Annotated in this window: 38 protein-coding genes and 4 pseudogenes (1 of these 42 running past the window's edge); 19 read left to right on the forward strand and 23 right to left on the reverse strand. The window is 59.5% G+C overall.

Translation table 11 applies throughout. The features are described from left to right. The 3 genes from ACQZ5G_RS24570 to ACQZ5G_RS24580 all read right to left on the reverse strand — a co-directional run. Positions 1-519, reverse strand: the 5' portion of a protein-coding gene (locus ACQZ5G_RS24570; RefSeq protein WP_448739244.1) for a WD40 repeat domain-containing protein. It extends 474 nt beyond the left edge of the window; only the first 519 of its 993 coding nucleotides appear in the window; the start codon lies at positions 517-519; the stop codon falls past the left edge of the window. A 483-nt stretch (positions 520-1002) separates the two neighbouring features. Next, positions 1003-2133, reverse strand: coding sequence for a CobW family GTP-binding protein (locus ACQZ5G_RS24575; protein ID WP_035226105.1), 1131 nt, complete (start codon positions 2131-2133; stop codon positions 1003-1005). A 113-nt stretch (positions 2134-2246) separates the two neighbouring features. After that, positions 2247-3047 carry a creatininase family protein gene (locus tag ACQZ5G_RS24580; protein WP_448739243.1) on the reverse strand — a complete coding sequence of 267 codons (801 nt, stop codon included), beginning with the start codon at positions 3045-3047 and terminating at the stop codon, positions 2247-2249. A 79-nt stretch (positions 3048-3126) separates the two neighbouring features. Between ACQZ5G_RS24580 and ACQZ5G_RS24585 the strand changes: the two genes are divergently transcribed. Then, the gene (locus ACQZ5G_RS24585; protein WP_004433459.1) at positions 3127-3636 is read left to right on the forward strand and encodes a MarR family winged helix-turn-helix transcriptional regulator; all 510 of its coding nucleotides are present in this window, start codon (positions 3127-3129) and stop codon (positions 3634-3636) included. A 134-nt stretch (positions 3637-3770) separates the two neighbouring features. Next, positions 3771-4793 carry a LacI family DNA-binding transcriptional regulator gene (locus ACQZ5G_RS24590; RefSeq protein WP_004433466.1) on the forward strand — a complete coding sequence of 341 codons (1023 nt, stop codon included), beginning with the start codon at positions 3771-3773 and terminating at the stop codon, positions 4791-4793. A gap of 172 nt (positions 4794-4965) precedes the next feature. Here the strand turns inward: ACQZ5G_RS24590 and ACQZ5G_RS24595 are convergent, their stop codons facing one another. The 6 genes from ACQZ5G_RS24595 to ACQZ5G_RS24620 are packed head-to-tail and all read right to left on the reverse strand — an operon-like array spanning position 4966 to position 13106. Beyond that, entirely contained in the window at positions 4966-6015 is a 1050-nt protein-coding gene (locus tag ACQZ5G_RS24595; RefSeq protein ID WP_004433469.1) for a carbohydrate ABC transporter permease, read from the reverse strand. Positions 6016-6017: 2 nt separating this feature from the next. Then, a complete protein-coding gene (locus ACQZ5G_RS24600) occupies positions 6018-7013 on the reverse strand; it encodes a carbohydrate ABC transporter permease (RefSeq protein ID WP_034498130.1) in 996 nt (331 codons plus the stop codon). Position 7014: 1 nt separating this feature from the next. Beyond that, positions 7015-8118, reverse strand: a complete 1104-nt coding sequence (locus tag ACQZ5G_RS24605) for an ABC transporter ATP-binding protein (protein WP_004433477.1) — start codon at positions 8116-8118, stop codon at positions 7015-7017. After that, entirely contained in the window at positions 8118-9470 is a 1353-nt protein-coding gene (gene pglB, locus ACQZ5G_RS24610) for a polygalacturonase PglB (protein WP_035239484.1), read from the reverse strand. Before pglB ends, ACQZ5G_RS24605 begins: the two co-directional genes overlap by 1 nt. A 5-nt stretch (positions 9471-9475) precedes the next feature. Next, entirely contained in the window at positions 9476-10570 is a 1095-nt protein-coding gene (gene bglB / locus ACQZ5G_RS24615; protein ID WP_004433483.1) for a beta-galactosidase BglB, read from the reverse strand. A gap of 13 nt (positions 10571-10583) precedes the next feature. Continuing rightward, entirely contained in the window at positions 10584-13106 is a 2523-nt protein-coding gene (locus ACQZ5G_RS24620) for a hypothetical protein (protein ID WP_448739242.1), read from the reverse strand. A gap of 194 nt (positions 13107-13300) precedes the next feature. Here ACQZ5G_RS24620 and ACQZ5G_RS24625 point away from each other — a divergent pair, with 194 nt between their 5' ends. Both ACQZ5G_RS24625 and ACQZ5G_RS24630 read left to right on the forward strand, forming a co-directional pair. Continuing rightward, positions 13301-14581, forward strand: coding sequence for an ABC transporter substrate-binding protein (locus ACQZ5G_RS24625; RefSeq protein WP_448739241.1), 1281 nt, complete (start codon positions 13301-13303; stop codon positions 14579-14581). Positions 14582-14834: 253 nt separating this feature from the next. Continuing rightward, positions 14835-16817 (forward strand): phosphatase PAP2 family protein, encoded by a 1983-nt coding sequence (locus tag ACQZ5G_RS24630; RefSeq protein ID WP_448739240.1) that lies wholly within the window; start codon positions 14835-14837, stop codon positions 16815-16817. 56 nt (positions 16818-16873) lie between these two features. Here ACQZ5G_RS24630 and ACQZ5G_RS24635 read toward each other — a convergent pair whose 3' ends face one another. The 5 genes from ACQZ5G_RS24635 to ACQZ5G_RS24655 all read right to left on the reverse strand — a co-directional run bounded on the left by ACQZ5G_RS24635 (position 16874) and on the right by ACQZ5G_RS24655 (position 23542). Next, complete coding sequence (locus ACQZ5G_RS24635; protein ID WP_448739239.1) at positions 16874-18097, reverse strand: MFS transporter; 1224 nt, start codon at positions 18095-18097, stop codon at positions 16874-16876. Further along, the gene (locus ACQZ5G_RS24640) at positions 18097-20526 is read right to left on the reverse strand and encodes a TonB-dependent siderophore receptor (protein WP_448739238.1); all 2430 of its coding nucleotides are present in this window, start codon (positions 20524-20526) and stop codon (positions 18097-18099) included. The genes ACQZ5G_RS24635 and ACQZ5G_RS24640 overlap by 1 nt, the downstream gene beginning before the upstream one ends. Positions 20527-20635: 109 nt before the next feature. Beyond that, a complete protein-coding gene (locus ACQZ5G_RS24645) occupies positions 20636-21604 on the reverse strand; it encodes a FecR family protein (RefSeq protein ID WP_448739237.1) in 969 nt (322 codons plus the stop codon). An 84-nt stretch (positions 21605-21688) separates the two neighbouring features. Beyond that, positions 21689-22195, reverse strand: coding sequence for a sigma-70 family RNA polymerase sigma factor (locus ACQZ5G_RS24650; RefSeq protein ID WP_020808834.1), 507 nt, complete (start codon positions 22193-22195; stop codon positions 21689-21691). Positions 22196-22393: 198 nt separating this feature from the next. Beyond that, positions 22394-23542: an ROK family protein gene (locus ACQZ5G_RS24655; protein WP_448739273.1), complete on the reverse strand. Its 1149-nt coding sequence runs from the start codon at positions 23540-23542 to the stop codon at positions 22394-22396. A 212-nt stretch (positions 23543-23754) separates the two neighbouring features. Here ACQZ5G_RS24655 and ACQZ5G_RS24660 point away from each other — a divergent pair, with 212 nt between their 5' ends. Continuing rightward, positions 23755-24651 carry a glycerophosphodiester phosphodiesterase family protein gene (locus tag ACQZ5G_RS24660; RefSeq protein WP_448739236.1) on the forward strand — a complete coding sequence of 299 codons (897 nt, stop codon included), beginning with the start codon at positions 23755-23757 and terminating at the stop codon, positions 24649-24651. A gap of 141 nt (positions 24652-24792) precedes the next feature. Here ACQZ5G_RS24660 and ACQZ5G_RS24665 read toward each other — a convergent pair whose 3' ends face one another. Continuing rightward, positions 24793-25542 (reverse strand): SDR family oxidoreductase, encoded by a 750-nt coding sequence (locus ACQZ5G_RS24665; RefSeq protein ID WP_448739235.1) that lies wholly within the window; start codon positions 25540-25542, stop codon positions 24793-24795. Between the two features lie 95 nt (positions 25543-25637). Here ACQZ5G_RS24665 and ACQZ5G_RS24670 point away from each other — a divergent pair, with 95 nt between their 5' ends. Further along, complete coding sequence (locus ACQZ5G_RS24670; protein ID WP_448739234.1) at positions 25638-26546, forward strand: AraC family transcriptional regulator; 909 nt, start codon at positions 25638-25640, stop codon at positions 26544-26546. A 60-nt stretch (positions 26547-26606) separates the two neighbouring features. Here the strand turns inward: ACQZ5G_RS24670 and ACQZ5G_RS24675 are convergent, their stop codons facing one another. The 3 genes from ACQZ5G_RS24675 to ACQZ5G_RS24685 all read right to left on the reverse strand — a co-directional run bounded on the left by ACQZ5G_RS24675 (position 26607) and on the right by ACQZ5G_RS24685 (position 28227). Next, complete coding sequence (locus ACQZ5G_RS24675) at positions 26607-27176, reverse strand: flavin reductase family protein (RefSeq protein WP_448739233.1); 570 nt, start codon at positions 27174-27176, stop codon at positions 26607-26609. 11 nt (positions 27177-27187) lie between these two features. Beyond that, positions 27188-27523 carry a ferredoxin FdxA gene (gene fdxA / locus ACQZ5G_RS24680; protein WP_142781403.1) on the reverse strand — a complete coding sequence of 112 codons (336 nt, stop codon included), beginning with the start codon at positions 27521-27523 and terminating at the stop codon, positions 27188-27190. A gap of 104 nt (positions 27524-27627) precedes the next feature. Continuing rightward, entirely contained in the window at positions 27628-28227 is a 600-nt protein-coding gene (locus ACQZ5G_RS24685; protein ID WP_065655312.1) for a superoxide dismutase, read from the reverse strand. A gap of 264 nt (positions 28228-28491) precedes the next feature. Between ACQZ5G_RS24685 and ACQZ5G_RS24690 the strand changes: the two are divergent. The 9 genes and pseudogenes from ACQZ5G_RS24690 to ACQZ5G_RS24730 form a co-directional block, all read left to right on the forward strand. Then, positions 28492-28835: pseudogene (locus ACQZ5G_RS24690) on the forward strand (VOC family protein). A gap of 490 nt (positions 28836-29325) precedes the next feature. Then, positions 29326-31245, forward strand: a complete 1920-nt coding sequence (locus ACQZ5G_RS24695) for a ShlB/FhaC/HecB family hemolysin secretion/activation protein (RefSeq protein WP_448739232.1) — start codon at positions 29326-29328, stop codon at positions 31243-31245. Positions 31246-31263: 18 nt separating this feature from the next. After that, positions 31264-31716, forward strand: coding sequence for a hypothetical protein (locus tag ACQZ5G_RS24700; RefSeq protein WP_448739231.1), 453 nt, complete (start codon positions 31264-31266; stop codon positions 31714-31716). Between the two features lie 36 nt (positions 31717-31752). Next, the gene (locus ACQZ5G_RS24705; protein ID WP_448739230.1) at positions 31753-39096 is read left to right on the forward strand and encodes a hemagglutinin repeat-containing protein; all 7344 of its coding nucleotides are present in this window, start codon (positions 31753-31755) and stop codon (positions 39094-39096) included. Beyond that, positions 39093-39431 carry a hypothetical protein gene (locus ACQZ5G_RS24710; RefSeq protein WP_448739229.1) on the forward strand — a complete coding sequence of 113 codons (339 nt, stop codon included), beginning with the start codon at positions 39093-39095 and terminating at the stop codon, positions 39429-39431. The genes ACQZ5G_RS24705 and ACQZ5G_RS24710 overlap by 4 nt, the downstream gene beginning before the upstream one ends. 248 nt (positions 39432-39679) lie before the next feature. Beyond that, positions 39680-40033: a hypothetical protein gene (locus ACQZ5G_RS24715; protein ID WP_448739228.1), complete on the forward strand. Its 354-nt coding sequence runs from the start codon at positions 39680-39682 to the stop codon at positions 40031-40033. Between the two features lie 126 nt (positions 40034-40159). Then, positions 40160-40294 (forward strand): HNH/ENDO VII family nuclease, encoded by a 135-nt coding sequence (locus ACQZ5G_RS24720; protein ID WP_448739227.1) that lies wholly within the window; start codon positions 40160-40162, stop codon positions 40292-40294. 3 nt (positions 40295-40297) lie between these two features. Beyond that, a complete protein-coding gene (locus tag ACQZ5G_RS24725; protein WP_448739226.1) occupies positions 40298-40729 on the forward strand; it encodes an SMI1/KNR4 family protein in 432 nt (143 codons plus the stop codon). 247 nt (positions 40730-40976) lie between these two features. Further along, positions 40977-41183, forward strand: a pseudogene (locus ACQZ5G_RS24730) (Imm8 family immunity protein); the annotation flags it as partial. Between the two features lie 45 nt (positions 41184-41228). On the opposite strand, the pseudogene traA reads toward ACQZ5G_RS24730, so the two are convergent. Continuing rightward, a pseudogene (gene traA / locus ACQZ5G_RS24735) lies at positions 41229-44371 on the reverse strand (Ti-type conjugative transfer relaxase TraA); the annotation flags it as partial. Between traA and ACQZ5G_RS24740 the strand changes: the two are divergent. Together ACQZ5G_RS24740 and ACQZ5G_RS24745 are read left to right on the forward strand one after the other, a co-directional pair. After that, positions 44372-44521, forward strand: a pseudogene (locus ACQZ5G_RS24740) (type IV secretory system conjugative DNA transfer family protein); the annotation flags it as partial. Positions 44522-44935: 414 nt separating this feature from the next. Next, positions 44936-45886 carry a bile acid:sodium symporter family protein gene (locus ACQZ5G_RS24745; RefSeq protein ID WP_448739225.1) on the forward strand — a complete coding sequence of 317 codons (951 nt, stop codon included), beginning with the start codon at positions 44936-44938 and terminating at the stop codon, positions 45884-45886. Between the two features lie 49 nt (positions 45887-45935). On the opposite strand, the gene ACQZ5G_RS24750 is transcribed toward ACQZ5G_RS24745, so the two are convergent. After that, positions 45936-46991: an aldo/keto reductase gene (locus tag ACQZ5G_RS24750; protein ID WP_448739224.1), complete on the reverse strand. Its 1056-nt coding sequence runs from the start codon at positions 46989-46991 to the stop codon at positions 45936-45938. Positions 46992-47175: 184 nt separating this feature from the next. Between ACQZ5G_RS24750 and ACQZ5G_RS24755 the strand changes: the two genes are divergently transcribed. Next, positions 47176-48081, forward strand: coding sequence for a LysR family transcriptional regulator (locus tag ACQZ5G_RS24755; protein ID WP_448739223.1), 906 nt, complete (start codon positions 47176-47178; stop codon positions 48079-48081). A 79-nt stretch (positions 48082-48160) separates the two neighbouring features. Here ACQZ5G_RS24755 and ACQZ5G_RS24760 read toward each other — a convergent pair whose 3' ends face one another. Beyond that, a complete protein-coding gene (locus tag ACQZ5G_RS24760) occupies positions 48161-48946 on the reverse strand; it encodes a 2-keto-4-pentenoate hydratase (protein WP_448739222.1) in 786 nt (261 codons plus the stop codon). Between the two features lie 258 nt (positions 48947-49204). On the opposite strand from ACQZ5G_RS24760, the gene ACQZ5G_RS24765 reads away from it, so the two are divergent. Further along, positions 49205-50389: an AGE family epimerase/isomerase gene (locus ACQZ5G_RS24765; RefSeq protein ID WP_448739221.1), complete on the forward strand. Its 1185-nt coding sequence runs from the start codon at positions 49205-49207 to the stop codon at positions 50387-50389. Positions 50390-50547: 158 nt separating this feature from the next. Here the strand turns inward: ACQZ5G_RS24765 and ACQZ5G_RS24770 are convergent, their stop codons facing one another. Both ACQZ5G_RS24770 and ACQZ5G_RS24775 read right to left on the reverse strand, forming a co-directional pair. Next, positions 50548-52311: an ABC transporter ATP-binding protein gene (locus ACQZ5G_RS24770; RefSeq protein ID WP_448739220.1), complete on the reverse strand. Its 1764-nt coding sequence runs from the start codon at positions 52309-52311 to the stop codon at positions 50548-50550. A 269-nt stretch (positions 52312-52580) separates the two neighbouring features. Further along, a partial coding sequence (locus tag ACQZ5G_RS24775) for a hypothetical protein (protein WP_448739272.1) occupies positions 52581-52686 on the reverse strand: 106 nt, incomplete at its 5' end.

Genomic DNA, 52686 nt, shown 5'->3' on the forward strand with positions numbered 1-52686 from the left:
GGGCGAGAAGGTGACGCCGGTATGGGCACCCTTCCATTCAAGATCGACGGGATCGCCGGCGGTCGCCACCCAGTGCAATGTCACACCGTTATAACGGGCAACGGCAATGCGCAGGCCCTTGGGCGCGAAGGCGATGGCCTCCACCGTGCGCTCTTCCTTGAATTCCTTGACCGTGCCGTCCGACAGCCGGACGAAGCTGGATTTGCCGACGCCATAAGCGACAGCCTTCTGCGGCCCGCCGGCAACGACGCCCACCCATTTGCGCGGCACATTGGCGATTTCGCCGATGCTGCCGTCATGGCCGATGCGCAGCACACGTCCGTCTTCACCGCCTGACAGCAGCGTGGCGCTGTAGGGATCGCGCACGCAGGTCAAAAGCCCGTCATGCGCCTCAGTCACCTTCTCGCCGCCATCCAGCCGGTGAATGGTGCCGGCGGCGGTGGCAAACAGGGGAATGTCGCCGAGAAAATGGGTCGAGACCACGTGGCCTTCGATATCAAGCGGGGCAACAGTCGGCATGGGGCATCGGTCTTTCGTATCTGTGTCGGATGGGGCGACGATGTCGACCCCGGCGGCAGGCATGGTTCTAAAGCATTTCCGGCAAAAGCGGAACCGCTTTTACGTTCGGACGATTCGTGAAATCAAGTAGATAGAGCGATTTGTGGTAGAGGAACCACCCTACACGGCAGTTGGAAATCATTGACACTCCGGCGCTCCGGGCTCACCCCCCTCTGTCCTGCCGGACATCTCCCCCTCAAGGGGGGAGATCGTTCCGTGGCGAGGTTTCGAACCTCTCGACGGTCGAGAATGAAGCAGCGAGAAAGCCTCTTGCCGATCTCCCCCCTTGAGGGGGAGATGTCCGGCAGGACAGAGGGGGGTGAGCCCGGAGCGCCGGAGTGTCAATGATTTTAACTGCCGTGTACGGTGTAGAAGAACGCGCGTCGGGCAGATGACGGACGCAGCCGCACCCCGGTCTGGCACCGGGGTGACGGGGCCAAACGATCAGGCCGTCGCGAGGCAGGCGTTGAAGCTCTTTTCCAGCTTTTCGCGGTCCAGTTCGCGGCCGATGAAGACGAGGCGGCTTTCGCGTTTTTCGTCTTCCTTCCACGGGCGCTGGTGATCGCCCTCGATGATCATGTGCACGCCCTGCACCACGTAACGTTCCGCATCGCCCTTGAAGGCGATGATGCCCTTGAGGCGCAGGATGTTCGGGCCGTCGGTCTGGGTGACCTTCTGGATCCACGGGAAGAACCGCTCGGGGTTCATTTCGCCGCCACGCAGCGAGACCGACTGCACCGTCACGTCATGGATCGGCGAAACCGCGCCATGGTGGTGATGATCGTGGCCATGGTCGTGCCCATGGTCATGATCGTGATGATGATGCCCGTGATCGTGGTCATGGTCGTGATGATGGTGGTCATGATCGTGGTGGTGATGGTCGCAATCGGGGCCGCAGACGTGGTCGTCATGGCCGTGCTCGAGGAAATGCGGATCGTTTTCCAGCGCGCGCTCCAGATTGAAGGCGCCCTGATCGAGAACCCGGGCGAGATCGACGCCGGAACGGGTGGTCTTGTAGATGCGCGCGGACGGGTTGATGGCGCGCACGATATCCTCGATGCGGGCGACTTCCTCCGGCGAAACGAGATCGGTCTTGTTGACGACGACGACATCGGCAAAGGCGATCTGGTCTTCGGCCTCGCGGCTGTCCTTCAGGCGCAGCGGCAGGTGCTTGGCGTCAACGAGGGCAACGACGGCGTCAAGCTCGGTCTTGGCGCGCACGTCGTCATCCATGAAGAAGGTCTGGGCGACGGGAACGGGATCGGCGAGGCCCGTCGTCTCGACGATGATACCGTCGAAGCGGCCGGGGCGGCGCATCAGGCCTTCCACGACGCGGATGAGGTCACCACGCACCGTGCAGCACACGCAGCCATTGTTCATTTCGTAGATTTCCTCGTCGGATTCGACGATCAGATCGTTGTCGATGCCGATCTCGCCGAATTCATTGACGATGACAGCGTATTTCTTGCCGTGGTTCTCGGAGAGAATGCGGTTGAGAAGCGTCGTCTTGCCGGCGCCGAGATATCCCGTCAGGACGGTGACTGGAATGGGCTTGGCTATAGCTGTTTCGGTCATGGAAAACCCCGCGTGGAGAGAGGCCGTCAGGCCTCAGGAAGATGTGTCGTCGTCCATATAGGCGCGACGTCTTGGCAGTTCAAAGAGATTTTGGCCGAATTCGGCCATGTCACTCAAATTTTGTTATGAAATAACGTTATGTCAAAAGCGTGGATATCTTCAAGCAGTTCGACAAGGCCTTTTACGGCGTGGGAAATCAGCCTTTCGCCCTTTTCCGCGGTGGCGGCGGCGGCGTTTCCGGCAACGCCATCGGGGTTCAGATCGCTCATCAGCCAGCCGAAGGCATGCGGACCATAGGCGCGCAGGTGTTTGAAGCGGCTGGCGAAATCGCTCTGGCGGGAGGGAAAGTTCGCGGCCTTCTGCATCGCCACCCGCTCGGGGTGAAGCGCCAGCATGACCGATGTTTCGATATCGCCGCCATGAATATCGACCGCCTTGTCCTCCGGCTTCACGATATCGGCCGGTACGCCGAAACGGGTCCAGCTTGTGGCGACCGCCAGCATGCCGAAACGGGCGCGGGCCTCGGTGGCAACAATGGTCATCAGCGGTGAGTTGCCGCCATGGGCGTTCAGCATCACGAATTTGCGCACGCCCTTTTTATATTCCGCCTCGGCGATGCCGAGCCAGCGCTCGATGGCCTCATCGTAACGCAGGGTTTTCGTGCCCGGCACATTCATGTGTTCGATGGAATAGCCGACCGGTTCCGCCGGCAGGAAGGAGACGGGCAGGTGGGCGGGCAGGGCGGCGGCGAGACGGGCGGCGATGCCTTCGGCAATCAGCGTATCGGTCTCGAAGGGCAGGTGCGGCCCATGCTGTTCATGCGCGCCGAGCGGCAGCACGGAAATTGCAGCTGTTGCGCGAAGATGCGGGTCTGTTACGTTTTCGTCGTGATAATGCGTGTATGAGTTTGGCATCTGGCAGTCCGCGCGTGCATTCGGTAAGGATTTCCAGCAACATATATCGGTTCCGCCACAGGGTAAAAGGCACTCGCATATGAGCAAGGATAAAACTGGGCATAAGGACAAGGGCGCCAAGAAGGAAAAGAGTGGCAAGAAAATAAAGGACGCCAAAAAACGGGATGAGAATTTCAACCCCGAGGAACTGGCGCAATCCATCACCCAGGCGGCCCGCTCCATGCGCACGGCGCTCAGCCACAGCCTTGCCGAAAGCGGGCTTTATGCGGGCCAGGACGGCGTTATTCTGGCGCTGGCGCAGGAAGGCAGCCTGACGCCGGGGCAGATCGCCCAGAAACTCGGCGTCAAGGCGCCGACCATGACGCGCACCATCGGCCGCATGGAAGCGCAGGGTTTCGTGGAACGCAGCGGCGACGACGAGGATGGCCGCGTGACGCTGGTGAAGCTGACGGAAGCGGGTTTGAAAAGCGTCGAACACATCAATGTTTCCATCGCCAATTGCGGCGCAAGAGCCGTCGAGGGGCTTTCTGCCAAGGATGTGCGCAACATCGTTAAACTCTTGAAGGCGATAGACGCCAATCTTCAATAATTTTTGCTGAAATTTTTAAAAGAACCATCTGTTTTGTGGGTATTCCTTAAACGGGTTGCGGATTTTGTTTAAATTGTTTAATTGCAATTTAAACGGAGCCATCCGTCATTGACACGCGTTTGGGGAGGAATGCCGTGGCCCAAAAGGTCAAACTGTCCACGATTGCCGAAAGCCTCGGTCTTTCGACCGCCACCATTTCCCTTGCATTGCGCGACAGCCCGCTGGTCGCTTCCGATACGCGGGACAAGATCAAGGAACAGGCGCGGGCGCTGGGTTATATCTATAACCGCCGGGCGGCCAGCCTGCGCACCTCGCGTTCCGGCATCGTCGGCGTGGTGTTCCACGATGTGATGAACCCGTTCTATGGCGAAATTCTCAAAGCCATCGAAAGCGAGCTGGATCGCAGCCGCCAGACCTTCATTCTTTCCAACCATTACGATTCGGTGGAAAAGCAGCGCACCTTCATCGAAACGCTGCTGCAGCTCGGTTCCGACGGCATCATCATGTCGCCCGCCATAGGCACGCCGATCGAGGATATGACGCTGGCCGAGGAAAACGGAATGCCCGCCATTCTGGTGGCCCGTTCCATGGACGGCGTCGATATGCCGACCTATCGCGGCGACGACAGCTATGGCATTTCGCTTGCCACCAACCACCTGATCAGCCTCGGCCACCGCACCATCGCCATGGTTGGCGGCACCGACCAGACATCGACCGGCCGTGACCGTTACCAGGGTTACGTCAATGCGCTGCGCAAGGCCGGCATCGAGGTCGATCCGAACCTGCGCATTCCCGGCCCGCGCTCCAAGCAGGGCGGTTTCGAGGCTGCCGTGCATTTCCTCTCCCTGCCGCAGAAGCCGACGGCGGCCGTCTGCTGGAACGATCTCGTCGCCATCGGTCTCATGAACGGCATTTCCCGTGCCGGTCTGGTGCCGGGCGTCGATATTTCCGTCACCGGCTACGACGATCTTGAAGAGGCGGCGATTGCCACACCGGCGCTGACCACCGTTTCCAACGGTCAGGCCGAGGTGGGGCGCTTGGCGGCCCGCGCGCTGCTGGACCGGCTGGCGGGCAGCCACGAGCCTGACGGCATTCACCTCATCAAGCCGGAAATGCGTATCCGGCAATCGACCGGGCCCGTGCGGCCGCGGGTGTGAGGCTTCAGACGATGGGAAACGGTGCGCGTTCTGTGCATTGCACCTTTCCGTCATCCCGGCCGATGCTACAAGTAAACCACAAGGCGTCCACACAAGGCCGGGATGACGGGTGGAGGGGCTGCAACATTCCAATCGTGACGGCCTGCTGTCTCACCGCAGCGCTCTACTCCCCTTATTTCATCCCCGTGCCAGCAATGCCTGTCGTGATGTAACGCTGCAGGAACAGGAACACGACAGTGACAGGCGCCAGGCTGAGGAAGGTCATGGCGAGGATATAGTGCCATTGCACCGAGAACTCGCCCTGGAAGGCGTTTAGCCCCACCTGCAGCGTGAAGTTTTCGCGGCTGCTGAGAACGATCAGCGGCCAGAGGAAGTCGTTCCAGCGCCAGAGCACCGAGAAGATGGCGAGAACCGCGAGCGCCGGCGCCGTCAGCGGCAGGATGATGCGCCAGAAGATACGGAATTCGCTTGCCGCATCGACGCGGGCCGCCTCGATCAGCTCGTCCGGGATGGTCAGCATATATTGCCGCAGCAGGAACACACCGGTCGGCGTCGCGACCGTGGGGATGATGACGCCCCAGAGATTGTCGACGAGGCCGACGCCGACGATGACCAGATAGGCGGGCACCATGACGACGGTGAGCGGGATCATCAGGGTGGAGATGATCAGAACGAAGATCGCCTTCTCGCCGCGGAAGCGGTATTTGGAGAGGGCAAAGGCGGCCATGGCATTGACGATCAGCGTCAGGACGGTTGCGACGAAGGTGACGAAGACCGAGTTCTTGAGGAAGGTCAGAAAGCTGAAGCGGGTCAGTGGATCTGTGAAATTCTCCGTCGCGATAGTCAGTTTCTGGACGGGCGTTATTTCCCGCGTATCGACGCTGACCGGCGGGCCGGGATTGGCGGGATCGACCATCTGGGCTTTCAGGCCGATGCGGCGGACCATGGCCATTTCCCGCTCCATGCCGTCGATGGGGGCTTTCCATAGGCTGAGCGGTTTGTCGTAACCCTGCACTTCCACCTGCACGGCGGCGCGCGGCAGAAGGCTCGGCGGAAACCGGGTGATCTCGGCTTCCGGCTTCAGCGATGACATGGCGGCCCAGACGACCGGGATGAGGACGGCGAGCGTGCCGCCGATGAGCCAGACCCATGACAGGATATCGGTGAGGCCGATCCGGCCGGGGCGGCGGGTGCGCGTGAGGAAGGAGACGGCGTTGGACATGGTCAGGACTCCATCTTTTTGCCGAGGCGCAGTTGCACGAGCGTCAGCGCGAGAAGCACAAGGCCCATCAGAACCGATGCGGCGGACGCAAGGCCGAACAGCCTGAGATCGCTGCCGAAGGCCATCTGGTAGATATATTGCACGACGAATGTATTGGCCGTGCCCGGCCCGCCACCATTGGTCAGAACCCATGCCTCGTCAAAGATTTGTACCGAGCGGATCATCAGGAGTATGAGCACGACGAGCAGGTTGGGCCCGAGCAGCGGCAGGGTGATGCGCAGCAGGGTGCGCCGGGGCGAGGCGGCGTCGATGGCGGCGGCTTCATAGAGGTCCTTGGGGATGGCCTGAAGGCCGGCGAGCAGGATCAGCGTATAAAAGCCCATGTGGAACCAGACCGAGACCACGACGACGAAGAAACGCGACCAGCCGACATCCAGCAGGAAGATTTCCGGCGGCACGCCGAGCATCTGGAAAAAGGCGTTCAGCAGGCCATTGCGGTCGAGGAACCATTTCCAGATGAGGCCGATGACGACGGGCGACAGCAGGACCGGATAAAAGAACATGGCGCGGAAGAAACCGCGCGCGGCAATCGCCCGGTTGAGGATGAGGGCGGTGATGAGCGCGACAAGCAGCGTGGCGATGACGTTGAAGCCCACGAACCACAGCGTGTTCCAGATCGCCGTCCAGAACAGCGATTCCCGGCAGCTTCCGGGGTCCATGTAGCTCTGGCAATCCAGCAGCTTGCCGAAGTTTTCCAGCCCGACGAAGGGACGGTCGGTGATGAGAAGTTCGGTGCCGCCGGTGAAGGCGTAACCGACGGCAATGGCAATCGGCAGGAAGGTGAAGATGCCGAAGAGAACGAGGTTCGGCATCAGGAAGATATAGGGCATGCGCCTTTTGCCGATCAGCCGCTCGATGAAGTTGAGCGGCACTTCGGCAATTGCCATCACGGCATCGAGCGCACGGTCGGACAGTCTCGCAAGCGTCGGATTGGCCATGCTAACCCCTCCCTTCGCTGTTCAGGCGCGGCAACGCCAGTTCGGTGGCGGGATCGAAGACATGCACCTTTTCCCGCGCCGGCATGATCTTCAGCACCGAGCCGGAAGCGGGGGCGAAATGGCCCGCCTGATGCACGATGATCTGTTCTTTCTCGCCCTGGAGATTGCCGTAGAGATAGGTCTCGGTGCCGAGGCTTTCGTGATACTGCACCTCGAAGGGCAGGCCGGCATCCGCGATGGTGAAATGCGAGGGGCGGATGCCCGCGAGAACCGCCTGTCCGGGGCTGACGGTTGCCGGATCCACGAGGCAGGGCAGGGACACGCCGTAGCCGGCGTCGATGGCGATGCCGCCGTCGCTGCCCTTGGTGATGGTGCCCTTGAGCATGTTCATGCGCGGCGAACCGAGGAAGCCGGCGACGAAGAGATTGCGCGGATTGTCGAAAAGCTCGAGCGGGCTGCCCACCTGCTCGATGCGCCCGGCGCGCAGCACCACGATCTTGTCGGCCATGGTCATGGCTTCCACCTGATCGTGGGTGACATAGATCATCGTCGTCTTGATATCGCGATGCAGGCGGGTGATTTCGGCGCGCGTCTGCACGCGCAGCGCCGCATCGAGGTTGGAAAGCGGCTCGTCGAACAGGAAGATATCCGGTTCGCGCACGATGGCGCGACCGATGGCGACACGCTGGCGCTGGCCGCCGGAAAGCTGTTTCGGCTTGCGGTCGAGATAGGGCTCGATGGCGAGCATCCGCGCCGCCTCGTTGATGCGGCTTTCGATTTCCGCCCGCTTGAAACGCAGGTTTTCCAGGCCGAAGGCAAGGTTTTTGCGCACGCTCATATGCGGATAAAGCGCATAGGACTGGAAGACCATGGCGATCTTGCGCTCGGCGGGCGACAGAGCGCCGACATCGCGCTCGCCGATGGCGATGGTGCCGGAGGTGACGTCCTCGAGACCGGCGATGATGCGCAGCAGCGTCGATTTTCCGCAGCCCGAAGGGCCGACGAAGACGACGAATTCGCCGTTCTCGATCTGAAGATCGATATCATGCAGCACATGAACGGCGCCGAACGCCTTGTTGAGGTTTTCGAGTTTCAGACTTCCCATCACCTGCTCCCTTCGGGCAAGTTCGTCGTCGCGACGATCTCTTGGCTGTTCCAGCCCTCGGGCAAGGGCGTCGTTCTTTTGATGGCGACATCGCGGGCCGCAAATCCTTCCACGCCGGCAAGATAGACCGCCGGCATTCCGCCGGGATAATCCTCCATTCCGACGATCCTGCCCTCAGCATCCTGCGTCCAGGCATTGGCGCGGCCGGCGGCATGGGGGCTTGGCGCAATATCCGCGTTTGTGGGGCGCAGATCGTATTGCAGGCCGGTTCCGAGCTTGCCGGGCTGCTGCGACAGCGTGATGCGCTCCAGCCGTACATTGTGAATGCCGGCCTTCGATGTGGCGACGAGATTGATCGCCCCTTCCATGGAGCCGCTCAAGTCTTCCACGACCAGATTGTCGACGCTGCCGGCCTGACGCTCCGGGCGGCGGTCGACGACGGTGACGGTGACCGCTTCGCCCGAACCCCAGAAGCCGCCCGGCGTTTCGTGGCATTCGGTCTCGATCCTTGAAAAGCGGATGTTGCGCATCGCGCCGCCATCGCGGGAAAACAGGCCGACGCCGCGATTGGACTCGACGATTTTACAATCCTCGAACGCGACATCGGTGAAATCGCCGAAGGATTCCGTGCCGAGCTTCAGCGCGCAGCTCATGCTGGAAACGGTGCAGCGGCGAACGGTGATATCGGCGCAGGCTCCAACGGCCTTGCCATCCGGCCCGGCGCTGGTCTTCAGGCAGATGCCGTCATCGGCGGTCGAGATGAAGCAATCCTCGATCAGGGCGCGCCGGCAGGCATCGAGCACAATGCCATCGGTATTCGGCAGGCGGCGGTCGTTTTCGATGCGCAGATTGCGGAAATGAAGGTCTTCGCAATCGACCATATGCAGCGTCCACATCGGCGAGCCACTGACGGAGAGGTTTTCAAGGCGCACGTTGCGGCAGCTTTCCAGCACCATCACGCGTGGGCGTTTTTTCGCCGGGACATAGGTGCCCATGGTCTTGTCGTCGCCGACGATGAAGTTTTCACCGCCGGCCTCGATACGGCCGGGGCCGGTGACGGCGATGTCATGCGCGCCGTTGGCGATGATCATGCCGCGATCGGAGTCTTCGGCAATCACCGAAACCCGGGTGAGGGCATAGGCGTCGTAATCGGAAACGGGGGCAAGCACCGCATCTTCGGCAAGATGCAGTTCCACGCCGCTTTTGAGATGGAGACCGGCGCTGACATGACGCCCGGCTGAGAGAGACACGCGCCCGCCGCCTGCGGCTGACGCGGTGTCGATAGCCTGCTGGATGGCCGCCGTGGCATCAAGGCCACCCGCCGCGACTGTGATGTCCTGACTGATGTTCATGATGCTCACGATGCCTTTGGCCTTTTCAGAAAAACGTCGATCAGGAGCAGCATCGTCAGCGCCTGCCCGTAGGGCGTGGGCAGATTGGGAATGCGGCGGTAGAAGTCGAGATCGTGGCCCATCGGCGTGCCGTCGGAAACGCCGTGGACGACGCCTTCATCGTCGATATTGCCAAGCACGGCCTTCAGCGCACGTTCCGCATGCGGGCGATTTTCCTCGCCGAGAATGCCGGCTTCGATGCCGCGCAGGATGCCATAGGCAATGCCGGCCGTCGCCGATGTTTCCACCGGCGAGGTCGGGTCATCGAGCAGCGTGTGGAACATGCCGTCCTCGCGCTGATATTGGCGCAGCGACCGCACCTGGCTTGCCAGCACATTGGCGAGGAAACGCCTGTCTTTTTCGCCAAGCGTCGGCACCAGTTCGAAGAGTTCGGGAATGGCGACGGTGATCCAGGAATTGCCGCGTGCCCAGAAGGCGTCAGCGAAATTATGGCGTCCGTTGAAGGTCCAGCCGTGATACCAGAGCCCGGTGACGGGGTCCGACAGATAACGCGTATGGATCATGAACTGGTAGACCGCCTCGTCGATCCAGTCCTGACGTTTGCAGACGACGCCGGCGCGGGCGAGGAACAGACATGCCATGAACAGCGTGTCGTCCCAGAGTTCGCCCTCATTCAGCCGCTCCTTGACGACATGCTGGAAGCCACCATCTTCGGTTTTCGGCAATTGATGCACCAGCCAGTCGGCCCAGTCTTCCACCAGCGCCCGGAAATCCGGCCGGTCGACATGTTCGGTGAGGATGACAAGCGGCAGCATCGGGGCGGAACTGTTGATCTGGCGCGGCGGCAGGCCACGTTCGATCTGCCAGCCATACCATGTCACGAGGTCGTCAAGCGCCTTCCGGTCGTTGGCGGCGAGCGCCCGGCGCAGGAAGCCGTAAAGGCCCACACCCACTTCCCAGTCCCATTCATCGAACTGGATCTTGCCATCGGAACTGCCGCTGACCAGACCTTCCTGAATGCCCTTGAGGCGGCTGAAGGCGGCGGCGACATTGTCGATCGTCGTCCTGAGAGTGTCTTTTTCCATGCTTGGCTGGTTCATCTGTCAATTCCGCTTAGGAGTAGAATGGTTGCGCCGCGCCGCCCGATGTGGGGTCGGCACTGTCGAAGGTGATTTCCGGCTGGGGCTGGTCGTGGTCGAAGGCCATGGCCTGCCCGCCAATGGTGAATGCGCCATCCCAGGTCAGGACAAGCTCAGCTCCGCCCGGCGGCGTGACCGAGAGCAGGCGGCTTTCGGCATCGAAGGTGATCTGCGTGGCGAGGATTTTTTCCCGAAAACGGGCAAACTCCGCGACATCCCCGCAGCCGATGATGCCGACCCAGCCGGCGCGGCGGCCGGGTGATCTGATCTCGCGGTTGGCGGTAGCGCCTGTGGTGATGGGCTGAAGCCCATTCGTTGCATAAAGCGCGGCAAAGCCGTGGCCCGAACGGGTGATGAGCCAGTTGCCCTCCACCAGCACCTCGTCCAGCCCGTTGCGGCCGAGATAGGCATGGGTCCAGTCATTGCGGTGATCGTGCGTATCGAAGATCAGCATCGCCAGATCGCGATGTTGCGCCACGCGCGGCAGGATGCCGCTTCCCGCCCAATAGGAGGGGCGCTGGGTGCCCCACGGATCGTCTTCGCCCGGATGGTTGACCCAGAGCCGCGCCATCGGGTGGCCGGCAAGTTTGATGTCCATGACGTGCTGCTGATGGCCCTTGCGGCCGGTCTTGTGATCGACAACGGTGGAAAGCTGGGCGGCCTCGTTCTTGAAGAGCACGAGCTTGCCGGGCTCCAGACCCTGCGCATACCGCGCCTCGACCATACGGCCGCCTGTTAGCTGTGAAAGGGCGGCGAGATGCGCCGGCGGCAGGTAATCGCCGCAGCAGAACATCGGCAGCGAGGCAACCCCATTGTTTAGCCAACCCTGACCGAAAGCGACCTTTGCGAAGGGCGCCAGTTCCGTCAGCGGCCCGGCGCGCAGCTCCTTGTCATAGGCTCTGCCCTGGGAGCCGGAGGGAACGCCGCCGAGCGTGTGCAACGCGATCATTTCGAAGATGAGATCGATCTGATAGCGCGCGCGTGCTGCAAGCTCCGGTCCCGCCCAATGTTCGATGGCGAGAAGGCCGATGAAATCCACCGGATAATAGGCAGCGGAGTTCCACTCGGCGAGGCCATGCGCCTCGACGCTGTCGAACCATCGCTCGAGCCGGTCGGCGGCCAGCGCCGCCTGTTCTCTGCCGATGCGGCCGGAGGCGGTGAAGAGGGCATCCGGCAGATACTCGCCAGCCAGCAACTGGCTGGTGTGGAAGCAGAGAACATGGTTCTCGCTCCAGAACCACATGACGTCATTGCCCGGTTCGTCCACCCAGTAACGATAGCCGAGGATCGAAGTATCGATCCGCGCCCGCATCTCGGCCGGCAGGCGGTCACCATAGGCGCGCACCAGCCACAGAAGCGGGATCATGACGAAATCGGAGCAGTCTTCCCGCCGATCGATGGAATGCAGCGTCGCATCGACGATGCCGCCGATCGTCTCGACGTCATCGCTGCCGGTGGCGACCATCGCCAGCGCGCGGCCGATGCGCCAGGCGCCGAAGCGGGCGCTGAAGGACAGGGCGGCCTTTTTTCGCTCGTTGATATCGCCGCTGGATGCTTCCGGCGCGATGTCATGCATGAAAGCGGCGTCGATGACGCGGGTTACCGTTCCGGCTCCCGAACCCATGGTGATTTTGACGCCGTGATATCCGTCCGAAATGCCTGTCGTTTCTGGGATCGTCAGCGTGGATTGCCCGGCCTTCAGCACGGTGTACACTTCCGCAAGCGAAGCGCGCTCATGCCCATGGCTTTTGACGGCAATGTGCACGGGCAGGTCGCTCGCAGGCGCCGCCCCGAAGACCAGTTCGAGGGCTGTGCCGGAAAACACGTCCCGCGCCGGGCGAACATCGCGCACCAGCGCGGCGAGACGCTTCGTCTCCTCCCGGTCGAGCGGCACGGGCAGCACGACGGTCAGCGGCACGGCGTCGACGACCTCAAGTTCGAAGAACCAGATGATGTCGCGTTCCGCCAGATCCTCGCAGAGCAGCAGCACCTCGTTGTCGCCGGCTGCGAGATCGAGCGTGATGTCACGGCTGCTTTCGACATTGCGGATGAAAGGTTCGAAACGGACCTGTTCGACGCCGCCCACCCAGATGCGGACGCCGCCGCAGGTGCGCAGCCGAAAATGCGCCTGTCTTGCCGCATCGCTGCGGAAGGTGCCCTTCAGCCATCGCTGCACATGGGTGGGAACGTGCCAGAAACCGGTGAATTCGACGCGGCGATTGGAGCCCGGCAGGTTGAGGTGCGATACCGGCCAGCTGGTATCGGGTGCGATATCGCGGCCGATCATGGTCTGCTGGAAGGCCTTGCGGCAGGGCAGGTCGCCCACATCCACAAAACCGTTGATGAAGCGATAGTTCACGCGGTCTTCGGCGGGGGCTGCGGTGCCGGGAAACGACGTCTCCATCAGATCGGAGACGATCCAGGCGGTCACCGTTTCGCCGTTTGCGACGGTATATGTCGGCTGCGACGCGTTCGCCGCAAATGGTCCATCCGTCATAATGGATCGCCTCCCGTCGATCTTTATGAAATTATTTTCACAATCCGATTTTCGCTTTTCTGCGTCGATTTGTGCGATTTATGTAAAACAAACAGCTTGACGTTTATTCTGTCAAGCCGCAAAACATTATAAATCGAATTAAGCAGAGGAGCTTCTGTTCGATTTATGAAAATGTTTTCATTGGGAGGATGAGCATGATGAAATTGTTTTCGGGCGTCAGCGCCCTCGTAGTGGCCTCTGTCGCCGGTCTTGCGACGGCCCAGGCCGAGACCCGCACGATTACTTTCCTTTTTACGGATGACGACCAGGGTTATGTGCAACGCATGTCGGAACTCAGCAAGGAGTTCGAGACGGCCAATCCGGGTGTGAAGATCAATTTCGTGTCTTCGGGTTATGACGCGGTTTCCAAGCAGCTGCCGGTGCAGCTTGCGGTGGGCGAAGGTCCTGATATCGCCAAGATCACCGACTGGCAGCTTGCGCCCTATTATCTCGACATGCGCCCCTATATGAAGGATGCGGAAGCCTTCGCGAAGCTGCACGGTTCCAGCCTCAACCAGCTTCGCCTGCCGAATGTCAACGATCCGCAGTCGATCAATGGTTACATGGCGTCGCAGACGCTGAACCTGCCCTTCGTCAACAAGACGCTGTTCGAGCAGGCGGGGGAACCCTTGCCCGGCCCGACCGCGAAATTCAGCGAGATCGTCGAGGCTTCCGCCCGTGTCGCCAAGGCGACCGGCGTGCAGATTCCCTTCACCATGGACCGTTCCGGCCACCGCTTCTCCGGCGGCGCCTTTGCTTATGGCGCGACCTATGTGAAGGACGGCAAGTTCAGCTTCCCGGACGATGCGGCGAAAAAATACATCGCCGATATCTATTCATGGACGCAGAATGGCAGCTTCCCCAAGGAAATGTGGGGTGCGGCCGGCGGTTCGCAGTACAAGAACATGGGTGACGAGTTCGTCAACGGCAATGTCGTGACCTATCTGGCCGGCAACTGGATGGTCAATCCGTTCCAGAACAAGATCGGCGACAGTTTCGAATGGACAGCGATCAATGCGCCCTGCGGCGAGGCCGGATGTTACGCCATGCCCGGCGGCACCGCCATTGTCGGCTTCAAGCGCACCAAATATCCGGAAGATGTGGCTCACTTCATCGAATTCCTCGGCTCCGAAAAGGTGCAGCGGGAAATCGCCGAGAACTACGTCATCCTGACCGGCGCGGAGATCGTCGATCCGCAATACAAGCTGAAGAGCGAAGACGCCAGGGCGGCGATGAAGGTGTTCCTCGATAACAAGAAGAACGTGCCGCAGGCGGCTCGCGATTTCGAACGCGCCAAGGGCGGCAGCGCCATGTATCAGCAGATCGTGCAGCGCATGAGCCAGCTCATCGTCGGCGAGTTGACGCTCGACCAGACCTACAAGGTTCTGGAGGATGACGTCGCCAAGATCAACGAGGCCGTCGCGGTCAAGAAATAACGGCCCGACCGTCCGCCTCCGGCGGAATGATGAAGCTCTCGAACGATATGCCCGGAGCGGTGCTCCGGGCATATCGCGCCGTTTCTTTCCGAAGGCGGCGCATTTTCGCTGGAGGAATTGCCGCAGGGAGCCGTTCCCGGCGGCCCATCGAAAAACTGAAATACGCTCCGTTTAAACCTGACGATGAGGCGCGCGGAACGCTGCGCCGCCTGTTTTCGTCACGCGTCACTCGCTGAAAATCATAGGATTCGTCATGGCCAGACTGAAGATGTCGTCTTTTCTTTCCGCACGCTCGAGCCTGCTCGCCTCCGTCGCATTGCTGGTTCTGGTTCCGGGCGCGCAGGCGTTCGATCGCACCGGGCCGGCAGGTGAGGGTTATGCGATTACGGTGCCGGAACCGGCGGCAACATATCCGCTGCCGCTTGCCGACAATTATCGCAACCAGACCGGCAAGAATGAGAAGGGGGAGGCGGTTCGCGCCTATGATGACCGGGACAACCCGATCATTGAAATCCTCTCCGGTTTCAACCGCATCTGGACACTCGGCGATGAAAAATGGGCGGATGGCGGCGCCAATGGCGATGGCCCGGCGGATTTCAGCCATGTGAAGATCGTCGATCCCGCTGTCTGGCAGGAAAACATGCGTTACGTGCTGTCCGTCACCGGCGAGAACCGCACCCGCGATGCCGCTTTCGAAGCCTATATGAATGATCGCCGTTCGCAGGGTTACAGCGTCATCGACGGTATGGGGCCGCTTGCCGCCTGGTATCGCGAAGGGGCGGGCGCGACGACGACGATCAATCATACGCTGGCTGATTTCGACCCGAACGCGGTCATCGCCCGCAAGGAAGACGACAAGGGCACCGAGGCGGGTGCAGCCGATAGCGAGCTGAAGGATTTCGTCGCTTTCATGAAGGTGATCCGTGGCCCGGAGGGCACGACGTCGCCGGCGAAATATTTCTATTCCTCACCACGGCCCTGGCGCATGAACGACAAAGGCGAGGTGATCGAGACCGGCAAGGAAACGATTGGCGACCGCAGCTTCGAAAGCCATGAGAGCGATCCGGGCGTCATCGTGCCGGCGCTGAAATATGCGCGCGAAAATCGCGGGCGCGGCAAGGATGGCGGTTTTCCGAGCGGGCACACCAATGCCGCCTATCTTGCCGCCATTGCCTATGCCTATGCGGTGCCGGAGCGCTTTTCCGAATTGCTGACGGCTGCCTCCGAACTCGGCGAAAGCCGCATCGTCGCCGGCATGCATTCGCCGCTCGACGTGATCGGCGGCCGCATCACCGCAACCGCCATGGCTGCGGCCATGTTGCAGGACCCGAAAAATGCCGAGGTGAAGAAGGCCGCGCATGCGGCCTTGCAGGCCTATTTCGCCAAACGCCTGCCGCAGGGCCAGTCGCTTATCGATTTCGCCCATGGAGCAAAGCCGGATGTCGACCAATTTGCCGATGCGGCGAAGAACGGGGCGGATTATCGCAGGCGCATGACCTATTCCTTCAGCCGCGACAGGGCCGCAGGCGATGCGCCGATGGTGGTGCCGAAGGGGGCGGAGGTCCTGCTGGAGACACGTCTGCCCTATCTCGATGCCGCCCAGCGCCGCGCCGTGCTGTTTTCCACCGGCATCGAGGCCGGTTATCCGCTGCTAGATGACAGCAATGGCTGGGGCCGCATCAATCTGGTCGCTGCCGCTAGCGGTTACGGCGCGTTTGACGGCGATGTCGAGGTGACGATGGACGCTGCCGCCGACGGGTTCAATGCGGCGGACAGATGGACGAACGATATTACCGGGGCAGGGCGTCTCGTCAAATCCGGCAGCGGAGCGCTGACGCTTGGCGGCCATAACAGCTTTGGCGGCGGCACCATTCTCAGGGAGGGAACGCTGGTGGCGTCGTCCACCGATGCACTTGGAACCGGCGGCGTGCTGGTCAGCGGCGGCACGCTTTCGCTCGGCGGAGAGACGGATCTTGTCATCGGCGGCGACTATGTGCAGTCGGGCGGCACGCTGGCGGTCGATCCGCAGAAGGCTGCACTTCGGATCAAGGGCAATGCGGTGCTGGACGGCGCTACGCTGAAGCTCGTTTTCGATGGCGGCACGCCGGCCGCCGGCACGCGGCTCGACGTGATCTCCGCCAACGGCCTGACCGGGACATTCGCCACGATAGATGCGGGCAATGTGAAGCTGCGGCCGGTCTATACCGGTTCGGCACTGTCGGTGGTGGTCGAATAGGCCGATGCAAGAGGCCTGCCGGGCACGGCTTAAGCCGCCGCGCCCGGAGGTTCGGTTCAAGAGTCCTGCCGTCGCATCAGCAGGAAGATGACCGGTGCGGCGAGCACCGAAACGATGGCGGCAATGATGAAGGAGGCCTGATAACCGAATTTTTCGGCGATCGCGCCTGCGCCCAGCCCGCCGATCATGCCGACAACGCCATCCATGCACTGGAACAGGGTGAAATCGACCCCGGCCTGCCGGGGGTCGGACCAGCCCATGAAGCAGGCGTAAAGCGCGACGAAGCCGATGGACATGATGCCCGACGAGCTTGCCACCGCAACCGCCATGACGACCCATTGCGAAATATCGCGATGAACGCTGAAATAGGCGAAAAGGCACAACAGCGCCGTCTGCACGAAGATGGCGATGAGCAGGATTCGTGATGCCCCGTAGAGCCGCACCAGGGTGCCGCCGAGCAGCGCGCCGGCGAAACCGACGATCATGCTGCCCACGCCATTCAGCGCGCCGATGGTGGCGAGATCGAAGCCGTAATCGACCAGAAACGGGCCGAGCATTGCCAGACCCCATTTCTGCGCGGCGACATAAACAGCCGCGACCAGAAGGCCGGTGCGGACTTCCCGTCGCTTGAGCGCGTTTTTGATCGATGGCAGGTGGTCCCGTGTTTGCGTGACCGTTCTTGCCGCCGGGCCGAGCAGGAAGGGGAGCGCGAGCAGGATGACCAGCCCGGCCATGACCAGCGTGGCGCTTGTCCAGCCGGCGCGCTCCACCAGCACCAGAAACAGGCCGGCGCCGATGGCGGAGCCGAGATAGGAGCCGCCCACCTGTGCGGCATTGCCCCAGCCATGATGCTCTTCCGCCAGCGTTTCGACCGCATAGCCGTCGCAGGCGATGTCGACGGTCGCCGTCACCAACGCGATCACCGACAGGATGGCGATTGCGATGGAAACCGGCGACGGGCCGGTGAAGGCAAGAACGGCGAGGCCGCAGGCGCAGGCGGCGATACCCGTGCCGACGATCACCCGCGACCGGTTCCTGCCGACGGGCGGCAGCCGGTAACGCTCCACATGCGGCGACCAGAGGAATTTCAGCGCCCAGGGCAGAACGACGAGATAAAGCAGGCCGATCTGGTCCAGCGGCAGTCCGGCGGTTCTGAGCACCGCCGGCAGGCCGAGAAAGGTCAGCCCGCCAATCACGCTCTGGCCGACATAAAGCCCGCCGACCGCCACGAAGACGGCGGCCGGCGACGGCTTGGTTGTGGCAGGGTTCTGCTGCAGCATCAGAAGCGATACCGGATGCTGCCGACGACCTTGCGGCCTTCGTCATAATAGCAGAAGCCCGTGGTGCAGACCTGTTTCACCTCGTCGAGAAGGTTGGTGGCGTTGATCTGCAGTTTCACGCCTTCCAGCGAGGGCAGGGCCTTGCCGAGATCGTAGCGCAGCGAGGCGTCGACGAAGGTGCGGGCTTCGTTGTCGAGAATGGGGGTGTGCTGGTTGTCGCCGAAGCTCGATCCGACATAACGCAGGCCCGCGCCGATGCCGAGGCCTTCGAGCGCACCGCTCTGGAATTCGTAGTCGGCCCACAGCGAGAAGGTGTGATAGGGCGAGGAATTGAGCTGCTTGCCCACCGTTTCCGACGTCAGTTTGGTGATTTCAACGTCGTTATAGGAATAGGAGCCGATGAGGCTCCAGCCATTGTCGAGCGAGGCCGTGGCTTCGAGTTCCACGCCGCGCGAGCGCAGGTCGAGCTGGCGCAGCAGGTTGATGCCGGACGAGGTCTCGTAGACCGTCGCATTGTCCTGATCGAGATTGAAGAAGGCGGCGCTCAGCAGGGCGTTATATTGCGGCAGGGCATATTTCACGCCGAGTTCATATTGCTTGCCGACCGTCGGCTGCGCCTGGCCCGTTACCGTTCCCGTGGTGATGATGACGCCCGGATTGGCGACGAAGGAGGTGCCGTAGCTGACATAGGGCATCACGCCGCTGTCAAAGACATAACCGAGGCTGGCGCGACCGGTCGTCTTGGTTTCATCGCCGTCATAGGTGGGAGCCGTTGCGCCTCCGACGGTCTGGGCCTGATATTCGGTATCCAGCCAGTCGTGACGAATGCCGGCCGTCAGGCGCCAGCGGTCGATCTCGACCTGATCCTGCGCATAGATGCCGAGCGTGTTCATCCGCTGGGTCAATATCAGCGATACATCCGGCACATAGGTATAGGTGTCGGTGAACAGGCCCGGCCCGCTGCCCTGTTTCGAGGTGTAGGACATGTGGCTGAAGTCGATACCGGTCAGCAGCGTATGTTTCGCCGGGCCGGTGTCGAATTCGGTCTTCAGGTAATTATCGGCGGAGACGCCTTCATTGTCCTCGATGGTGATGCCGGGATAGTTGGCGAAGACCCATTGCTGGTCGGCCGAAAGGGCCGAATAACGCGCCTTGCTGTAAAAGGTGACGTTGTCGTTGATTTCATGCTCGAACTCATAGCCGATACGCCATTGTTTCTGCTCGAAATCATTAAAACGGGAATCGCCGCCATAAACCGGCGTCGCGCCGATCGACTTGCCGTCGCTGCCGTAATTGTTGATGTATCCCCAGGTGCCGCCGGTGGTGCTGTCCATATATTCGCCGAGCAGCGTCAGCCTGGTGCCGGCATCCGGCTGGAAGGTGAAGGCCGGCGCGATGAACAGCCGGTCGTCCTTGATGGCGCTGATTTCGTTGCGGCCGTCGCGGGCCACCCCGGTCAGGCGGTAAAGCATGGTCTTCTCGTCATCGACGGCGCCGGAAAGATCGAAAGCGCCCTGCACGCGGCCGAAGGAGCCATATTGCAGTTCCACCTCGCGCAGCGTCTCTTCGGTCGGGCGTTTCGAGATGATGTCGACGATGCCGCCGGAGCTGCTGGCACCATAGATGGAGGCGGCGGGACCGCGCAGGATGGAAACCGCTTCCACGCCATAGGGCTCGAGCCGGGCGCTGCCGTTCTGGCTGCTGACCTGCCGCAGGCCGTCGCGGAAGATGCCGGTGGTGCTGAGATCGGTGCCGCGCACCTTGAAGGCGTCGAAACGCGGCTCCGCGCCATATTGGCCGATGCGCGCCCCGGGCGTGTAGTTCAGCGCTTCCGAGAGGTTCTGCGGCTTCAGATCGTCGAGCTGCTTGCGGCTAACCGTGGTGATCGACTGGGCGGTTTCGGCAACCGGCGTATCGGTCTTGGTGGCGGTGCGGCCGGATTTGCCGACATAGCCATTGCTCTCGATGATGCCCCTGGCGCCTTCAAGGCCGGTGCCCTGCACGGTGATCGGCGCAAGCAGGGTGCTGCCGGCGGCAGCCGAGCCGACGCTTTCGCCGGTCTGGCTGGCGGGATCGAAAATGCGGACGGTGTTGCCGCCGGCCAATGCATAGTTCAGTCCCGATCCGGCAAGAAGCCCGCTGACGGCCGCCGATACGCTGAGCGTGCCCTTGACGCCGGTGGTGCTGCGACCCCTGGTGATCGCGGAGGGGTAGACCATGCGCAGATTGGCCTGGCGGCCGAAGCTGAGAATGGCGTTTTCCAGCGGCCCTGCGGGAATGGAGACGGTGACGGTGGCGGGTGCGCCGCTTGCGGCGGGCGGTGTCTGCGCGCTGGCGGTCGTGGCGCCCGGACCTGCGGCGACGATACCCCCGATGATCGCCGTCGTCGTCAGCCAGAACCAGCCGCGTGCCTGCTTGCCCAAATTCATGTCATTCCCTCTCACTCGTGATCTCATGCTGCCCGCTGAAACGGGTCCTGATTGCCTAGAGTGAAAAGGCGGGCCGACTCCTGACGTCGGATTTGCGAAAAAAGTTATTTTATCGCGAGCGGACGAAAACCAGCATTCCGGAAAGCCGCGATACGGAAACGGGAAGGCTTTCTTCGAGAATGGTGAGGGCCTGATCCGTGTCCTTCAGGTCGAAGATGCCGGAGACGTGCTGCCTCGCCGCCGCCTCGTCGAGGATAACGATGCGGCCCCGGCGATATTGCGAGAGAATATCGAGAACCTCGCGCAGCGGCTGGCCGGAAAAGACGAGCTTGCCTTCGCGCCAGGCCATGCTGTTGGCGACATCCTTGCGGGCGCGCACCAGCCTGCCGTCGCCGCCAAGGGTCACGGCCTCTCCGGGCGTGAGCACGGCGATCTCGGCGCCTGTGGTCACTTCCACCCGGCCTTCCTCCACCTGCACCTCCTGCGGCAGCGCGCCATTGCCGGTGCGCACCGAATAATGGGTGCCGAGCGCCTTTGCCGTCAGCGCTCCATCTTCGACGATGAAGGGCCGCTCCGGGTTTTTGGCGACATCGAAATAAGCTTCGCCGCGAAGAAGGGTGATGCGCCGTTCCTTTTGCGAATAATGAACCGCAATCGCGGTATCGGTGTTCAGGCTGATGCGGCTGCCGTCTTCCAGCGAAAGCATGCGTGTTTCGCCGATTTCGGTGTAATAGTCCGCCTGCCAGCGGTCTTTCAATCCGCTTTTCTCCGCAAACAGCGCCGCAAGCCCGATGAGGCAGAGACCGGCAACACCCGCCAGCATCGCCCGGCGAGGTCCGCGCCGTTTTCGCTGTTCAACCGGCGCAAGCTCTATATCGCCAAGCTCGCCCCAGAGGCTCTGCATGTCCTCATAGGCGCTGGCATGGGCGGCATCGGCCCGCAGCCAGACATGAAACGCCTCGCGCTCCGCTTCCGTCGCGTCTCTGGATTGCATGCGCGCCACCCACAGCGCGGCCTCTTCGGCCAGAGCGTTATCGGTCAAGCCGTTATCCTTCAGACCGTCCGGGCGCTTGTTCATGTCCTGATCTGCCGTTTGTTGCGTGCTGAGATGTGGTCCTTTTCCCTTATAGAGTGAAAAAGGATGCGAACACCTGATGCCGGTTTACATTTTTATTTGCGCGCGGACCTGACGGCAGTGCAGCAGCGCCTTGATGATGTGTTTTTCCACCATGTTGCGGGAAATGCCGAGACGGGCGGCGATTTCGCCATTGGAATGGCCATGCAGGCGGCTGAGCACGAAGACCTGCTGGCAACGCTTGGGCAGGGCCTCGATGGCCCGCGCCATTAAAATAAGGTGCTGGCGCCCGGCGACGATCCGCTCCTGCCCCGGCTCTTCGCAGGCAACGGCAAAGCCCGCTTCGTAAGGTGCGAATAACGGCCGCTCGCGCGACTGGCGAATGGCGGTCAGGCGGGCGACGGACCGGGCGATCTGAAAGAGATAGGCCTGTGGATTGTCGATCAGCGTCGCATGAGAAACCTCCAGCGCCCGCAGCAGGGTTTCCTGCATGGCGTCGGCGGCGTCTTCCCGGTTCTGCAGGCGTCGGCGGAAAAACCGCATCAGGCGGCTTTCCTCCTCGGCATCGAGAACCTGTAACAGGGCTTTGCTCATCAATCGACCCGGTGACGTATTGGCTTGGCGCATGAAGCATGCTGGATATGCTGCGTCATGTCGCGATAAACATGATAGTTGTAATCATATTTATCGCCTTCGGGTGCAAGCTGCCAACCAGTAAAAAACCGGGGGCGAAATCAGGCTCACGTTTCCGTGATGATTGTTGCGGGATTACATCAGGCCGCCTGGGCTGAGTTACAGGAAATAACGCACCCTGAGCGGCAACAGCGCCGCGCCGAGAGCCGAGGGATCGCCCTTAGCCTCGCCGAGAACCAGCTTCGCCTCCTTTGGCCCGACACCATAGCGATGTTCGCGCCGGGAGGGCATGTGCGCGCGTTCGATCATCATCTGGCCCAGCGCACGCGGCAATTGCCCGCCAAAGACGATGGCCTGCGGATCGAGAACCGCGATCAGGCTCGCCACCAGCCTGTCCACCTGCGGTATCGTCTCGGCGAGCCACTCCTCGACGCCCGGCCATGCGGGATCGAATTGCTGATAGAGCGCTTCGATGGAATGGATGTCGACGCCGTTTTTCTGGAGCGTGGCGATCAGATATTGCAGGGCCGGGCGTTTGGGCGATTCATCCGGGCTGTATATGCCGCTGAATTCGCCGGCATTGCCATGAAAGCCGTGAAACGGCTGGCCACCGAGGATCAACCCGCCGCCGAAACCGTAATTGAAGGACAGATAAGCGAAGGTCTGGCACCAGGAGCCGACACCGCGAAGGCTTTCACCGATTGCCCCCGTGGTGGCGTTGTTTTCCAGCCAGACCGGCAGCCGGAACCTCTCTTCGAGGATCGGCTTCAGGTCCATCAGAGACCAGTCGCGCAGGGGCTCCGGCGCGTTGAAGGCGCGGTCTTCCGACACGAAGAAGCCGGACATGGAAAAACCGAGGCCCAGCAGGCGCTCGCGTGGGATGCCGTGTTCCGAGAGCCGCCGTTCGAGGGCCTGCGACAAGGCCGCAAGCGTCTCCTCCCTATCCTCCGGAAGCATCTTCAGTTTTTCCTCGATGACCACGTCGCAGCGGAGATCGGCGATGCAGATCACCACGGAATCGGTGTTGATGGAAATGCCGAGCGAATAGGCCGCTTCCGGCACCAGTTCGATGGTGGGGCTCGGCTGGCCGCGCGTGCCCTTGAGCGGCGCCCCGGTTTGCAAAAGCCCGCGCTCCAGCAGGCCTTCGATCAGCCGGTGGACGGATTGCTGCGTCAGGTTGGTGTGGCCGGTGATAGATGCGCGGGCGATGGGGCCGTGGCGGCGGATGATATCGAGAACGAGGCGCTCATTCTCGCTGGCAAGCGGCTGGCGGTCGAAACTCTGGCGCTGGGTCTGATCCATGGTCATCGCTCTGGATAATGGCTGTGCGGGGCGGCGGCAATGCGGACCACCATGGCTGACATAACTTTTCATGGATCCTGTTATAAATATTACACTATGAGTGTATTAAATCCAGACGGTCAACAACCGGTTCGCAGGAGCCGTCTCGGCGGCGGGCACGGGGAAAGTCTGACCCGAGCGACCAGCGCCGGTAAACACAACGTCTGAAAGTGAAAATCATGCATCAAACCCTTGCCGCCTCCCGAAATACCTCCAGCCCCTGCAATGTCCTTGCGCTCTGCTCGCGCGACAATCCGGCCATCCTGACCATTGCCCATCGCGGTTTCTGGGCCGCCACCGCCGAAAATTCGCTGGCTTCCGTCCGTGCCGCGGTTGCGGCGGGGGTAGAGATGATCGAGATCGACACGCAGGCGACGGCCGATGGCCGGCTCGTCGTCATTCACGACGGGACACTCGACCGCACGACGACGGGGAAGGGCATCGTGAATGCGCTGCCCTTCGAGGTGGTCCGCGCCGCGAGACTGAAGGCCGGTGCGGGTGGCGATGCGGCCGAGGTGACCGATGAATGCGTGCCGACGCTGGAAGAATTGCTGGAGGAGGCGCGCGGCAGGATCACCGTCAATATCGACACCAAATTCGCCCGCGATCTGCCGCTGGTCATGGAAACCGTGCTGCGGCTCGATATTCAGGATCAGGTACTGGTGAAGACCGATATCGACCCGGAAGCCGCCCGTTTCGAGGTGCTGGATGCGCACTGGTTCGGCAAGATCCCGCATATGCCGATGTTCCCGGTGCGGAAGGGCAAGTTTGCGGAGGATTTGCGCCGTATCGAGGCGTTGCGTGCGCCGATGATCGAGGTGAAATTCACCGATATAGCCGATCTGGCTGAAGGTCGTGCGGAGATGGAGCGCCAGAACATCCGTCTCTGGATCAACACGCTCGACGTCGCCCATTGCCTCGATTTCAACGACACGCGCGCGCTGGCGGACCCTGAAGCCGTGTGGGGCGCTCTCGCCGAGGCCGGCGTCGGAGCGATCCAGACGGATGAGGTCGAAGCTTTCACCGGCTGGCTGAAGACGGCCCCCGGCGCGACGGGTAGAGCGTGGGCAAGATGAGCAAGCGTCTCGAAGCGCCGTCGCCATCGTCCTGGTCGATGGCAGATGGCAGATGGCAGATGTGTTGAAACATCTGCCATCTGCATATCGCCGGCTGAAACGCCGCAATCGAGCAATGTCCGGTCAGGCCGCTATCGGTCGTCAGTTTGCCCGAGACAGCGCAATTGCATCAGGACCTGCAGGAAAACGAAGCTGGCCGGATAGGTCATGGACGGCGCTCCAGATCGCTTCGGCAACATCGCCTTCGCTGGTCGTCATGGCCGGTTTGGCGAAGCCTTCAAGAATTGGTCCCGCAAAGTCCATGTAGTCTTCCGGCAGCAGCCGTTCCAGCGGCAGGATGGCGTTTGTCGTGAAGCGGGTGGTCGGGGCATAGCCCGGTTCCACCAGCTTCACCCGGATGTTGAAATGACCGAGTTCATGCGCGAGCGAACCGGAGAAACCTTGAATTGCCTGCTTGCTGGCGGTGTAGGCGGCGGCGAGCGGGAAGGAGGCGAGCGTGGCGCTGGATGTGACGTTGATGATCGTGCCGGATCGGCGCTTTCGCATCTGCGGGATTATCGCCTGCGTCATCGCCATCACACCGAAGCTGTTGGTGTCGAAGATCGTGCGGATTGCCGACATGGGTGTCGCTTCAAAAGCGCCGACCATGCCGATGCCGGCATTGTTGACCAGCACATCGACCGGACCTGCCGTATCGATCAGCGCCGCGATGCTTTGTTCGTCCGTCACATCCAGCGGCAGGACGCGCAACCGCTCAGTGTCGCCAACGAAGCGGTCGGGATCCGGATGCCGCATGGTCGCAACGACATTCCAGCCGCGCGAAAGGAAGAGCTCGGCGGTTGCCTTGCCATAGCCCGATGAGGTGCCGGTGATGAGGATCGTTCTGGTCATCATAATCTCCATTGTTCGATATGACCGGAGATAGACGGTGTGTTTTGGATGATATATGCTTTAGAAACCGTAATTTATTATTGATCGTCCAGACAATGGATCCTCTTAGCGATATCATCGATCTTCTGCGGCCGAGCGCCGCCGTTTCGAAGCCGATTTCCGGACGAGGCCGATGGGGTGTGCGTTATCGCGCCTATGACGCCCCGGGTTTTGCCTTGGTGCTGGCCGGTGCGGCTTGGGTCATGATCGATGGCCGGGAACCGCTGCGGCTGGCGCATGGCGATTTTCTGCTTTTGCCCTCCACGCCCGCCTTCTCGCTCTGCAGCGATACCGACGTCGACTGCATTCCGGTCGAGCCGCAAGATCAGGCGGTGCGGCATGGGGAACAACAAGGGGAACCCGATTTTGTTGCGCTGGGAGGAAGTTTCACGTTCGAGCGGGTCAATGCGGCGCTGCTGCTTTCGTTGATGCCCGAGCTGATCCATGTGCCGGCAGGTGAGGGCGGAGCATCCCGGCTGGCGCGTCTGATCGAATTGCTGGCGGAAGAATGCACGCGCGAGGATGCGGGCAAGGAACTGATCATCCGGCGCATGCTGGAGGTTTTACTGGTTGAAGTGCTGCGGCGGCCGAACGCGGGCAACGAGGCAATTCCGGCGGGACTGGTGAAGGGAATGCGTTTGCCGGGGCTTGCCCGCGCATTGTCCGCCATGCACGCCAATATCCGCGCGAACTGGACCGTGGCCGAACTGGCCGGCATCGCCGGCATGTCGCGCTCGGCCTTCGCGGCGCGTTTTCATGAAATGCTCGGCTGCGCGCCGATTGAATATCTGGCCCGCTGGCGGATGGCGCTTGCCAGGGACGCGCTGATGCGCGGGGTGAAGTCGCTCGACGATATCGCGGATGAGATCGGTTATGAATCCGCCAGCGCATTCAGCACCGCTTTCCGCAGGAGAACGGGCGTCGCTCCGGGCAGCTTTGCCCGTGCGAACAGCGACAGGCACTGACTGCGCGGATTTTCTCCAGCCGTGCCGGTCACGGCGAGGGCAGGAGCCTTTTCGGACCATCTAGAGGGAGTGACGTTGATCCGTGCCGGTATAGGCACGTTCGCTCCAGAGCAGGGCTTTGCGCAGCCGGTCCGATATTGCTTCGGTTATGGCGCCCACGAACAGAATATGGTCTGCGGCATCGATGGAACCGACAAGTTCGCAGTCCATGGACAGAAGCGCATCGGCAAGTCTGGGGCTTCCTGACGGCCAGGCATCCCAGTCTCCGATGCTGAACCGGTCCGGGTGATTTCCCTTGCCCGCAAAGACATCGGCAATCTCCTCCTGTCCTCTGGCCAGTGCCGCAACGGAGAAGTGTCGGCTCGCTGCGATGAGATCGACCATGCGACTGCTGGCGTCGATGGAGATCATCAGAAGCGGCGGTTCTGCGCTGAGCGGCATGAAGGAGGTGATTGTGCGCCCAACCCGCTCTCCGGCGTGGCAGGCCGCGGCCACCGCCACGGTGAAGGCTAGGCCGGCCATTGAATCCTTGAATTCACGCGGGGAGATCATCGGAGAGGCGCAAGCTTTCAGCGGAACATGCGCGTGATTGACCACGCCGCCATCGATCAGCCTGAGATTATGAGACATGACATGCCGGGCTAACCGCCCGCTCCCGGATTTTTCGAAAAAATGGACATCTTCGCCGCAGCGCCATTCATGATGTCGGCATCGTCAGGCGGTGACTTTTTCTCGTGCACGCGCGGCCAGATGCCGGAATAGTGGCGGTTGAGGTCGAGCCAGACATGCAGCCCCGCTTCGGTATCCGGCCGGATCGCGGCGGCGGGACATTCGCCCTCGCAAATCCCGCAGTCGATACATTGATCGGGGTGAATGACGAGCATGTTCTCGCCTTCATAGAAACATTCGACCGGACAGACTTCCACGCAGTCCATGTATTTGCAGGCGATGCAGTTTTCGGTGACGACATAGGGCATTGAGACGCTCGAAGGGAGTTGCAGCCGGACGGCGGCTGTCCGGCTGCGCCTGATCCGGCCGGCCGCCCAGGGCAGCGGGACCGGCCGGATCGGTGGGGCTCAAATCAAAGGCGGGCGGCGACCGCCTGCCAGTTCACCAGATTGTCGAGGAAGTTTTCGAGGTAAGCGGGGCGCTTGTTGCGGAAATCGATGTAATAGCTGTGTTCCCACACATCGCAGCCAAGAAGCGCCTTCTGCCCGAAGCAGAGCGGATTGACCCCGTTTTCGGTGCGGGTGATCTTCAGCGAACCGTCGGTATCCACCACCAGCCACGCCCAGCCCGAACCGAACTGGGAGGCGCCGGAGAGGGCGAAATTCTGCTTGAACAGCGCGACCGAGCCGAAGGACTGCGTCAGCGCATCTTCCAGCACCTTGGGGATCGCATGATTTTCCGGCCCCATGATTTCCCAGAAGAGATTGTGGTTCCAGTGCTGGGAGGCATTGTTGAAGATGCCGGATTGCGCCACCGCACCCTTCTCATAGGTGCCCCGGACGATCTCTTCGAGGCTCCTGTTTTCCCATTCGGTGCCGACGATCGCCTTGTTGAGATTATCGACATAGGCCTTGTGGTGAAGATCGTGATGGAACTTCAGCGTCTCCTCGGACATGCCCGAGGGGGCGAGCGCATCATGGGCATAGGGGAGGTCGGGAAGCTGGAAAGCCATGGGGTATCCTTTGTCAACTGTTCGCTCAAGAGCATGGAAAAAGCCTTGCGAAAACAAGGTGACAGTACTTCTAGGACCTCAACCATGGTTCAGGTCAAGAGGTTTTTTCGCGCTGTGCCGTGCGCGCCAGTCGGAGTAACGGATGGATGTTTCGGCGTGGCAAAGCTCACCTTTCGCGATTTGAGACCGGCGTAATCAATGGTCCTGCCTGATATTGCCGCCGCGGCGGCGCAACATCGCGTCCGTTCTCGCAAAGCGGGAGGAATTCATGGCCGAGCCGTTGGAATTGGTGGCGTATTCTTCAGAGCAGCAGATGTCCCTGACCTGGTTGAATGGTATAAGAAACATCTCAGCATCGACAATCTGCATAAATCGGTATGGCAGCAGGACGCCGGAATGACGATTTTTGGGCCTTTCGCCAGAGACAGCGATTATTTCGACAGTGCTGAACAGCAATGGATGATCTCGATGCCCTCATCGCGAAGCTCACGGACGAAGGTGTAGAGGTTGAAACTTGGGCCGAATGGGATTCGGAGGTTGGACGTTTCGTCAGGATACACGACCCGGAAGGCAATCCCGTGGAATTGTGGGAGCCCGCCCGAACCTGAAGACGTTTGCGCTCCGCAATGCTCGGACCGGGGGTGAGTGAGGCTAAAACATTCCCTTTGTTAGTCCGCAACCGCAATGGTTGACCACTGGATGAACTCCGAATTCGGCGATCGAGATCGAGCCATCTCTTTGCCCCAATATGTCGCCGGCTGCGAAGCAATTTTAGTTTTCCTTAACTTTGGTACCTGTGAGGGGCTTGCAGGGTGATACGTATTGCAATAACTTCTGGTTGTTATTTGAACTAAAGGATCCGTAGCGAGGAGATTCGGCGGATTGTCGTGAAAAATCACGGATGAAAAGTAACATTCTTGCCATGTTGTTGGTAGGATTGATTATTACGTGAATTTTTAACGTGCGCGGTTCTTTGAGCAAACGACTTGCGACTATCGTTTCGCAAAGAAAGTTACTACTTTAACGCTTCTTGGATCAGATGAACTGATCTATGCACCCGGTATGGGATCGACAGCAAGGACAGCTGCAGAGTGAAGCATGGGCGGCATTGCCGCGACGAACTTCATTTCAAATGCAGGCCTCCTAAATATGCTACTTACTGCTTTCATTCCTGGTTTCCGATCGCCACTTCCTCCTGATTTTTGTCTCGCAATTGTGACGGCGGTTCGAGTTTCCGCTTATTCCCCGATCGCTATTCAGGCAGAGCGGAATACTTTGGGTAATTCGAGGGCCGCGCCCAACAGTTCCAAATGGGCCGTCACCACCCTGCTTTTGGCGGGCCTGCTCGCGTCAGAGCCGGCAAGTGCCCAGTCGCCCGCCGATGATTTTTCCCGCCAACAGGATCAGCAACAGCAGTTGCAGCGGCTTGAAAACCTGAAACAGATAACCCCTGATAGTGTCATTGGCCGTGAGGGCGAGGCACCGCGAGGCGACGCGAAGCCCGATGATTTATGCTTCGATATCTCCCGTGTGGAGATCGAAGGTGCGGCGAATCTGTCTGCCGCTACGCTTGGAACACTGACGCGGCCTTTCAACGATCGTTGCGTCGGCGTTGCCGACATCACCTCCCTCCTCAAGGCCATCACTGACATCTATCTAGACAAGGGGTTCGTGACGTCACGCGCCTATGTTCCGCCGCAGGATATTGCCGGAACAGGATTGCTGAGATTGGTCGTTGTCGAAGGCACGATCGCGGATATCTACCTCAATGGTCAACCGGCCGAGCAGAACGGTTCATTCGCCACGGCCTTTCCCGGCATGAAAGGAAAGGTTGCCAACATTCGTGATGTTGAGCAGGGGCTGGACCAGATCAACCGTCTGTCGTCCAATAACGCCAAGACTTCGATGTTGCCGGGAAAAACGGATGGTACATCCATTCTCAACGTCGAGAACAAGCCGGGCAAACCCTGGTACGTGAGCATTTCCAATAATAGTCTCGGCCAGCAAAGCACCGGCTACTCCCAAAGCAATATTTCCCTGGGTTTCGATGACCTCTTGGGTCTCAATGATCAGTTGGGGCTATCTTATGGGCGTAGCGGCCCGGACTACCCCTGGGATGATGATGGTCGCGGGCGCAGTAACAGTTATTCGGTCAATACAAGCGTACCCTATGGCTACTGGACGTTTTCGGCGAATGGTTCCTGGTACGAATATGACAGCGCCATCCCCGGCAATTTCGGGTCTATCGAAACCTCCGGTAATTCCGGTCAGGTTGGATTTGGCATCGACCGTGTCATTCTGCGCGACAAGGACTCCATCACGACCCTCAGAGGCGGTCTCACCTATAAGCAGACCGACAACTTCCTTCTCGGTAACCGGATTGAGGTCGGAAGCCGCCGATACACCATAGGCACTCTGGGCTTGTCGCGTTCACAAAGAATACTGGGTGGCGTCATCGCCCTCGATTTTGCCCTTGATAAGGGTCTCGATCTCTTTGACGCGGTGGAGGCCGGAGAGCCCGGAGCCGGCACGGCCGATCCTCGGTTCCTGAAACTCAACACGACCGTCAGCGCGACGCGGCCGTTCGAGGCGGCTGGCCAGCGGTTCGAGTTAACCACGCTCCTCAATGCCCAATATTCGCCCGATAACATGTTTGGCGCAGAACAGATCGGCCTTGGTGGCTCCAGCAACGTACGCGGCCTGAGGGAAGGCGTCATATTCGGCAATAACGGGTTTTTCAGCCGCAACGAATTGACCTGGCGGACAATGCCATGGGAGGGCACCAGTCTTGCGCCCGTTCTGGGCGAGCTACGCCCCTACCTCGGTCTCGATTACGGCCGCGTGTTTTCACAGGATCGCTTCGATATCTCCGGCGGCCACCTCGCAAGCTGGACCGTTGGTGCGAAACTCGTGGGGGGAAACATCAGCGCCGATTTTGGCTACTCCCAGGCATTTTCCAGCAGCGTCAATGGCGGGCGCGGAAATCTCATTTTCGCCAGCGTGACGGCACGCTGGTAGGCTTCAAAAGAGAATATTATGATCAACTCTTCTTTTCATACCCCTAAATTATCTCTCGTCTCCGCCCTGGTGGCGACAGCCATTGTCGTTTCCGGTTGCGGTGGCCGGGCGGCACATCCGGTGTCTTCGACCAACCCGGCCGACAGTGCTTTCGACTGCGCCGGCATAAAGCGCGAGTTCGAGGCCAACGAGCGGCAGGTGCTGGCGACGGTGAAAGAACGATCCGACGCGCAGGGTAAAAACGTGATCCTCGGTGCGACAGGTGTTCTTCTGTTCTGGCCGGCCCTTTTTTTCATGGATCCGAAATCGCCGGAAAAACTGGAGATCGACGCCTTGCGTAACCGCAATCAGGTCCTTGCGGAAATTGCCAGAAGCAAAAAATGCCCGGCCCCACAGTCGAAGCTGGCAGATGTCTACAAGAAACTCGACAGCAAGCCATCCCAGGCCGACACGAACAGAAAAGACCGCTAAGCCCCAAATTCCGTCTGCCACGAGAGGCGAACAACAATGACATTCCAGTTCAAGCGTCTTCCACGCAAAGCAACCGACCTCGCGTTGTTCGCCAATGCCGGAGCGCTGGCTCAAAAAATCATTGCCACCGTTGTTAGTTTTACGCTCGTGCTTCAGCCTGTGCTCCTTCACGCACAGGACATATCGCCGGAAGCTGGAGGATCCTCTGTAAATCGCCCCGGGATAGGGGCTGCCCCGAACGGTGTACCGCTCATCGATATCGTCGGTCCCAACAGCCAGGGTCTGTCGCACAACAAATACGACAATTTCAATGTCGGTACGCCGGGTGTTATCCTCAACAACTTCAATGGTGAGGTCGGTACGTCGAAACTGGGTGGTGTTACGCCCGGCAATCCAAACCTGCAAGGCAAAAGCCCTGCATCGGTCATCCTCAATGAGGTGACCTCGCAGAACCGCAGTTCTCTCGTGGGGCCGACCGAGGTGTTCGGCGGCAGGGCCGATGTCATCATTGCCAATCCGAACGGCATCACTTGCGATGGCTGCGGCTTCATCAACACGCCACGCGCCACACTGACGACGGGCGTGCCTGACATCGGCACCGATGGACGTCTCAATGGCTTCACGGTCAACAATGGAGACGTCACGTTTGGTTCGAACGGTGCGAATTTTGCATCTGGAGATGGCACGGTCGATCTATTCGACATCGTGTCGCGTACCATCCAGATCGATGGCACGATTTATGGTGAGGAGCTGCGCCTGACCGCTGGTCAGGGCAAGTTCGACTATACCACTGGCGAGGCAACTCCACTCGCCGCGACCTCGGGAACACCCGAATATGCAATCGATGGTTCTGCACTCGGAGCCATGCAGGCTGGCCGCATCAAGATGGTCGTCACGGAGAAGGGCGCTGGCGTTCGCATGCGCGGCGACATGGCTGCCAATACAGGCGAGCTTTCGCTATCGGCAGACGGCAAGATTTCGATCGGCAATGCGTCCGGCAATAAAGGTGTCAGCGTCTCCTCGAAGGGGAGTGTCTCGACCGGTCGTCTGACCTCGAAAAAATCGGTGTCGGTCAAGGCGGAGAAGGACACCAAGATCGCTTCGATCGGCGCGGAAGAGGATATCCTTGTCGATGGCGGGGCCGGCTTCGTTGATGTCGTCGGCACCCTTGGCGCTGGTAGTGCGATCACTGTCCTGGGAGATGGACGTGTTGCGGTGGCCGACGTCTCCGCTACAGGACCCGTTTCACTATGGTCGGGGGCAGGGTCCATCGGCATTAGCGGTGCAGCCCAGTCCGGCGCAGCGATGTCGATTTCGGCTGCTTCAGGCTCGATTGCAGCGGGCACGCTCCTTTCGAAAGGCAATCTGGCGCTGCTTTCCGGCCTTGATCTTGGGATTTCCGGGCTCGTGCTTGCCGAACAGAATTTGCAGGCTTCGGCTGGTGGCAACATCCGCTATGGCAGCTTGGAAGCCAATGGCAACGTCTCGCTATCTTCAGCCGGCGGTGTAATCAGCCTCGATAAACGCACAGCCGCCGGTGGCGACATCAGGATCAGGCAGCAACATGCCGACCTTTCCAACAACAGGAGCGGACTTGCAACATCGGGGACACTTTACATCGATGCCAATAATATCAACCTCGCCAATAGCACGCTGACGTTCGGCGGCCTCGATCTTGCGTCCTCCGGGGCGACAGATTTGACCGGTACGCGGCTCAACGCAGTGACATCAGGCAGCGCAGCCAGTGCTACACACGGCTCCGGCGATGTCGCCATTACCGCAGGCAGCCTTACCGTCAACGGCGCCAGCAATATTCTGGCTGCCCATGACCTGACACTTTCGCTGTCACAACTCACCAACGCCGGCCAGCTCGCCGCAGGCAATAATCTTACCGTCAATGTCACCGGCAATCTGACCAACACCGCCACGGGCCTGATCTATGCCGGCAACGATGCGGCACTCTTTGTCGGCGGCGTGCTGGCCAACGATCAGGGTGCGATTGTCGCCGGTCATGATCTCACGATTGCGGGAAACGCTCATGGCGGGCGTAATGCGGCCATAGTCAACAGTTCCGGCTTCATCTCAGCCGGTCACAACATGTCGATCATTACTGCAAATCTGCGCAACGAAAGAACAACTGCACCTACCTACACAACACAGTTCCTCTCTAACGCGCTCGTTTCCGCGTATGACATATATTATGCGAGAGAGTGCGGGGATTGTTCGTCGCCCATCGAATTTTATAACCGGTCATTCGTCATCGGTAGCCCCATCCATCGCGTTTACCGGGACGTCGTCGAGGATCGGCTCATATCCTCAGGTAGTCCCGCAGCGCTGATCAAGGCGGGCAACACACTTTCCGTCGACACGGTCGATCTTACCAATGCCTATAGTGCAATCGAAGCCGGTGCAGGCATGACGCTGAATGGCTCCGGCACGCTGACCAATCTCGGGCTGCAATTGCAGCGCACGACTTCGCTGAATTGCAACCAGCACGGCGGCTGCCAGTATTACCCGGATGTCATTTACGAATGGACGGAAACGAAAACGACCGGCGACACAGGTGGCCATGAAGGTTCATGGCAGATCGCCATGCCAGGTCCCAGCCCATTCGGAACGCGGGATACGTCAAAGGATATCGGGCCGGGACGGACCGTGGAAAGCGTCGAGGCGGTCGGTGGCGTTACCACGACGATCCGCTCTGGCGGAACACTTGGTATCACCGGTTTTGCCGCCGTCAACAATACTGCTTCGGCCGGAACAATCGCCGACCGTGTTGCCGTTGCAGCGCCTGCGCCTTCGAACAATCCGACCGCATTACTGTCCAGTATGACGGCAAGCGGTGCGCTTTTCACTCTCGGTTCTGTGACAAGCCCACAATCCGGCGGTTTTGGCGGTACCATTCCCGGCCAGAGCTTCCTTTATGAGACCCGGGCCGCTTTCCTCGACGTCTCGAAATTCTACGGATCGAGCTATTTCCTTGGCCGCATTGGTTACCAGCCGGATCGTCAGATCCAGTTCCTTGGCGACGCCTATTTCGAGAACCAATATATTGAGCAGCAGCTCAGACTGGCCACGGGCTCAGGTTTTACCGGGCAGGATTCAATTACTCAGATAAAGCAGCTGCTCGACAATGGAGCCGCCTATCTGGGAGCGAACCAACGCCAGTTCGGCGAACCGCTGACGGCTGAAGAGATTGCCAGCCTCACCGAATCCGTCGTTGTTTATGAGTGGCAGACGGTGAACGGCATGAGCGTTCTTGCGCCAGTGCTGCATCTTGCCGCTGGTGACAGGGAAAGATTGAACTCCGCTGGTGCGCTGATCGCGGGCAATCAGGTAACGATCGACACCGGCCTGCTTGCAACATCAGGGATGATTGCATCGACTGGCGATCTTACCGTTTCCGGTTCATCGATTGCGGCAATCGGCGGCGCCTTCCGCGCAGGCGGCAATGCTTCAATCAAGGGCGACGAGGGCATTCTGCTCGCCAACGCAAAGGTGACGGCCGGCGGCAATCTCGGCCTGACGTCGAATGGAGACATCAATATCTCCGTTACCGAAAGGTCGACAACCAGCACCTTGCGTGACAAGCGCAGCACGACGACGGTTGTGAGAACCACAAGTCAGGGTTCCGAGATCACCGCGGGCGGATCGGTCTCAGTCAATGCGGGTGGCAGCCTCAACGTCATCGGCAGCACGATTGCCGCCGATGGGACTGTGGGTCTGAAAGCGACCGGTGACGTGACAATTGCCGAAGCTGTCGACACCACCACGATCGATTACACCTACAAGAAAAAGGGTGGCCTGTTCGGCGGTAAGAAACAGACGACGAGCCACACGGAAACCGAGACTGCCGTCGGATCATCGGTTAGCGGCGGGAAGGGCGTGTCCATTACCTCGGGTGGTGACACCGTCGTCTCCGCCTCGAGGGTGATAGCTGGTGATGATACCAACAAAGCCGATATCAACGTCAGCGCAGGGGGCGATCTGCTGATCGCGTCGGGCAAAAATACGGCGGAGTTCGGGCAGAATTCCTCCAGCAAGGGTCTCCTCTCGAAAAAGAGCTCGACGCAGTACAACTATGATGAAGCCACAGTCGGCTCCGAGCTTTCCGCCTCCGGCAACATCAAGCTGGATTCTGCTGGCAACACCGTCATAGCGGGCTCAACTATAACGGCTGGGGATGCGATCAGCGTCACGGGCGACAGCGTCGCCATCATCGGGGCCGAGGAACAGCATGCGCTGGAGAGCAGCAGCAAGAAATCCGGCCTGTTTGCTGGTTCCGGCGGCGGCTTCCTATCGCTCTGGGGCAAGGAACAGAAAGAAAAGAGCCAGTCGTCTACCCTCAACGTTGGCTCCGCGCTGACTGCTGGGACCGACGTAACCCTCACGGCACGCGAGAACGACGTCAATGTCATCGGCTCGTCCATCATGGCGGGGCGTGATATCGCGCTGGAGGCTGCCCGTGATGTCAATATCACCCCAGGCGCCGAAAGCAGCGCATCGCAGGAGAAGGAAAAACGTTCCGGTTTCGGTATCAGCCTCTCCTCCGGCAATGGCGGCTTCTCTGTCGGTATCGGTGCGCAGAAGACCAAAGACAGCAAGCAGCAGCAGTCCGACACCAACGCGATCTCGGTTCTCACCGCCGGTCGCGATCTCCTCGTTTCCGCAGGCAACAACGTCAATCTGCAGGCAGCCACAGCCTCCGCTGAACGTGATGTCGACCTCTTCGCCGGTAACGATATCAATCTCCTCTCGGCCAACGACCGCACCAATTATCAGGAGATGCACGAAAAAACCTTTGCCGGTGTTACGGTTTCCGTGACCAGCCAGGCTGGCAAGGCGGCGCAGAGCATCATGAACTCGGCTGAACGGCTGTCGGACGGCGGTGGGGTCAACGCCATGACAAATACGGCAATGGCCGGGCTCGGCTTCTATCAGGCCTACAAGGATCTGCAGGGTGTTTCCGAGGGGCTTTCTTCGGGCCAGGGCCTGTCCTTCAACGTCGGCATCAATGCCGGTATCAGCCACCAGGAGAATAGCGCTTCTTCTTCATTCTCCACGCCTGTCGTCACCGACATCCGTGCCGCTCGCTCGATCGCCATCGAGGCAGAAAACGGTAATATCACAAGCGAGGGAGCACAGATCCGGGCCGGTTACGGCAAGAATGGCCTGCCAGTTATCTCGCCCGATGCGCTGACCGGCGACATCTTCCTGTCCGCAGAGAATGGTGACATCAATCTCAATGCCGCCACAGGCACGTCTGACGCGGCAAGTTCAAACAACTCCTGGAGTGCAGGCGCCGGCATCAACATGGGCTGCGCGACATCAGGCGGCTGCAATGCCAGCGTCGGTGTCAACGGCTCTTACGGCAAGGGCAGTTCCACCACCTCCGCAACCAGCCATACGAACACGCATGTCAACGGCACTGGCGATGTGACCATTGTCACCAATGATCTGGCGTTGAAGGGTGCGACCGTCGCCGGCAACTCGGTCGTGGCCGATGTCAGAAACCTGACGATCGAAAGCCAGGTGGATACGGCCACAGCAAAGGCGGACCAACTCAATGTGTCAGGCCAGATCGGCTTTGGAAGCACTGGCGTCTCCGGTTCCGGGCAGAAGGCAAAAGGTGATGCGGTTATTGTCATTGAACAATCCGGCATCCATGCCGGAACGGGTGGCATCGACCTCAACATTGAGCAGCACACCTCGCTTATCGGCGGCGTGATTACCAGCGAGGCTGGCGCGGGACGCAACAACCTCTCCACTGGCACCCTTGAGGCCGCCGATATCGATACGCATTCAAGCTGGAAAGCCGAAACCTATGGCGGCTCGATCGGTACTGGCGGCCTCTCCATCGCACCGCCGGTCAAGGCTGGCGAGAGCGAGACCGGCAACGCCTATTCGGCCATCGGCGGCAACATCCCGATCACCATTACCGATCCGGCCAACCAAACGCAGGATATTGGCACGATCCGCCGCGATACCGCCAATACCAACATCGCGCTACCCGGTCTGCCGGATCTCGAACACATTCTGCGTCAGCAATACAGAACGCAGGCGGATATTCAGGAAGCGCAGAAGACAATGGCTGGTTTGGCCGGCGATATTGCTTCCAGTCTCTACAACAACGCGACGACTCAGGCCGAACGTGATCTCTGGGATGAAGGTGGTGCAGGTCGAGCCCTGCTTCATGCCATCGGCGGCGGTATCCTTGGCGGTGTCAATGGATGGGAAGGAGCGCTCAGGGGTGCGCTTGGCGGCACCGCATCGACGCTCATGGCGCCAGCTATCGCGGATTTGGTCAAGGGCATGCTCAAGGACAGCAGTCTGTCCGATCAGGAAAAACAGACACTTGCCACGTTGATCGGCGCAAGTTTAAGCGCCGGGGTTGGCGCGGCTGTAGGCGGCGGAGAAGGCGCGGCCTACGGAGCTGCGGAATATCAGTACAATTATCTATATCACAATGAACAACTGGCCCGGGAAAAGGCGAAACAGCAGCTTGCAATGTGCGAGGCGGAAAACGCCTGCACAGACGCGCAGATCGCAGCAATACAGGAGCAGATTGGATATTGGGATCAGCTTGATACGCAACGCGATACGGTTCTTGCGGATGCCTGTAATGCTAACCGGACAAGTCCGGCCTGCGTTGCAGCCATTACCGATGCGCTGAAAGCCGTCGAGTACTTGCGTAACCCTGCCAACCCCATAGACCCCTCATCCATGGTTGCGGGCGGCTATGCCGATTTGGAAATGCGGTTGGTCAATGGCGCGTTTGGTGGCTTGTCGAATCAGGATCTCGCCGCAGCCGTCTACGCAGAACGTCTTCGGACCATCGAGTTGCTGACGCGATACCCGGATTCCGTCCAAGCCGCTCTCAGCGGATTTGTTAATCAATCAATTGCCAATGCAGCTATCGCTGTTCTCACATTCGGCATTGCGGAAAAGCTCGGACAGACCAAGCTGGGAGATCCGGGATCGACAGGCATCGCTGGGCAAACATCGGGCGGAACTATAAACACTGCATTGTCTAGCGTTCCGGGAAGAGTTCAATCGCGCGTTAATCTTCCTAATGGTGACAAGAGTAGTGGATGGACGCATGTTGTGGATAGGCACTTCAACCCTGACAAAAATGCTAGCCAGTTTACAGTTTCGCAAAGCGATCTGAGAACCGCTCTCCAGAGTCCAGAGGTTGTGAACACTCCTGTAACGAGGACTTTGAAAAGTGCAGACCACGGTACCTTATATGTCCGAGAGGTAAATCTCGGTCGTCCAATTGGAACTGATAAATTCAATAACTTTCAACCAACTTCCAAGATGACGGTTATGACGGATAGGTTTGGAAACTTGGTTACAGTCACGCCGGGGGGTGTTAGATGAAATTGATCGGCAGTGCAGTTGAAGAGCAATATAAGACTGAACTTCAGGAGGGGGCTCGTTATCTTCTGGAAGAAGGAGGCGATCCCGGAGTGCTGGATTTACTTCATCGAGAAATCGGAGCCGTTAAAAGCGCTTATTATTTGAGTGGTTACGAGCTTCAAGACTATCGCACCTGTAATTTGCTGGTGAACGGCATGACTGTTTGCCATATAGAAATTTCTGGAAAACAGATCGACGTCTTTTATAAGATAAGTATTTCTGAATACAAAAGGGGTCTGAAGAAGCAAGGGCAAATTAAATTACAAGTCGCTCTAGATATGTCTGCGTCACGATGATTTTTTATCGTCTAAATTAGCTAATAACATACGGTATGGCATTAAAATTTTATTGGTAATCTGCCATATTTCAGTGAAAAATGATTTGCTGAATGGAGCCACAATGTCTAGACCCTACGCGGGGGGAAGGCCGTTTGGTACGATCCCCCAAGCGGAGGACGGGTGGGTGTCCGAACCTCCAACAATTCCGGGATAACGTTGGATATTGATATTCCCGGCTATCCCAAAGGTTTTAAGGTACACCAGCAATGACCCAAGAGCCTGTTGAAAAGTATTTTGGAACACCGATCAGCGAGTGGATCGCCCGTGTTGCTAACGAATTGGAGGTGGATGCAGTCGGGTTATGGCAGGTTATTCCGGAGGGCATTGATAGCTTTGATCTATCGGACGAGCAACTCGAAGATTTTGGATATCTTTGCGTGGTGGCTCTTCTTAAACGAGGAGCGGTTCCTGTCAAAAGCTCATCAGAACTTTCAGGTTGGGTTCCTGAAATGAAATATCACGGATCTCATGAAGAAATGGCGATGCGCATCATTAGTGATTGGAAGGCTGGTAAACTTGTGGCCGATCATGATGGGTTATGGTTTGCGCTTCCTCCCTGATCTTGGGCGTCTCGGAAAATCTGCTGATATCGATACACACTCAACCTGGAAGGCCGAAACCTATCGTGGCTCGATCAGTACGGCCGACCATCGGCAGGAATGCCTCAGATTTACTGATGAGCGGAAATGACTCAAACCTTTCATGAGACAAATTCCAAGGTTATTCATGTCAATACCAATGAAATTCCCTCTGGCATCAACCGTACCCAATTTAATTCCTGGCGGCGGACCTATTGGATAAACCGAGTAAACGATTTCTAGGAAATGCATCTGGTGACCGAACATATTGACGCGATTATTAGTGAAGTGAATCGACTAGATGATCCGCGAAAACGTAAGATTCCGCTTCCGGATGATGCTCTAATAGCGAGATACGAAGCCGCCACGGGTTTCGAATTCTCGGAAGACTATAAAAAATTTCTCAAGAGCATCTCTAACGCTTTCATCGGTTACCTGTCGCCACTTACTCTAAATGAAGAGATGGGTGGCGTTTATGGGGAATTGAGATCTGCTATTGAACAAGGCCGCAGCGCTGGCCTACCCCACGATTGGCTTCCAATATGTGAAGACAACGGTGACTACTACTGCATCGCGCCCGATGGCAAAATACATTTCTGGGACCACAACGGTCCAACGACCGAGACTTGGCCCAACCTTGCAACGTGGGCAAACGATGTCTGGTTGGGTGGAGCATAAGAATTTCGGCTATGCAATACGAGCCACCGTTGAGACAATTTAAGCCGCCCCGGCATTGCTGAAAAGCTCGGGCAGACCACTCCCTGTGGGAAGTGGGGCGCTAACCGCCAAGTGGATGTTATCCCATGAGAGCAACGATAAAATCTATCGACCTGATCGACCATGAAAATTGGGCATACTGGCCAGATGAGCCCTATAATTTTCATGTTGCTGCCCAAGCTTTGATTGGACCAGAAACTACCGAGGCGCTGAGATTTTTAGCTTTGAAGTTTCCACCCCTAGTTGGCTGGTCGAGTATAGTGACCGAGAGCCACATTTCGTTCGCCACGTAATTCTGATGGAAAAATATGACGAGGACGGCCTAAAATCTCTAATCAGGAATTTGGTTGCAGACACAACCGGTGAAACATGGCGCGGAATCGGCGAAAAGCTGGCTCGCTTCATGTTCTGGTAATTTGAGGATTATCAAAGCTGACGCCAGTGTTGTTGCCAGCGCACACTATCGGCTCAGTCCAAGCCCCTGCGACCGGACCAGTTGCTGTTTCAGCGCGTGGTCATGGCTGAGCTCGGCATGGCGTGTCTTCTGCACCATGCGGGCGATTGTCTTGATCTGCTCGGCTTGTTTTGCGAGCTCAGGGTGTGCCCCAAGCTCCTCGGCAAACCTGCGAGGATCGGAGCTTCCGAACCGCCGCGTGAGCGCTTCAGCCACCAGCTTGGCCTCCTCAAGCGCGGCTCGGCCCTCAGATGAAGATCTCAGCTCCGCGATAAATTTGCCCCGCTTTTCGATTGGCATCTTTTCCACCTTGGCAAGGATTTCGGCGCTGCGGGGCGTGAGGCCGGGAACCTCGATCACGTCACGCTTTTCGCGCTGCCATTGTTCGCTTTGACGTTCTTCGCCAAGCCGGCGCTCCCATGCCTCGGAGACATAGCCGATATGGGCAGAGAGAGACCTTGCATAGTGCAGCGCCTCTTTCCGCTCCCTGTTGTTTCCGAACAGACCCGACTTGCCGCGCAGCTCCCCGAACCGCCCGGGCTGCTCTGCGATGGCCTTCGCCATGATCTTGCCATTGCCTTCCTTCTCGGTCATCGCGGTGCGCAGTCTTGCGGCAATCTCGACCGGATCACGGAACACGTGCCGCGCGACTGACTCTACCGTGTCGAATCCCTGCTCGATGACGGACATCGCCCTTTTCTGCGCCACCTCTTCGATGCTGCGGTCGTAGCGCGTGATCGCTGGCACCAGCGGAGCCGGCTTCCAGCGGCGAGTGCTGGCCGGCAGCTTCTGTGGGGGCAGGGGCGGCGCCGTCTTGCGACATGAGATCGGACCACCGGATGCGGCGATATCCTTTGTTGTCCTCCGTTCTGTCGTCCGTCATCGATTTTTCCGGCGAACTGATTGCGATGATTTTCGCGGCGAACAGGGCCGGCCAGATCGCCGGCAGGTTCCTCGTAAACCCGTTGACGCTCTGATGGCCGGCCCTGTTGTTCCCGCACCGGATGGGCCGCGCGGGACAAGAGCTTTTGACGCTCATCCCGGCCGGAAGCAAGTTCGATCTCGCTCCTGACCCCGAGCTGCTCCGCGATCCATGGGTCGCTTGCGATCCCGCGCCGCTCGGCAAAGTCCCTGACATAGTCCAGCGTGGTTTCCTTCGCGCCGGAACGCGACAGGCGGTTTGTCAGCTTTCGGTAGGCCAGTTCGTCACACTTGACGACGCGCCATGCATTGCGCTCGGCCTGCGTACCGTCCGGAAGCCTGACAGGCGTGGCTCCTTCATGCTGCAGTCCGACCCTGTCCCCGATCTTTGGCGAGGCCTCCTGAATGGCCCGCTTGAGATCGACGCCCCACACTGTGCGCTGATCGCCCTTGTCATTCTCCAGCGTCACAAAATAGTTTTCTCGCGCCTGACGATTATGCTCGTAGGGCGCAACGCCGTGATCAACAAGCCGGCCGGCCTTGGTGAACTCCTGGCTGTCCGCATAGAGCTGCACGCTGTCGCGATGCCTGGTCATGGCAACATAGGTCAGATGCCGGTCCATGGTGCCGGAAGCCAACACAAAGGCGCGATCCACCGTCGCGCCCTGGTTTTTATGGATCGTCGTTGCATAGCCGTGGTCGATCGCCTGGTAGCTGTCCGTGGGAATGCTGACGCTATCGCCGCTTCGACCATCGAGCCGGGCGATGATCTTGCCCTTTTCGACATGCTCGACCGTGCCAAGCATGCCGTTTTTCACGCGGAGGTCGCGGTTGTTTTCGAGGAAGATGATCCGGTCACCGGCGGCGAAGGCGCGCTTGCCGTTATTGGTCTGGAACGTGCATTCTCCACCGTCCTCACCATCCCCACGGTTCGCGCCGGCGCTCGGCCCGTGGCTGCGCTCCAGCCTTTGTCTGTTCTGAAGTTCGGAACGAATGGCGGCATTGAGGGCGCGCACATCGGCACGGCGATGCGCCATGGCAACCCGGGTGCCATCGGCACGCTTCTCACTATCGGCAATATACTCACGCACGATCTCTGCCATCGCCGCGTCGCGGCTTTCCGCAAAGTGAATGTCGCCGTGATCCCGGTAGGCGGCGAGGCCCTCGGCCGTCTTGTGGGTCGCAAAGGCAACCGACGCCTGTCTCTGCCAATCATGGCGCTGGCGGCGAATGTCGAAAAGTTCGACATGGCCAATCTGCTCGGCTATCGCCCTGAAGGGGGCGCCAGCCCCGATCGCCTGCAGCTGCTCGTGGTCGCCGACAAGAACGATCTTTGCACCGCGCTCTTCAGCCTCGCCGATGAACCGGGCAAGTTGCCGGCTCCCGACCATGCCGGCTTCGTCGATGACGAACACGTCACTGCTGCCGATCATGCCCCGACCATGATCCCAGCTGTAAGTCCATGACGCCAGGGTGCGGCTCTCTATGCCAGAACTTTCCTCAAGACCCTCGGCTGCCTTTCCGGCCAGCGCCGCACCATGGACCTGATAGCCTTGAGCCTCCCACGCCTTGCGAGCGGCTGCAAGCATGGTGGACTTTCCCGCACCAGCGAACCCGACCACAGCGGCGATGCCTTCTGGGCCCGTAACATGTTTGATCGCATGACGCTGTTCGTCCGACAATCCTGTTGACGGATTGCTCGCAGCAAACGGTCCGCTGGAGCTTTTCCGGATTGAGCGATCCTGCCTCTCGATTGCACGCGCGACATGGCGATGATCGACGCCATGGGAATGCGCCTGATGCAATCGCTTGGCCGACCGCGCCATTGCGAGTTCCAGATCAATCATCCCTCGCGTCGAATAGCGCGCACTGGAAACGTCGCCTGTCTCAGGATCGATGCGCTCAGCCTGGAGTTCCACAAGCGCTGGCGATGCCAAAACAGCGGCAAAGGCGTTCTGGAACGTTCGCGCGTCATCGTTGATGTAGCGATGCAAGGTTTTGGCAATATCGTGTCGATCGAACACGCTCTTTGCATTGCTGATCAGCGACAAAACCTGTTCCGGTTTTTGGCGGATCAGCTCGGCATTTTGCCGTGCTGCCTCGTCATCCAGCCGGCCGCGCTCGACTGCCATTCCTTGCCGTTCGATCTGCGACGCATGCACGCCCATATGTTCGGTCGGCGACAACTCGAGGCCGCGCTGCGCATGTGAGCGATGATCGATGCGGATACCGGCCGGCCGCTACTCACACCTGATGAGGTGCGCAATCTGCCCGCAAAAGGACAATTGCTGTTCTTGGCCGGGCAACGACCAATATTCGCTGAAAAGCTTGCCTATTTTGCCGATCCGGAATTCAGGGAGATGCTCGACCCAGTCTGAGGGGAGCGTGACGAGAAGGCGGTTGGGCATCTCCGTCGGACCTTTTCTGTGCAGCCCTCCTGCTCTCTTCGGCGCAACGGGAAGCGGATAGATGAGCTTTCGTCCAAATTGCAGTCCTGCGGCGACGGCGGCATCGCGGGCAGGTCGGGACTGATTAGAGCATAGACTCGCACCACCGAGGAGCAACTCCGCTGTAGTGCATCTGGTCGTCTACCATATGCCATTCATATCCACAGGGTGAGGCTCATGTTGGCTAGATAGGGCCAGCCGCGCTTGTTGACCTAGAGGTATTCAATTCTTCCTAACTTTGCGAGGGATCGTTTTCGACCGCGAGGTCTAGCAACGGAGTAATGACCTTGACAGGGCACCATAGGAGTCTAGACGGGGTTTCAGGATCATCTTGGGAGTATGGAAATGAAAACGCTGGCAGCCGTTTCGGCTTTCGTGGGCAAGTCCTTTGCTGTGTGGGTTATCCTGTTCGCCGTGCTCGGCTTCTTTTTTCCGGATACGTTCAAGCAGATTGCGCCGTGGATCGTCACGCTTCTGTCGATCATCATGTTCGGGATGGGCCTCACACTTTCGGTCGATGACTTCAGGGAGGTCGTCAAAAGGCCGTTCGATGTGACGATCGGCGTGCTCGGCCAGTTTCTCATCATGCCGCTTCTGGCGGTGCTGCTCACCCGCATCATTCCCATGCCGCCGGAAGTCGCGGCGGGTGTCATTCTGGTCGGCTGCTGCCCTGGCGGCACATCGTCCAATGTCATGACCTATCTCTCCAAGGGCGATGTCGCCTTGTCCGTTGCCTGCACCTCGGTCACCACGCTTGCCGCGCCGCTGGTGACGCCGTTCCTCGTCTGGCTGTTTGCGAGCCAGTTCCTGCCGGTTGATGGCTGGGCCATGTTCCTCAGCATCGTCAAGGTCGTTCTGGTTCCGCTCGCCCTGGGCGCCGCCCTGCAAAAGCTGCTGCCCGGTCTCGTCAAGACCGCCGTTCCGGCTTTGCCGCTGGTGAGCGTCATCGGCATCGTCCTCATCGTTTCGGCGGTGGTGGGAGGATCCAAGGCGTCCATCGCCCAGTCCGGGCTGATGATTTTTGCCGTCGTCGTGCTGCATAACGGGCTTGGTTATCTCCTCGGTTACCTCGCGGCAAAGGCAACGGGCCTGTCGCTTGCCAAGCGTAAGGCCATTGCAATTGAGGTCGGCATGCAAAATTCGGGCCTTGGCGCGGCACTTGCAACGGCCTATTTCTCGCCTCTCGCTGCGGTTCCGAGCGCCATTTTCAGCGTCTGGCACAATATTTCCGGTGCAATACTGGCAAACTGGTTTTCGGGCCGGGTGGACGCAGGCTCCGCCAACAAAACCGCCTGAAGCTCCGCATTTGTCAGGCCGCCCGTCGTTCAGGCGGCCTGACCCTGCCTTAGAACGGCATGGTCTGACGTGTTACGGCCGGTGGATTAAGCCGGGCAAAGCCCTCCTGGCGCTGATACGGGAAATGCGGATAGGGAGCAGTCGTCCCGCTGGCCTCGTCCAGCTTCGCTACCTGTGCGGACGTCAGTTCCCATCCCACGGCATCGAGGTTCTGGCGAAGCTGTTCCTCATTGCGCGCGCCGATGATGACTGTGGAAACAGTCGGGCGTCTGAGCAGCCAGTTGAGGGCGACCTGCGGCACCGTCCTGCCGGTTTCTTGCGCGACAGCGTCGAGCGCATCGATCACGCGGTAGAGATGTTCATCATTAACCGGGGGGCCGAAGCTGGCGGTCTCATGCAGGCGGCTACCTTCGGGCAGCGGCGTGCCACGGCGGATTTTTCCCGTCAATCGCCCCCAGCCAAGCGGGCTCCAGACCATTGCGCCAAGACCCTGATCCGCGCCGAGCGGCATCAGATCCCACTCGTAATCCCGGCCAATCAGGGAATAATAGACCTGATTGACCACATAACGCGGCCAGCCATATCGATCCGCGACGGCAAGCGATTTCATGATCTGCCAGCCTGAAAAATTCGAGACTCCGGTATATCGCACCTTGCCGGAGCGGACGAGCGTATCGAGCGTCGACAGCACTTCCTCAACCGGGGTGAAGGCATCGAAGGCATGAAGCTGAAGGATGTCGATATAGTCGGTCTTTAGGCGGCGCAGGGCGTCATCCACCGCGCGCATCAGCCGGAAGCGGGACGACCCGGCCTCGTTCGGCCCGTCGCCCATCGGCAGGCTGGTCTTGGTTGAGATCAGAACACTGTCGCGCCTTCCCTTGACGGCTTCGCCGAGCACTTCCTCCGATGCGCCATTGGAATAGACATCGGCGGTATCGAACAGGTTGACGCCGGCTTCCAGACAAATATCGATCAGGCGCCGGGCTTCCGTGGCGTCTGAATTGCCCCAGTTGCTGAAGAGTGGGCCGGAGCCGCCGAAAGTTCCGGTGCCGAAACTCAAGACCGGTACTTTCAGGCCGGATTGGCCGAGATGGCGATATTTCATGGGCGTTCCTTTGTTGCTTCGAAATGGTCGCGGGCGGGGCTCTGGCAGCGCCGCGCTTTGTCCATCCCGTCATGATCTGGCAGATGAAGATTGCGATGCGTTTCAATCGCCGCCTGAAGATAGACGCTCGCTCTTCAATGAAATAGAATGCCGAAAATACTATCACTTGTGAGATGAAGTCATCATGGCGCGACTGGAGATCAACCGGGCAGGGGAGATGGAAATCTTCGTGCGGGTCGTCGAACTCGGCGGTTTTTCCCGCGCGGCCGCGGCGGCAAACATGACGCCTTCGGCGGTGAGCAAGCTGATCGCACGGTTGGAAAGCCGCCTCGGCGCCCGCCTGCTCAACCGTTCCACCCGACAGCTTCAGATCACGCCGGAGGGCTGCGCCTTTTATGAAAGGGCCACCCGCATCCTCGCCGATCTCGAAGAGGCCGAACGCGCCGCGGGTGAGGGCGAGCAGCCTGTCGGCCGTGTGCGGATCAACACCAGCGCTTCTTATGCAACGCATATTCTTGCGCCCATCCTGCCACGGTTTCTGGCGCTTCATCCGGGCATCACGCTCGATATCGTCCAGACGGATATGGTGGTTGACCTTCTTGCGGAACGCATGGATGTCGCGGTGCGCGCCGGGCCACTCAAAAGCTCAACTCTCGTTGCCCGGAAACTCGGTGAGACAGGGATGATCATTGCCGCCGCCCCGGCTTATCTGGAGCGTTACGGCGTGCCGCAAACCATCGCCGATCTGGAAGATCACAATCGGCTCGGATTTGGTTACGCGCGGTCAGTCGACGGGTGGCCGTTGCGGGACGCCGGAAAGACCGTCGTTATCCCGGCGACGGGGCGCGTGCAGGTCAGCGATGGCGAGGGCCTTCGCCGTCTTGCCCTTGCCGGTGTCGGGCTGGTTCGCCTTGCCGCCTTCACAGTGCGAGAGGATATCGCAGCCGGCCGGCTTGTCTCCTTGCTCGATCATCTCGATACGGGTGAGACGGAGATGTTTCATGCCGTTTATGTGGGCCAGCGCGGGCCGCTTCCCGCACGCATCCGGGCCTTGCTCGATTTTCTCGGCGAGCACGGGCGAGTGAAATGACCTTTCGATGGCCCTGGAAGTCGCGGCGGGGATGAAGATGGCAGGCGGCTGAAAAAAGAGTATCCGGCTGACAGGACGCCTATGGTCTCGGACCGGACAGCGTGAAGGCGCCAGCCGATTTCAGCGCTATATGCGTCTCGCTGGCAAGTGTGCTTGGTATCGCGCCGCAAAGGCTGCCAGTCGTCACGACATTGCCCGCCTTAAGCATCTCGCCGGTGTTGAATGCCGCATTGGCAAAGGCAACAAGCGGCGCAAGCGGATCACCATTCGGATGTTTTACCCCGGCGTCGAACAGCGACACCGACCCCTCGGTGACGTTGAGCTGCGGCAGGTTCTCGCCATTTCCGGCAAAGATGTCCACGATGTGCTTATCGACTTCCGATGCGATGACGAAGCCGTGGTTGGCGAGACGATCCGCGAGAAAAAGCGGAAACGGCACCTGATTTTTCTCCACCAGCCTGTAGCGGAGAAGTTCAACGCCAAGGTGAACCTTGTCGATAAATCCTATCAGGTCGGCCCTCGTCAGCGGCCCCGCCGCCGCCGCAGGGATATCCGCCGAAAGCGTAAAACAGATCTCGACCTCGATGCCTTCGGTGCCGCCATGGGGAAAAGAAGCGGCATTGGCCTCATCGATCCGCACACAATCGAACATAGGCGCCCCGATGGCCTCGCCATCCGCGCGGATCGCCAGTTTCCAGCCGGCAACCGGTTCTGCCCGGCTTTCGGCAAAAGCCCGCTGGACCGCCATAGCCTCTCCAAGCGTAGCAGGAATGAGACCCTCCGCCTGCACCGCCGCCAGAGAAATCTTCGCCCCCTCGCGGCTCGCTGTGATGAAGCTTTCCGCCAGTTTTTCGATTGCCGTCATCGCGTCCATGGTCTCCGTTGCTCTCGAACGCCAAAATGTTGTCACGATTTGGCGCTCACTGCCAAGGCCATCAATGCCGGGTTTGACCACATTGCCGACTTTAAGGACGTGCGGCGAGGGGCATTGTGCGGGGTTTATGGGAGAGCAAATGAATAGTGTTTATGGTTGACAGCGTCACAAAACATAAATTCAAGCGTTTGCTTCTGGGTTCCCTTAGCGTATTCGTCCCTACCACGACGTAGAACAGAGAGTTGACGCATGACATTGCCATTTCCGAGCATCGCGCAGACGCTTGCCGAGGAGATCGGAAGATTACGCAAATGGCTGGATGAGGACGCCCTGCCCCTGTGGTGGGAGGCGGGTTCGGCGCGGCCGGATGGCGGCTTTTACGAACGTCTCGGCCAGGATGCCAAACCGGTTTTTTCCGATGACCGCCGCGCCCGCGTGCAGCCGCGTCAGGCCTATTGTTTCGCCGCCGCCGGCCAGCATGGCTGGCAGGGGCCGTGGAAAGACGCGCTCCTGCACGGGCTTTCCTGGTTCGAGAAGGTCTATCGCCTTGAAAACGGCCTTTACGGCAACCTTGCCGACCAGACGGGCAGGCTGATCGATCCCTCCTTCGATCTCTACAATCAGGCCTTTGCGCTGTTTGCCGCCGCACAGGCCGCCGCAAGCCTTCCCGAGCGCCGGGACGAGATGCGCGGCCGGGCGCTCGATATCCTTGCCATCCTCGAGCGCGACTACAGACATCCGGTCGCCGGTTTCGAGGAAGCGAACCCGCCGCGCACGCCGCTCTGCTCCAATCCGCACATGCATCTCTTCGAGGCGATGCTGGCCTGGGAGGTGCAGGACCCGGACGGCCCGTGGTCGGCGCTGGCCGACGAGATCGCCGATCTTGCGCTTAACCGCTTCATCGATGGCGGCAATGGCGGCTTGCGCGAATTCTTCGCCCATGACTGGACACCGCATGACAGCGACAAAGGCCGGATCATGGAACCGGGCCACCAGTTCGAATGGGCCTGGCTTCTGGTGCGCTGGAGCAGCCTGCGTGGAAACGACGAAGCGATCGGGAAGGCCAAACGGCTGTTCGAGATCGGCGAGGCCTACGGCATCTGCCCGCGCCGCAAGGTGGCGGTGATGAGCCTCTACGACGATTTTTCGGTGCATGACGGGCTGGCGCGGTTATGGCCGCAGACGGAATGGCTGAAGGCTTCGGTGCGGCTTGCGAGCGTCACGGGCGGCGAGGAGCGGCAACGTTACCTCGCCTCCGGTCTCAGCGCCATCGGCGCGCTGCAGCCTTTTCTCGACACGCCGGTCAAGGGCCTGTGGTTCGACAAATGGCCGGCCGACAGACCGATGCTCGACGAGCCGGCGCCGGCAAGCACGTTTTATCACATCGTCTGCGCCATATATGAGGCGGAGGCCGTGCTGGCGGTCAGTGGGTGAACTCAGCACGCCCAGCCGGTGGGCGTGCCACATTCGCCACCCTCATTTTCAGGGCGGCGAGACAGTCAGTATTAATATGCTGCAAGCAAGCGGTTTGTCGCAACTGACGCACTCGGCGCAGATCAAAGTCGCGCCTTTCGTGTGTCGAATCTTCCCCACTAAGCTACATCGGCGTCAAATTGGATGCTGTGAAGCCGTTTATAAAGGCCATCATTCGCAAGAAGCTCGCGTCTGCTGCCCTGCTCGGCGACTTCACCATTATCCATAACGACAATCTTGTCGGCACGATTGATAGTGGAGAGACGGTGAGCAATGACGATTGATGTCTTGTTGAACGTCAGTCGTTCAAGTGCATCGCGAACGAGAGCTTCGGATTCCGAATCCAATGCGCTGGTTGCTTCATCGAGGATCAAAATATCCGCGTCTCTGAGCATGGCGCGGGCAATCGCAACACGCTGCCGCTGCCCCCCGGACAATCCAGAGCCATTTTCACCGAGCCTGCTGTCATAGCCGTCCGGCATGCTCATGATGAAATCGTGCGCATTGGCTGCCTTGGCGGCCGCTATTATCTCTTCTTCGGTGGCATTGTCGCGGCCAACGGAAATATTGTGCCTTATGGATCCCGAAAACAGGAATGTTTCCTGGCCGACGTAAGAAACGTGCTCGCGCAAGCTCGAAAAAGAAACGTCGCGCAAATCCATACCGTTGATTTCTACTGAGCCGGTTTGCGGATCGTAAAGGCGCATTATGAGATTGATGATGGTGGATTTGCCGCTGCCGGATGGGCCGACCAGCGCGGTCATCTTGCCGCCTTCGAAGAGCAGGCTGACATCCTTCAGAACGGGCTGGCCTGCAACATATTCAAAGCTCACATTTTTTAGTTCGACATCGCCTGTCGCTTTGGGGAGAGGCTCGGCGTCTTTTTTCTCGGCAAGCGTCAGCGGCGCGTCCAGCACCTCAAACATCATCCGCACGCCAATCATGCCGCCTTCGATCTGTACCCGCATGCGGGCGAGGCGTTTCGCCGGTTCATAGGCAAGCAACAGGGCGGTAATAAAAGCCATCAAATCGCCCGGCGAGCCGCCTTTTTCGAGAACGGTATAGCCGGACACGGCAATAACGACAGCAATTGCGAGGCCTGATAGCGTCTCCATGATGGGGCTGGTTGCGGCCTCCAGTTTGGCAATGCCATTGGCACGTTGCTCTACGTCGGAAACCGCCTTGTTCATGCGCTGACGCATGAGCTTCTCAAGGGAGAATGCCTTGATGACACGTACACCTATGCTGGTTTCCTGTACGACATTGACAATCTCACCGAGCGAAGCAAGCTCCGCCTCCATGATCTTGCGTACGCGGCGCAAAACAAGCCGAACGCTGAAGATGGCAAGAGGACCGATAATCATGGAGATCGCACTCAGAAGGAAATTCTGGGCGAACATCACGATAATCAGGCCGATAAGCGAAAACAGGTCACGTACGAAAGATGTGACAATCGTATCGATGACGCTGCGCGCCGCCTGCGCATTGTAAGTAACGCGAACCAGCAGTTCCGAGGAAGGCAGATTCTGAAAGAAGGAAACGCCCTGTTTCAGGAGCCGATCGTAGATCTTGCGTTGTTGCTCCGCTACGATGCTATTACCAGCTTTGCTGAGATAATAGCTCTGCACGAAGGTTGCGAGGCCTTTGACGATGAAGATGGCCGCGACCGCAAAGGCAATCTCGAGAACGACGTCAAAGCCCTGCTTCAGATAAACGCTGTTGACGATATCGCGCATGATCCATGCGCTGAGAGACGTCGTGCCGGCGACGACGAGCATCGCGGCAATTGCCGCAGAATACCAGCCAACATGCTTTCTGAAATTTTCTTTGAAAAGTCGCACCAGCAACGTCTTGTCGTTTTCAGACAAAAAAGATCCGATCACGGAGATATCCTTAATTAGCTGATACCACTACGATTTGAGAAATTGATGGCTGTCCATTTCGATCATTTTTGACCAGGAAACCAGTCCACTATCTGTTCCGAATAGGTAAGCCGCATTCTACTTCGTTTCGTAATCCCGTATCAACTGGCTTAATAATTTCTCTCGGCGCTGGAAAAGTCCTCAGACTCGTTGTTCAAGCGAACCAAATAGTGCGGTGGCCGGCGAGTGTCAACATCCCGCCGACCCGGTCGAACATTCGAGATGCACCGTTACCGTCTTTTATAATCGTCCTCGATGCGAATGACATCATCCTCGCCGATATAGGCTCCGGTCTGGATTTCGACCAGTTCGAGCGGGATCTGCCCCTCATTGGCA

It is taken from the genome of Agrobacterium sp. 22-214-1, assembly GCF_053522465.1.

What these genes read in the sequence shown, in the direction of transcription:
- ACQZ5G_RS24640 (WP_448739238.1), bottom strand. Translation starts at nt 20,526, where the DNA reads ATGAATTTGGGCAAGCAGGCACGCGGCTGGTTCTGGCTGACGACGACG.
- ACQZ5G_RS24605 (WP_004433477.1), bottom strand. Translation starts at nt 8,118, where the DNA reads ATGGGAAGTCTGAAACTCGAAAACCTCAACAAGGCGTTCGGCGCCGTT.
- ACQZ5G_RS24750 (WP_448739224.1), bottom strand. Translation starts at nt 46,991, where the DNA reads ATGAAATATCGCCATCTCGGCCAATCCGGCCTGAAAGTACCGGTCTTG.
- ACQZ5G_RS24580 (WP_448739243.1), bottom strand. Translation starts at nt 3,047, where the DNA reads ATGCCAAACTCATACACGCATTATCACGACGAAAACGTAACAGACCCG.
- ACQZ5G_RS24665 (WP_448739235.1), bottom strand. Translation starts at nt 25,542, where the DNA reads ATGACCAGAACGATCCTCATCACCGGCACCTCATCGGGCTATGGCAAG.
- ACQZ5G_RS24655 (WP_448739273.1), bottom strand. Translation starts at nt 23,542, where the DNA reads ATGACCATGGATCAGACCCAGCGCCAGAGTTTCGACCGCCAGCCGCTT.
- ACQZ5G_RS24765 (WP_448739221.1), top strand. Translation starts at nt 49,205, where the DNA reads ATGACATTGCCATTTCCGAGCATCGCGCAGACGCTTGCCGAGGAGATC.
- ACQZ5G_RS24760 (WP_448739222.1), bottom strand. Translation starts at nt 48,946, where the DNA reads ATGACGGCAATCGAAAAACTGGCGGAAAGCTTCATCACAGCGAGCCGC.
- ACQZ5G_RS24705 (WP_448739230.1), top strand. Translation starts at nt 31,753, where the DNA reads ATGACATTCCAGTTCAAGCGTCTTCCACGCAAAGCAACCGACCTCGCG.
- ACQZ5G_RS24595 (WP_004433469.1), bottom strand. Translation starts at nt 6,015, where the DNA reads ATGTCCAACGCCGTCTCCTTCCTCACGCGCACCCGCCGCCCCGGCCGG.
- ACQZ5G_RS24620 (WP_448739242.1), bottom strand. Translation starts at nt 13,106, where the DNA reads ATGACGGATGGACCATTTGCGGCGAACGCGTCGCAGCCGACATATACC.
- ACQZ5G_RS24645 (WP_448739237.1), bottom strand. Translation starts at nt 21,604, where the DNA reads ATGAACAAGCGCCCGGACGGTCTGAAGGATAACGGCTTGACCGATAAC.
- ACQZ5G_RS24710 (WP_448739229.1), top strand. Translation starts at nt 39,093, where the DNA reads ATGAAATTGATCGGCAGTGCAGTTGAAGAGCAATATAAGACTGAACTT.
- ACQZ5G_RS24685 (WP_065655312.1), bottom strand. Translation starts at nt 28,227, where the DNA reads ATGGCTTTCCAGCTTCCCGACCTCCCCTATGCCCATGATGCGCTCGCC.
- ACQZ5G_RS24695 (WP_448739232.1), top strand. Translation starts at nt 29,326, where the DNA reads ATGGGCGGCATTGCCGCGACGAACTTCATTTCAAATGCAGGCCTCCTA.
- ACQZ5G_RS24725 (WP_448739226.1), top strand. Translation starts at nt 40,298, where the DNA reads ATGCATCTGGTGACCGAACATATTGACGCGATTATTAGTGAAGTGAAT.
- ACQZ5G_RS24625 (WP_448739241.1), top strand. Translation starts at nt 13,301, where the DNA reads ATGATGAAATTGTTTTCGGGCGTCAGCGCCCTCGTAGTGGCCTCTGTC.
- ACQZ5G_RS24660 (WP_448739236.1), top strand. Translation starts at nt 23,755, where the DNA reads ATGCATCAAACCCTTGCCGCCTCCCGAAATACCTCCAGCCCCTGCAAT.
- pglB (WP_035239484.1), bottom strand. Translation starts at nt 9,470, where the DNA reads ATGAACATCAGTCAGGACATCACAGTCGCGGCGGGTGGCCTTGATGCC.
- ACQZ5G_RS24670 (WP_448739234.1), top strand. Translation starts at nt 25,638, where the DNA reads ATGGATCCTCTTAGCGATATCATCGATCTTCTGCGGCCGAGCGCCGCC.
- ACQZ5G_RS24650 (WP_020808834.1), bottom strand. Translation starts at nt 22,195, where the DNA reads ATGAGCAAAGCCCTGTTACAGGTTCTCGATGCCGAGGAGGAAAGCCGC.
- ACQZ5G_RS24635 (WP_448739239.1), bottom strand. Translation starts at nt 18,097, where the DNA reads ATGCTGCAGCAGAACCCTGCCACAACCAAGCCGTCGCCGGCCGCCGTC.
- ACQZ5G_RS24755 (WP_448739223.1), top strand. Translation starts at nt 47,176, where the DNA reads ATGGCGCGACTGGAGATCAACCGGGCAGGGGAGATGGAAATCTTCGTG.
- ACQZ5G_RS24675 (WP_448739233.1), bottom strand. Translation starts at nt 27,176, where the DNA reads ATGTCTCATAATCTCAGGCTGATCGATGGCGGCGTGGTCAATCACGCG.
- ACQZ5G_RS24745 (WP_448739225.1), top strand. Translation starts at nt 44,936, where the DNA reads ATGAAAACGCTGGCAGCCGTTTCGGCTTTCGTGGGCAAGTCCTTTGCT.
- ACQZ5G_RS24630 (WP_448739240.1), top strand. Translation starts at nt 14,835, where the DNA reads ATGGCCAGACTGAAGATGTCGTCTTTTCTTTCCGCACGCTCGAGCCTG.
- ACQZ5G_RS24720 (WP_448739227.1), top strand. Translation starts at nt 40,160, where the DNA reads ATGACTCAAACCTTTCATGAGACAAATTCCAAGGTTATTCATGTCAAT.
- fdxA (WP_142781403.1), bottom strand. Translation starts at nt 27,523, where the DNA reads ATGCCCTATGTCGTCACCGAAAACTGCATCGCCTGCAAATACATGGAC.
- ACQZ5G_RS24700 (WP_448739231.1), top strand. Translation starts at nt 31,264, where the DNA reads ATGATCAACTCTTCTTTTCATACCCCTAAATTATCTCTCGTCTCCGCC.
- ACQZ5G_RS24600 (WP_034498130.1), bottom strand. Translation starts at nt 7,013, where the DNA reads ATGGCCAATCCGACGCTTGCGAGACTGTCCGACCGTGCGCTCGATGCC.
- ACQZ5G_RS24575 (WP_035226105.1), bottom strand. Translation starts at nt 2,133, where the DNA reads ATGACCGAAACAGCTATAGCCAAGCCCATTCCAGTCACCGTCCTGACG.
- ACQZ5G_RS24715 (WP_448739228.1), top strand. Translation starts at nt 39,680, where the DNA reads ATGACCCAAGAGCCTGTTGAAAAGTATTTTGGAACACCGATCAGCGAG.
- ACQZ5G_RS24585 (WP_004433459.1), top strand. Translation starts at nt 3,127, where the DNA reads ATGAGCAAGGATAAAACTGGGCATAAGGACAAGGGCGCCAAGAAGGAA.
- bglB (WP_004433483.1), bottom strand. Translation starts at nt 10,570, where the DNA reads ATGAACCAGCCAAGCATGGAAAAAGACACTCTCAGGACGACGATCGAC.